The sequence below is a fragment of the Tabrizicola sp. YIM 78059 genome (assembly GCF_004959785.1).
In the GTDB taxonomy this organism is placed as follows: Bacteria; Pseudomonadota; Alphaproteobacteria; order Rhodobacterales; family Rhodobacteraceae; genus Tabrizicola; species Tabrizicola caldifontis.
Genome location: NZ_SJZH01000009.1, coordinates 56,022 through 112,227, shown reverse-complemented (window position 1 = coordinate 112,227; position 56,206 = coordinate 56,022). Strand labels below are relative to the sequence as shown.

Sequence of the window (56,206 nt, the reverse complement as noted above, 5' to 3'; positions counted from 1 at the left end):
CCGCTGCAAGAGTGATGCCGGTCATGGGAACTGTCCCCGAAAAGGTGCGGGTTGCCGCGTCACGGGCAACCCGGTTGCGGGCGGGCAGGGGGTGCATGCCCGTCACATCGGGGAAGCTCAGCCCCAGTTGCGGTCGTGTTCGGCATGGGTGCGCAGATAGCCGCCGGGACCGAAGTGCCGGTCGTAGAAGGCCAGGTCCAGCCGGTGCGCCTGAAGATACATCTTGGCATAGACAGGCGGCACCGTGGCCGGAAAGCGCCCGAAGGTGCCGAGAACATAGTCGGCCATGATCGTGGCGATCTCGATCGCCTCGGCGTCGATCGGGGCGGCGGCCGACCGGACGGAGGCATTGTCCCGATACGGCCCGCCCTGAGCTGGGTCGAACGGCCCGCCCGCGCCGAACTTGCGCCGCACCACCGATTCCACAGCGGCGCGCATGTCGGCATGGTGCGGGGGCACATGCGCCTCGAACACGCCCGGCAGGCCGGTGACATGTGGCAGCGGATTGCCCTCCAGCATCTCGAACCGGAAGCCGAGGCCCGGCACGGCCGGATCTCCGCTCGCCCCCAGCACAGCGAATGGGTTGAGGCCGGAGTACATCCAGCCCCCCAGCCCCAATGCCTGTAGCATCAGCGCTCCGGAGTAGCAGGCCGTCCCCATCTCGACCGAGACATCGGTCATCGCATCCTGCTCGACGAAGGTCATCGGATAAGCCGCCGCGAGGTCGATCCGGTGGGCGAAGCGTTCCAGCCCAGGGATCTGGCGGTCGTTGATATCGTCGTAGATCCCGGTCCCGTTCTGCACGAGGTAGAGCAGCATCAGGATGACATGCTGGGCGAGGTCTGCCACCGGCCAGATCAGGGTCGAGCCGGGAACGTTCGCGCACCACCTGTTGTGCCCCTCCATGTAGGGCATCTCGGCGGGCAGGTTCAGCCGACCGTCAGCAAGCTTTACGATCCGCGCGCGATGGGCCTTGACCCAGGCATGCAGGTCGCGATTTCCGGTTTCGGGCACCGGTGTCATGTCCCGCGTGGGCAGGAAATAGACGCCGGTATCGTCGGTGAAGAAGAACTCCGTCGTGTGAAAGCCGGCCGCCGAAGGGAAACTGCGCCCACCCGCCGCAGTGGTGTAGTTGGGCAGCTGCCCGGCATAGGCCGGGTGATGGGCAAAGAGATTCGCCCAGCCGGTATTGCCCGCGATCGTGGCGATCAGCAGCATTTGTTCAACCGGATCGAGCGGTTGCGGTGGCTCGGCAGAGGCAAAGGCCAGCGGGCCGGTCGGGATTGTCGCGCCCCGGGCAAAGCGGCGCGAGCGGCGGCCTTGGATCGCCTCGATCAGCGGGAAGGTGGCGGCCTGCACGACGCCACGCGGCAGGGGAGAGAAAGAATCGAGCATGAGTCTGCCTTTCGTTGCAATGTCTTCGCCCCGGGCTCTTCCGAGGCCGGCGAGCAGGGTTCCGGCGCCGATCAGTGTCGTGCCCAAAAGCCGTCTGCGGGTGATGTGGGACATGGGAGCCTCCGATGCGGGGCCATCCCGCGCCGGGCAGATGCCACGCGCTGCATCGGCGGCGTGAGGCACAGACTCGACGGAATCGGTCCGAATGTGCCATCATTGACCATGGCTACGCCTTGTTCGCCGCGCCGGATTTCCGTCTGCCTCGTTGCCGTTCCCGAGATCTCCTCGGGCGTGCTGCACGGGTTGCTCGAGGTGTTCAGCTTCGTCGGCAGCGGGTGGGAGGCGCTGACCGGTTGGAGCGCGGGCCCCTGCCGTTTCACCCCGCGAGTCGTCGCGGCAGGCCGCGAGCCGTTCCGCAATTCCATCGGCGTGGCGATCCTGCCCGACCTGTCATTCGCCGAGGCAAAGCGCGCCGATATCGTGATCGTGAGTGATCTGGCCATCGGCTATGACGAAGACCCACGCGGCCGCTGGCCCGAGGCCGTGGCTTGGCTGCGCGAACAGCAGGCGCAGGGCGCGCTGATCTGTTCGGTCTGCACCGGCTCGGTCATGCTGGCCGAGGCGGGTATCCTCGACGGGCAGCAGGCGACTTGCCACTGGGCCGTGGTGGACATGCTGCGCGACCATTACCCCGCAGTGCGGCTGCACCCCGAGCGGGTGCTGGTGCCGACAGGCAACGAACACCGGCTGGTCACGGCGGGGGCCTCAGCCTCTTGGACCGACCTCGCTCTCTATCTCGTGGCGCGTTTCTGCGGCGAGGAGGAGGCGCGACGCACGGCCAAGCTGTTCCTGTTCGGTGACCGAAGCGACGGCCAGTTGCCTTTCGCCGCCCGCGTTCGTCCGCGCCAGCACAATGATGCCGCCATAACCGCCGCGCAGGACTGGATCGCGCTGAATTACGCCGCGCCCAACCCCGTTGCAGGAATGACCGCCGCGTCGGGGCTGACAGATCGGACATTCAAGCGCCGCTTCGAGGCCGCGACCGGCTATGCGCCGCTTGATTACGTGCTGTCCTTGCGCATCGAGGAGGCCAAGCAGATGCTGGAAACTTCCGACGATCCCATCGAAGCCGTTGCAGCCGAGGTGGGCTATGCCGAGCCCGCCGCCTTCCGCCGCGTCTTCAAGCGATCGACGGGCATCGCGCCAGCACAGTACCGGCAGAAGTTCCGCTGGGTGGTCGAGGCCCGACCCCGCGCTGGCTGAACCCGCAGCTCGGCCCCCCCGGCCGCCAACCGGTCGCGTCGGGCCGTGCCTTTCAGGAAAGCCACGATGGCAGGGTTCGGGGGGCCTTTCCACTGACGGCGGCATCGGTGCAGGCGACAAGCCCGCCAAAGCGCACTGCCCGGCCCGAGAGACCGGGGCCATAGTGGGCATACTTGCCGGAATTGGTCATCAGGGCGCGGGTGCCCGGGGGGAAGACCGGCTCGGAGATCGAGCACCAGCACAGGTCTGGCAGCACCTGAACGCCGGCCCGTGCAAGCCGGTCCAGCGTGCCTTCGGCCCGTGCCTGGGCCACCACCGCGCGGCCCGCCGTGACGATGGTCGGCACCGCCACCTTCCGACCCGCAAGTGCATCGGCCAGCGCCCGGCATTCGAGGATCGAGGCATGCGGGCTGCCGATGGCAACCAGTTCCACCATCTCTGGTCCCTCGTTCAGGGTGTTCCATCCTGCCACCATGTCGGCGCGCGTGATCCGGGCGTGATCGGCATCCGGTGCGATGCGGTGGGCTTCGGGTGTAACGCCTTCCACATGCAGCATCGGCGCGGCAGACGTGGTGCCGAAGGCGGCGCACAGGGCCTTGAGGTCTTCCGCTTTGGGCGCTGCCGCCGACAGCCCGCGCAAGAGCGGGATGCGGTCGGGTGCGGCCTTGCCTGCCAGCCAGCCGATCAGCGGCCAGAACGCATCGTCAAAGCCTTCCGGAAGGTCGATGTCGATGATGCGCGTGGCTTGGCGGTTCTCGTCCAGATAGACACCCGACAGAGGTGCCCGGCCGGTCATCGCGGTGCAAAGGTCCAGGAAATCCGGGTGTTTTGCTGTCCGTGCCCCAAGGACGCTGTTGGCATAGATCACCGCGTTTGATTCCGACCAGGCGATGGCCTCGCCTTCAGTGGGCGCCGAATCCAGCAGATAGGGCGAACAGGTGAAGGTCGGCTGGCAACCCATCCGCACATAGGCATCCGCCAGCCTTTGCGCCGGGCCGCCGAAGGTTGGTGGCACGCCCTGTGCGCGCCAGTTCGCGTGATCGACCGAGATTGCGTTCATCGTGGTGGGGATGCGCACCTTCGCCCCCATGTTGGCCATCTTCTCGGCAAATGTCAGGTTGGCGGGGCTGGCGTAGATGCAGCCATCGATGTGGCTCTGAGTCACGTCGATCAGCCGTGTCGCCCCCTGATTGACCGCCATGTGGCAGAGAATGCGCATGGCCTGCGCCGTGGCCTCGCCTTCCTCGCCGGACAGCATCGCCCTGTCGTGGTCGGTCAGTTCAAGCGCGCCGGTCGTGGGTGGGGCGATGGGGATGGACAGGGTGTCCGACACGATCGCAGTGTCGGTGATGCGGGCCGATCCCGCCTGCGCGAGACGGGCGTGTGCCTCTTGTGAAAGGCGCAGGACGGGCAGGGGATGCCCGAACATCTCGGCCGCGATCATCGCGCCAAGGGTCACCACATCCTCCGGCTCGCAAAAGACCAGCGCCGCGGGGGCGTGCCCGTTCAGAGCCATGTCCAGCAGAACACCCGACCCTGTGCAGGATCCGCGCGTGCCGGGCATCACCAGGATGCGGCCCGCCATGTTCTGCCCGGCCAGCGGGTGATGCACGTCGATCACCCGCCCCGTGGCCGGGTCGACCCCGCCCCAGAAGCTGAGCGGTTCGGTGGTTGCAAGGATCCGGCCTTCGGCCTGACCGGAAAGAATGAAGCGCGCGTCCTGAGTCATTTGACGACAAATCCATGGGCAAAGGGGTCGCGGTCGTCGATGAAGATGGTGTTGTAGCCGGTCATCCGCGCCCATCCCGCGACCGAGGGGATGATCGCGTCGCGGCCCGCAACCTGTGTTGCGGCCTCGACCCGGCCCTTGAAGATCGAGCCGATGATGGATTCGTGGTGGAAGTCGTCGCCGACCTTCAGCTTCCCCTTGGCCGCAAGCTGCGCCATGCGGGCCGAGGTGCCGGTGCCGCAGGGGCTGCGGTCGATGGCCTTGTCGCCGTAGAAGACGGCGTTGCGGGCATGGGCGCCCGGCACGGTGGCCTTGCCGGTCCAAAGGATGTGGCTAAGGCCGGTGATCGCCGGATGTTCGGGGTGGGTGAAGTCGTATTTCGCGTTCAGCGCCGCGCGCAGTTTCGGGGACCATCCGATCAGCTCTCCGGCTGTGTGGTCGGCCATGTCGCGGAAGTTCTTCTGCGGCTCTACTATGGCATAGAAGTTGCCGCCATAGGCGACATCCACCACGATCTCGCCCAGGCCATCCACCTCGGCCGTCAAACCCTCGGCATACAGGAAGGCGGGGACGTTGGTCAGCCGCACTTCCTCGACGAAGCGGCCCTCTTGCCGGTATTCGATGTCCACCTTGCCGGCAGGCGCGTCGATCGACAGGCGACCGGGGGTGCGCGGGATGATCAGGCCATTCTCGATCCCCATGGTGATCGTGCCGATGGTACCATGGCCGCACATCGGCAGGCAGCCAGAGGTTTCGATGAACAACACCGCCACGTCGCAGTCGGGCCGGGTGGGCGGGTAAAGGATCGCACCCGACATCATGTCGTGGCCGCGGGGTTCGAACATCAGGCCGGTGCGGATCCAGTCGAACTCGCGCAGGAAATGGGCGCGGCGTTCCAGCATGGTCGCGCCTTCAAGCCGGGGGCCGCCGCCCGACACAAGGCGGACCGGATTGCCGCAGGTGTGTCCGTCGATGCAGGAAAAGGTATGCGTTGCCATGGGGCCTCAGAAGCGTTGTGGCGAGAATGGGGTCAGGTCGATGGGCGGCGTAGCGCCGGTGATCAGATCGGCGACCAGCCGGGCGGTGGCGGCGGATTGGGTCAGGCCGAGATGGCCGTGGCCGAAAGCATAGGTCACGCGCGGCGTCGCGCGGGCCTTGCCTATTGCGGGCAGGGTGTCGGGCAGCGACGGACGGAAGCCCATCCATTGCCGCCCACCCGTGGCCTTCAGCCCCGGCAGGAAGGCCTGCGCCTTCTTCAGCATCGCCTCGGCCCTGCGAAAGTTCGGTGGCAGCTTCAACCCGCCCAGTTCCACCGCCCCGCCGACGCGGATGCCGCTGGTCAGACGGGTGACGACAAAGCCATGACCGCCGAAGGTGACCTGCGTTCGCAGGTCGAAGGCGTCGGCCGGCAGCGTGGTATTGTAACCGCGTTCGGTCTCCAGCGGGATGCGGTCGCCAAGGCCGCGCGCAAGGTAATGCGAACGCGCGCCCGCCGCCAGAACCACCTGCCCGGCAGAAAGACTGTCGCCACCGGCCAGGGCCACGGACACCGCCTCGGCCGAGGGGCGCAGCGCAACAACCTCTCCCTTGGCCAGCGTGCCCCCGATTGACCGGAAGCGCTCGGCCAGAGCCAGAGTAAAGTCCTTCGGATCGGTGACCGATTGCCAGCCCGGCGTGAAGGTGCCGCGCACGAAGCGGGGCGAGAGGCCGGGTTGCAGGGTCTCCATCTCGGCTCGAGCCATGTGGACGACCTCGATCCCGTGTTCTTCGCGCACCTTCCAGCCGGGCAGGGCCGCGCGGAATTCGGCCTCGGATTCGTAGACCTGAAGGTTGCCTTCCTTGCGCAGCATCGGAAGGGTGCCGGTCGCGGTCAGGAAGGGTTCCAGCTCGGCGCGGGCCAGATCCATCAGCGCGGTCTGCGCGACGGTGGACCGCTGCACCTGGGCCGGGGAACAGGCCCGCCAGAAGCGCAGCATCCAGGGCATGATGCGCAGCGCATAGGCGGGCGGAACCGTCAGCGGCCCCAGAGGATCCAACAGCCATTTCGGCGCCTTGCGCAGCAGGCCAGGCGAGGCGAGCGGCAGGATGTCGGAAAAGGCCAGGGCGCCTGCATTGCCGGACGATGCCCCGGCTGCAGGGCCTTCACGATCCACGACCGTCACGGACAGGCCGCGCATCTGCAGCGCAAGCGCCGCAGACAGGCCGACGACGCCGGCGCCGACGACGATCACCTCGGGTTTGGGGGGCATGACGGGCCTAATGCGTGGCGGCGAGGAACTTCTGCAGTTCGGGATCCTTCGGTGCACCGAACAGCTCTTCCGGCGGTGCGATCTCGGCCATCACGCCCTTGTGGAAGAAGGCAACGCGGTCCGACACTTCACGCGCAAACTTCATTTCGTGCGTGACGCAGATCATCGTCATGCCTTCGGATGCCAGCATCCGCAGTGTATCCAGCACCTCGCCCACCAGCTGCGGGTCAAGGGCCGAGGTCACCTCGTCGAACAGCATGTAGTCCGGCGACATCGCCAGCGCGCGGGCGATCGCCATGCGCTGCTGCTGGCCGCCCGACAGTTTCGATGGATAGACCTTAAGCTTGTCGCCAAGGCCGACATGATTCAGCTGGCGGACCGCCTCGGCTTCAGCCTCGGATTTCGAGCGTTTCAGCACCTTGACCTGCGCCAGCATCACGTTTTCCAGCACCGTCAGGTGCGGGAAGGCGTTCCACTGCTGGAAGACGATGCCGATCTTCTGGCGCAGCTTGTTCAGGTCCGTCGTCCTTGCGTGGACCTCGATCCCGTCCACCAGGATGCGGCCGGAATCGATGGGCTCCAGCCCGTTGATGCAGGTCAGAAGCGTCGATTTGCCCGAGCCCGAGCCGCCGATCACCGTCAGCACCTCGCCCTTGGCCACGGTCAGGTTGATGCCTTTCAGAACCTCGAGCGGGCCGAAGGATTTGCGGACATTCTCGATTTCAATCATTGGACCACCGTTTTTCCAGATAGCTGCCGAACCGCGCGATCGGGAAGGAGATGAGGAAGTAGAACAGCCCGCAGATCATCAGCAGGAAAAGGGGTTCCTGCAGGCGGGTGATCAGGATCTGGGTGGATTTCAGCAGTTCCACCACCTGCACGATGTAGACAAGCGCTGAATCCTTCATCACCCCAAGGGCCAGACCGATCCAGGACGGCAGCGCCACGCGGGTGGCCAGCGGCAGGACGATCGAGGTCATGTCCTGGCCCCAGGTCATCCCCAGCGACCGCGCCGCGCGCCGCAGCGTCTGCGGCACCGCCTCGATCCCGCCGCGCACGATTTCCGCGCAATAGGCGGCAGTGTAAAGCGAGAGGACGCCACAGGCCACCGCAAAGCCCGACACGCGGAAGCCAAGCACCGTGGTCACGAACGCATTGGCCAGCACCAGCTGGATGAGCAGCGGGATCGACCGGAAGATGTCGAGCACGAAAGTCAGCGGCGCGGCCCACCAGGGGCCGATCTGGTAGCGGATCACGCCGAAGATGATCCCGAGGATCGTGCCGAAGAAGACCGAGATCGCGGTGACGATCAGTGTCATCCCGGCCCCTCTGGCCAGGAAGATCAGGTCGTTGGTGGTGAGGGCGGTATCGAACATCTGCGCCCCCTCAATACCGGAACAGCCGGGCCGCAAGCAGCCGGGCGGACAGGGTGATCACCTTGGTGATGACGTAGAAGATCACGGCGGCGATGGCGAACAGTTCGAACGTGCGGAAGGTCCGGGCGTTCAGATCGCTGGTCACGCCGTAAAGGTCGGTGTTCATGGCCACGACCGCGCCCAGCGAGGTCATCAGGATGGCCCAGACCATCTGGTTCGTCATCGGCAGGAAAGAGATCCGCAGCATCTGCGGCAGGATCACGCTCTGGAACGCCTGAATCGAGGACATGCCCAGCGACCGCGCGGCGCGGGTCTGCGTATCGGGGATGGCCTTCAGCGCGCCGCGGAAGTTTTCGGTCAGGTAGCCCGCGTTGTTGAAGGCGATCCCGATCAGCAGCGACAGGTAGGGCGACAGATGCACGCCGAAGCCGCCCAGGCCGAAATGCACCATGTAGATCTGGAACAGGGCCGGGGTGTTGCGGGCGATTTCCACCCAGGTCGCGGAAATGGCGGAAAGGATGCGGTTCCCGGACAGACGGAACAGGGTCAGCACGATGGCGACGCTGATGCCGATGACCATCGACAGGATCGCGATCTCCATCGTCACCAGCGCGCCCTGCAGCATGTCGGGCAGCGAGTTCAGCGCCTGGTTCCAGCGAAAGTTGTAGTTGAACATGGCTGCCCCGGAAGGATGCAGGAACGGACGAAGCGGGGGACTGGCCCCCGCGTCGCCTCAGGTCGTTCGGATCAGCGGTAGACGCCTTCCACGATCAGGCTGGCGGGCTCGCCGTCTCCGACCCACTTCTTGTACAGTTCGGCATAGCGGCCGGTGCGGACCTGCTGGTTGATGAACAGGTTCATGTAGTTGATCAGACCGTATTCTTCACGCAGGGTGATCAGGGCGACATAGTCGGGCACCATCGGCGCCTTGTCGACAATCTTGATGCCCGGGAAGTTGCCCGACTTGACGTTGGCTTCCGAAACTTCGACGGTAGCCACGGTGGCATCAAGCTGCCCCTGGCTCAGCGCCAGGAAGACGTCCGCCTGGGTCTGATAGGGCCGGAACTCGCCCACGCCCCATTCCTTGACCTTGCCTTCCAGCCAGATCGCCTCATAGGTGCCGGCGGTGGCGCCCACGACCTTGCCCTTCATGTCCTCCCAGGTCGCCATCTCGACCTTCTCGTTGGCCACGACGGCGTTCTCGAACGAATAGTAGGGAATGGTGAAGCCCACGGTCTTGGCACGCTCCAGCGTGTCCGAGGTCGAGGCGACCGCCACATCCACACGGCCCGACATCAGCGAGGGGATGCGTTCGGGGAAGGTGGTCTCGACGATCTCGGCCTTCACACCCAGCGCCGCAGCCAGGTCGTTGCAGTAATCGACGTCGAATCCGATCGGGTTGTTGTTTTCGTCGCGCGATCCCATCGGCGGGAAGTCCAGAACCACGGCGCAACGCAGCGTGCCCGAGGCGATGATGTCATCCAGCTTGTCGGCCTGGGCCGGCATGGCGACGGCGGAGACAGCCAGAAGGCTGAAGGCAAAAAACGAGGTTTTCACATCTCTCTCCCTGAAGGTTTTGGGGGCACGAGTCACCCGTAGCGGACTATCCCATCAGCAGAGGGACAAAGCAATCGCTAAATACAATCAGTATACAGTTAGTATCCAAGTTTGCCGCCCTTCGCACCGGGCTTCCTGTAATCGGGTTCGCGATTGCTGGTGGAGGGCAGAAACCGGATCTGCTCTGCCTGTCTTTTGCATACTTGTTGTGTGCAGATTAGCTGGATAGGCTGCATCTCGAACCGTCAGGAGACCGCGACCATGCAGCACATCATGTCCATACCGGCGCTTCGAGACAGGATAGATGCGATACTGAGGCGCGCAGGCATGAACGACATCCAGGCCCGGGCGCTGGCCACCGTCATCACGGCAGGAGAGCGGGATGCCTGCAAGTCGCACGGCATCTACCGCATCGAGGGCGTCCTGCGCACCCTGAAAGCTGGCAAAGTGAACGGCAACGCCCATCCGATGCTGCACCCCGGCGAGGGTCCCATAGTCCGGGTCGATGCCTGCGGCGGTTTTTCCAGCCCTGCATTCGAGATGGGGCTGCCGGTCCTGGTCGATCGTGCGCGCCGCCTGGGGCTGGCTGCGATGGTCGTGAACGACTGCACGCATTTCTCGGCCCTCTGGCCCGAGGTCGAAGCGGTGACCGAACACGGCCTTGCGGCGCTGGTCATGTGCCCAAGCTATGCCTCGGTTGCCCCGGCAGGCGGCAACCGTCCGCTTCTGGGCACAAACCCCCTGGCCTTCGGCTGGCCCCGCCCGGATCGCGCCCCCTATGTCTTCGACTTTGCCACTTCGGTTGCAGCCCGCGGCGAAATCGAACTGCATCGCCGGGCGGGCAAACCCTTGCCCGAGGGCTGGGCGGTCGATGCCGAGGGTCGTCCAACAACCGATCCCGGCGCGGCCCTGGCGGGGGCGATGCTGCCCTTCGGCGGTCACAAGGGGTCGGCCATCGGCACGATGATCGAACTTCTGGCGGGCGCGATGATTGGCGACCTGACCAGCCCCGAGGCGCTGGCGCATCTGGGCACCACCACGCTGGCACCGATGCATGGCGAACTGGTGCTGGCATTTTCGCCGGAAGCCTTCGCCGCTGGCCGTCCGGGGAACCCCTTCGCCCGGGCCGAGGCTTTGTTCGATGCGATCACGGGGCAGGGGGCGCGGCTGCCTTCCGAACGCCGCTTCGCAGCGCGCGCGAAGGCCGAGGCCCGGGGGATCGAGCTGACCGAGGCCGAAGCCGCGCAGCTGCAACGGTTTCTCGACCTCGGTCTTGATGCGGTGGGCTGACCGGGATCAGACCTTGCAGCGCTGCACGGCTCCGGGAAGCTTGCTCCACTCGGCGTACCAAGTCTTGAACTGGTTGAACTGCGTCTCGGCCCAGGCGCGCTGACTGGGTGTCAGCTCGTCGGTCGGGTTGAAATGCAGCGTGTATTCCGCGTCACCCTGCAAGACCATCAGGTACTTGTAATAGAGCACCAGGTCATAGCCTTCGTCCCAGGACGACAATACCTCCAGCGCCTCGCCAAGTTCCTGCGCACGCTGGCGGGCGTCCAGGTCACCCTTGGCGGCCGCCTTCGCCAGTTCGACGAAATGCAGGATTTCCTTGGGGATGACGTTGCCGATCCCGGTGATCGTGCCGGTCGCGCCGCATTTGACATAGCCGTGGTAGACCCCGGTATCGACCCCCGCCATCAGGATCACGCTGTCGTCTGCGCTGGTGATGTGTTCCGCGGCGTAGGTCATTGCCTTCGCCCCGCCGAATTCCTTGAAGCCCACCAGGTTCGGATGTTCCGCGCGCAGGGCGAAGAACAGGTCGGCCCTGGTCTCGAACCCGTAGTAGGGGCTGTTGTAGATCACCGCGGGCAGGTCGGGCGCGGCGGAGAGGATGGCCTTGAAATGGTTGCGCTGGGCAATGGGAGAGCCGCCCCGTGACAAGACGCGAGGGATGACCATCAGCCCCGCTGCGCCCACCTTCTGCGCATGCGCCGCATGGGCAACGGCACTGGCCGAATTCACCGCCCCGGTGCCGACGATCACCTTAAGCCCTGCCTTGACCAGCCGTTCCACCCCTTCCATGCGCTCGGCGTCGGTCAGAAGCGGCCAGTCGCCCATCGACCCGCAGTAGACCACCGCCGACATCCCGGCTGCCACCAGCTCCTTCCCCTTGCGGACAAGCGCATCATAGTCGGGTTTGCGGTCGGCGGTGCAGGGCGTCATCAGGGCGGGAATGACGCCAGTGAAAATCGCGGTGTCCATCGGAAACTCCTCATCATCGGGGGTCGACGGGGCCGCGCAGGACAGGCGTTCCGTCGAATCTGCGGACAACATACGCCTTGCATTTTATTTGTCGACAAGAATCGAGGCTGCTAGAGCGGCACGTCCTGACGCATGTCCCGCCCGAAGAACTGGCGGATCTGCCGCACGATCTGGTCGGCGTGCGCGCGCGCGAGGCGGTCGCACAGTTCGATATCCCGCGCAGCAATCGCGGCGATGATCGCGTTGTGTTCGTCGGAATATTCCTGCGGCAGGCGGTCGTTGAACGACTGGTAATAAAGCCGGAGGATGCGGCGGCCTTCGTCCAGAAGCCGCAGTGTCAGCGAGGTGAAATACGGGTTCCGTCCGGCCTCGGCGATGGCGGCGTGGAAGTCGCGGTTCACCGCGATCATGGCCAGCGGATCCTGTGCAGCCACGACCTGCGCATAGCGTTCCTGATGGGCGCGGATCACTTCCAGATCCTCGGGCCGGTGATATTGGGCGGCCAGTCTGGTCGTGACACGATACATCAGGGTGATGGCATCGAAGAAGGTGTGCAGCTTGGAAAAGTCGATGTTGGCCACGATCGCCGAACGGTTCGGCAGCGTCTCGACCAGCCCTTCGCCCGCCAGCCGCACCAGGGCCTCGCGGATCGGCGTGCGCGACATGCCGAAGCGTTCGGCAAGGTTGACCTCGTCGATCGGCCGTCCCGGGGGCAGTGTCAGCGTCAGGATCTCGTCCCGCAGCATTTCGTAGACTAGCTTGACCCCAGAGCCGCGTTTGCGTTCTGCAAGGGTTTCCTCGGATGTCTCGGCCATGTCCTGCCCCTTGGTCAGCACACACTCTGTCGACAATTCACCTACCGCGATGCAGGCCACGGATCAATGACTTCCGCCAAAGGGGCGGACACTGCGGTCCCTGCGGCTGTCGCAGGTGCAGGTTTCCTGCCGCGCGGCCGGCTTGCGGCAAAAAAAAGCGGTAGTCACGCCCCTGTTTTCCTTTTGCCAGGGCCGTGGGCGATCAGACTAATCTGGCCGCATGCCAGCCGCGTGCCACAGGGAGGGATTGATGCCCCGCAAGATTGTGCTTGTCCGCCACGGCGATGATCCGCCGGATGACCGGGTCGTCACCTTCGCCGTGGAAAACGGGTTCGAGCCGGTCTTCTCGCGACCCTTCAAGGGCGACATGCTGGGTCCACCCGGTCCGGATGTGGCAGGGTCGGTCATCTATGGCGGGCCGTTCAACGTGTTCGAGGAAGACAAGCACCCCTTCCTGAACGACGAGGCCGCCTGGATCCGCGCCTGCATGGCGCAGGGCATCCCGCTTCTGGGGATCTGTCAGGGCGCCCAGCAGATCGCCCGTGTCCTTGGGGCCGAGGTCGGCCCCTACGATGATCCGGTGCACGAATTCGGCTACTATCCGATCTCGCCCACGCCCGAGGGCGTCGAGTTCCTTCCCCGAACCCTTTACATGACCCAGGCGCATTTTCACACTTTCGCCATCCCCGAGGGCGCGGTGCGGCTTGCCTCGAGCCCGCTTTATCCCAACCAGGCCTTCCGCTACGGCGACAGAACCTTCGGCGTCCAGTTCCATCCGGAATGCACCATCGAAGGCTTCCGTCGCTGGCAGTCGAATAGCTGGGCGCCCTATGGCCAGCCCGGCGCGCAGGACAAGGCAGAACAGGATGCGCTGATGGCAGCGCATGACGCCGCGCAGGCCGACTGGTTCTACGGCTTCCTGCGAAAGCTGTTCGGCACTGCCCCATGATGGCCCTGCCGCAGCGCAATCCGCAGGCGTTCGGGGTTCTCGTGACACTGGCCGGCGTGATGATCTTCGTCCCCGATGCGCTGCTGATGCGGCTGATCGGCGGCGACATGCTGGCGCTTGCGGTCTGGCGCGGGCTTCTGGCCGGGGGCGTCCTAATTCTGGGCAACCTGCTGCTGGCGCCGGCCACGCTGCCGCAAAGGGGCGAATGGTTCGATCGAAAGGGCCTTCTCATCATCGGGCTGAACGCGGCGGGGGTGCTGTCCTGGTGTTCTGCCATGCAATACACCTCGGCCGCGAATGCGCTGCTGGTGCTGGCGATTGCGCCGTTCCTGGCCGCCCTCCTGTCCTATGTCCTGCTGAAGGAACGGATCGACCGCGCCACGGGCCTGGCCATAGCCCTTGTGTTCGCGGGCGTGCTGATCATTGCATCGGGCAGCCTTGGCCACGGGCGTCTTCTGGGCGATGCCTTCGCGCTTCTGAACGCGTTCACGATCGCCGGCTACTACGTCACGCTTCGCACCACCGGCCGGCGCAACATGCTGCCGCATCTGGCGCTGGGGTCGACCCTGGGTGGGCTGCTTGCGTTGCCTGTCGCCGATTTCGAACCTGTGACCGGCACGCAGGCCCTGCTGATCCTGCTGTCCGGCGCCGTGATCCTGCCTGGGGCCGTCGGGCTTCTGATCCTCGGTCCCCGCTACCTGCCCGCGCCCGAAGTGACGATGATCACCCTGCTCGAGGTGATCCTGGGCCCGCTTCTCGTCTGGGCCGTGATCGGCGAGAACCCGGGCCAGTTGACCCTGATCGGCGGGGCGGTGATCGTGGCAACCGTCGCGCTGCACGCGATGCGCCGATTGAGCCTTGTCGAAAGCCCTGGCTGATGCGCCTTCTCTTTGTTCATGCCCACCCGGTGCCGGAAAGCTTCAACAGCGCGCTGTGCGAGGCGGCGGTCGATACCGCGCTTGCCAGAGGGCACGATGTCCGCCTGATCGACCTGCACGCCGAGGGCTTCGACCCGGTAATGTCCACAAAAGAACGCCGTCTTTACAACGAGGAAGGCCCGCCCCCGCCCGACCTTCGGCCCCATGTCGAGGCCCTGCAATGGGCCGAAGGACTGATCTTCGTCTATCCGACCTGGTGGTATTCGCAGCCTGCCATCCTGAAGGGCTGGATGGACCGGGTCTGGCGGCCCGGCATCACCTTCACTCTGCCCACCCCGACGCAGGCCATGCGGCCCGCGCTGACCAATGTGCGGCTGATTGGCGTGATCACCACCTTCGGTTCGCCCTGGTGGTTCTGGACCTTGCTGATCGGTGCTCCGGGGCGCAAGATCATGCTGCGCGGCCTGCGCTTCTGCACCCATCCGCGGACCAGAACCTTCTGGCTTGGTCTGTACGAGATGGACACCCAGACCGATGCGGCGCGGCGCCGTTATCTTGACCGGGTGCGCGCCCGGATTGCGCGCATACCGGTCTAGGGGGCAGGCATGGGCCACATCGGGCATTGGGCCGAGCTGACCGCCCCCGATTTCGTCGCGCTCGATCTTTCGCATGCGGTGGCGATCCTGCCCATCGGCGCGATCGAACAGCACGGGCCGCACCTGCCCATGTCGGTGGACCGCGATCTGACACTGGCGGTCCTGGCCCGCACCCTGCCGCTGATCCCGTCCGACCTGACGGTGCTGGCCTTGCCGGTGCAGGCCATCGGCAAGAGCACCGAACATCTGGCGTGGCCCGGCACGCTGTCGCTGTCGGCCGACACGCTGGTGCGGGTCATTCACGACATTGCAGCCTCGATCCGCCGGGCGGGCATCCTGCGGGTGATGCTTCTGAACGGTCATGGTGGCAACCGGGCGGTTCTGGAGCTGGCCTGTCGCGACCTGCGCGCCGAGCTGGGCCTTGTCACAGCCCATGTCGCCTGGGATGACCTGGCCGGGGCAGGGGCCATCGCCGGCGAAGACGAGGCGCGCAACGGCCTTCATGCCGGCGATGTCGAGACTTCGGCCATGCTGGCTGTGCATCCTGCGCTGGTCCGCATGGACCGGGCCGAGGATTTCGGCTCGGCCCATCGAAAATGGCAGGCGGCCCACCCGGATCTGGGCCTTGGCATGGCGCCGCTGCGCCCCGGCTGGCTGATGGGCGACCTTAACCCGAAAGGCGCCGTGGGCAACGCCGCCGCCGCCACGGCAGAAAAGGGCCAGAGGCTTCTGGACAATGCAGCCGGGAGCCTGGCCCGCCTGATCGCCGATTTCGCGCGGTTCTGCTAAGCCATGCCGACGCTCCATCGCAACATCGCCGCGCCGCACCGCGCAGCTGGCCGATGCACCCCGAGGGTTTCGGGGGCCGCATCGCCGGTCCGGGCGCGGGTAATCGCAAGGCTATGTGCGGCTGACTGCCGACTGACCTGGCCCGGCAAGCGGGTCATGCGCAGATCTTTCGGCTGATCAAGGCCGCAGCGACCGGCGTCAGGATCTGACTTGCCACTTGCTGTGTGACGGAACCCATCTTTCGGCCCGTCTGGCACGATCGGCTGCCAAGGCCGGCCGTCACCGTCCCTGCGCTGTGTTTCGGCCCCCCTTTGGCCGCAACCTGCCGCAGGTCACCACAGGTGTCGCACTCGGGATGTGGCTGCCTGATGGCGGGATTGCGCGACAGCCCAAAACCTGCCCTTGCCGATCCGAGCTGCACGGCCTTTCTTCCCGGTTCAACGCGCAGAAGGCCGAAGCCTCGCTTGCGCCTTGACTTCCTTCCGCCGGATGACGTGGAATCCATTCGGATCACGCCCCTGTTTTGCTTGCGTGAACGCTGCCACCGCGAGGCTTACGCTTTCGGGAACCGCCACACCCTGGACGTCCCGCATGAGCAGCATCTCCGGCAAGACCACGACCGACTGGGCCGCCTTCGCAGCGGCCCTTGCCCCGGTCGAGGTCATCGACGAGCCGGTTCTGGTCAGAAAGCGCAGCCGTGACTTCTTCTGGTATTCCCCGATCCTGGATCGACGCCTGAAGGCCTGCTTCGGCGATCTTGTCGCCCGGCCGAAATCCCCTGCCGAGATGGCGCGTTGTCTCTCCCTCGCGGCGCGTCACCGCGTCCCCGTGACGCTGCGCGGCGGGGGGACAGGCAACTACGGTCAGTCGGTGCCGATGGAAGGTGGCCTGATCATCGACACCACCGCCATGGGCGAGATCCTGGAAATCGGCCCGGATTTCGTCCGCGTCCAGGCCGGCTGCAACATCGCGAAGCTGAACCAAGCGCTGAAGGAAAAGGGCCGCGAACTGCCGATCTTCCCCTCGACCCAGGACATCGCCACCATCGGCGGCTTCATCTCGGGCGGGTCGGCGGGCATCGGCACCGTGAGCCACGGCATGTTGCGCGACGCCGGCAACATCCTGGAAATCCGTGCGCTTTCGGCCGAGGATCCCCCGCGCGAGGTGGTGTTCTCGGGTGAGGGGATCAACATGATCCACCACGCCTGGGGCATCAACGGCGTGATAACCGAACTGGCCCTGCGGACCGTCCCGACAGAGGACTGGACCGGCTGCATCGTCACCTTCGATGACTACCTCGCTTGCCATGCAGCCGCCATCGACCTGGCCCTGTCGGAAACGATCCGCCGCAAGCTCTGTTCAACGCTGGACGCCCGCATCGGCACCTATTTCGATCGCCTGAAAGGGATCGTCCCCGAGGGTCACGCCATGCTGGTCACCCTGATCCCCCGCGATCAGATGGGTGATTTCCGTGCACTGGTCGCCCGCCACGGGGGGCATGTCGCCCTGGCCATGGACGAGGCCGAGCGGACCGCGCGCAAGCTGCCGCATTTGTTCGAGTTCTCGTATAACCACACCACCCTGCAGGCCCTGAAATCCGATCGCAGCGTGACCTACCTTCAGGTTCTGTTTCCTGCACCGGTGAATGTTGCCAAGGTGGCCGAACTGCGGGCGGTGCTTGGCGATGACGTCTACATGCACCACGAATTTGCCTGCATGGGCGGCGACGTCGTTTCCTTCGACCTGCCTCTGGTGAAATACACCACCGATGAACGGCTGTATCAGATCATGGCCCTCTATCAGGCCCATGGCTGCCCCGTCTCGGACCCCCATTCCTGCATCATCGAGGATGGCGGCATGAAGAAGGCCGATTACCGCCATCTGGCCTGGAAAAAGCGGATGGACCCGCTTGGCCTGCTGAACTCGCCGAAATCCCGCGAATGGGCGCGCGTGCGCGACCTGTCGCCCGAAGCCATCGAAGCCCTGCACCAGACCTGACCCGGACAAGGCGGCGCACCCGCCGGACCCCCAGCAAGGAGAACGCCATGATCTTTTCGAACCGCCGCGGAAGACCCCTTCCCGATCATCTCGTCCGGGCCGCTAGGACTGTCGGCAAGGACGCCATCAGCCGCCGCGAATTCCTGGCTACGGCAAGCGCCTTCGGCGCGACGACCGCCACCGCCTATGCCATGCTTGGACTCGCCAGCCCGGTGCGCGCCGAAGGAACGCCGGTCAAGGGCGGAACCCTGCGTGTCGGCATGCAGGTGATGGATCTGAAGGACCCGCGCATGGCCGACTGGTCGCAGATCGCCAACCTCGAGCGCCAGTTCCTGGAGCCCCTGGTCAAGTACACCTCGGACTTCACCTTCGAGGGCCGCCTTCTGGAAAGCTGGGAGGTGAACGACGATGCCACGCACTATGTCCTGCATGTGCGGCCCGGCGTCACCTGGACGAACGGCGACACGCTTAACGCCGATGACGTGATCTTCAACATTCGCCGCTGGTGCGAGAAATCGGTGCCCGGCAATTCGATGGCTTCGCGCTTCGGGGTCCTGATCGACGACGCGACCGGCCGGGCCCGCGAGGGCGCGATCGTCAAGCTGGACGACATGACGGTCGAACTGAACCTTTCGGCCCCCGACATCACCATCATCCCCAGCATGTCGGACTATCCGGCGCTGATCGTGCATCGCAGCTTCGATGAGACGGGCGCAAATCTTGCGGCCAATCCGATCGGGACCGGGCCCTTCGAACTGGAAAGCCATGCTGTCGCCGGAAAGGCCCGGTTCGTCCGCCGAACCAACGGCGCCTGGTGGGCCGGTGAAGTGCACCTCGACGCGGTCGAGTTCATTGACCTGGGCAACGATCCGGCGGTCGAGGTGAATGCCTGGGGCAGCGATCTGATCGACATGAACCAGCAATCCAGCGAGAATTTCGTCGATCTGCTCGATTCCCTTGGCCTTGTGCGTCACGAGATTGCCACCGCCAATACCGTCGTGGCGCGGATGAACGTCAAGCAGGAGCCCTTCACTGACGTTCGGGTTCGGCAGGCGATCCAGGCGGCTGTCGACAATGCCAAGGTGCTTGAACTGGGCATCTCGGGTCGTGGAACGGTGGCCGAGAACCACCATGTCAGCCCGATCCACCCGGAATATGCCGAACTGCCCAAGCAGGTCCGCGATGCCGCCAAGGCCGTGGCCCTGCTGACCGAGGCCGGCCATATCGACACCGAGTTCGAGCTGATCTCGGTCGATCAGGATTACATGCAGGCATCCTGCGACGCCATTGCCGCGCAGATCAGCGATGCCGGAATCAAGATCAAACGCACGGTGATGCCGGGTGGAACGTTCTGGAACGACTGGACGAAATATCCCTTCTCGATGACCAACTGGAACATGCGGCCCCTTGGGGTGCAGGTTCTGGCCCTGGCCTACCGTTCGGGCGAGCCGTGGAACGAAAGCGCCTATTCGAACCCTGAGTTCGACTCCAGGCTGCAGAAAGCCCTCGCAACCGCGGATGTCGAGGCACGCCGCGCGATCATGGCCGAACTGGAAGCGATCCTGCAAGGTGACGGCGTGATCATTCAGCCCTTCTGGCAGAACACTTATGCCCACACCAGCCCCAGGGTGAAGGGCTACCGCATTCACCAGACCAGCGAGCTGGATCTGGGCGGGATCTGGCTGGAGGGCTGATCATCACACCCGCACCGCAGGGGAGGGGCCGGGAAACCGGCCCCTTTCTGTTTCCGCGCGGGCGCGCCAAGTGAAACTGTGGCATTCCGCCGCCATCGGTCTTTTCCCGAAGGCCCGGCGCTTGCAGCGTACCCCGTCCGGGAATGGTGCCGGCGGGCCTTTGCGATCTTCCGAACCGGGCAGGCGGACGCCACGCGGCAACGGTCGCCCCCGATCTAGGTGCGCCTGATCCACCCGGCAGTCATCAGCCGTGACGAGATGCGCCCCGCCTTCCACGCCCGACGCGAACCACTTTCTTCCCTTTCCGCCATGCGGCGCAACGCCGGGGCACGGATGCCCGGAACTGCCCCGCCTCGTGGCCCCGTCATGGTGCCCGGAGAGATGCCAAGGCGTCATGCCAGGGCGTCGAACCTGCGGAAGTCGGCTATCAGTCCAAGTTTGACATCAGGCACGCAGGCGCTTGCCCTCTGGGTCGAAGGCCGCCCCTGCCAGCACCAGCGCCCGATGCGGCCGGCCCATGATCATGACTTCCAGCTCTGCCCCAGGCGCAATGTCCGTTCGTAGGTAGGCCAAGGCCAGAGACTGCCTGACATGATAGCCATAGGCCCCGGAAGAGACCTTTCCGGCAGGCTTGCCATCCAGATCGAAGATCGGCTCGTTCCCTGTCGCATCCGCGGTCGTCGCCTGGATCACCAGCGTCCTCAGCGTCTCGCGCGGGGGGCGGTCGGCGATGGCCAGCCAGCCGGCCTTGTTGAGGAAGTCCTTGTCGCCCTTGACCAGTCCCAGCAGCCCCGTTTCCTGCGGCCAGTATTCCGGGCTGTAATCCCGCCCCCAGCTGCCATAGCCCTTTTCGATCCGCAGGCTCGTCAGCGCCCGGCTTCCCACCGGCCCCACGCCAAGCGGCTGACCCGCCTCCAGAAGCGCGGCATATAACCGCTTCTGGTCCGCCTCGGAACAGTGCAGCTCCCAGCCGAGGTCGCCGGTGAAGCTGACCCGCAGCGCGATGCAGGGCACGCCCGCCACTTCGATCCTGGCCGAGCGCATGAAGGGGAAGGCATCGTTGGAAAGGTCGGCATCAGTCAGCCGTTGCAGCAGATCCCGCGCCAGAGGCCCGGCAAAGTTGAAGCCGGCCATCGCCTCGGTCGCGCTGGTCCAGCGGGTTCCTTCGGGCAGGGGGACGGCGTCGAAGAACCGTTTGTGATAGCGTTCCGCCATGCCCGAGCCGACCATGAGGTAGTCGCCCGTCTCCAGGCAGGTGACGGTGAAATCCCCGGCAATGCCGCCGCGCCTGCCGATCAGTGGCGCCAGGCAGGACCGGCCCGGCTGCGTCGGAATCCGGTTGGCAAGCAGGGCCTCCAGCCAGTCCCTGGCCCCCGGCCCGCTGACCCGGTAGCGGGCGAAGTTCGAGATGTCGATGATCCCAGCCCGCTCGCGCAGCATCCGTGCCTCTCGCCCGACGGGGCCCCACCAGTTCTGCCGTTCGAAGCCCACGGTCTCTTCGCGCGGCTCGCCTTCGGTGGCGAACCACAGCGGATGTTCCCAGCCGTAGTTCAAGCCGAAGACCGCGCCCATGGCCTTTTGCGTCTGGTAGATCGGGCGTACCCGCACCGGGCGGCCGGCCGCGCGCTCTTCGTTCGGGAAATGGATCTTGAAGCGGTTGGCATATTGGTCCTGCACGCGGGCCTTAGTGAAGTCCTTGCCCGCCCAGGCCCCGAACCGCGCCAGATCCCAGCCGAACATGTCGAGCCTGGGCTCGCCCTCCACGATCCATTCCGCAGACAGCAGCCCCAGCCCGCCCGACTGCGAGAAGCCCGGGATGATGCCATTGCAGCAGAAGTAGTTGCGCAGTTCCGGCACCGGGCCGAAAAGCGCGCTGGAATCGGGTGACCAGATCATCGGGCCATTGATCACCCGCTTGATCCCCGCCGCACCCACTGCCGGCACCCGGTCGATCGCGCGTAGCATGTTGGGTTCGATCCGCTCCAGGTCGTCGGCGAAAAGCTCGTGGCCGAAGCCCTGCGGCGTGCCGTCCTCGGCCCAGAAGCGCATGTCCTTTTCATAGGCGCCGACGAGAAGGCCCTTGCCCTCTTGCCGCAGGTAATACTCGCCGTCCCGGTCCGCGACCGAGGGCAGGCGGCGGTCCAGTGCGGCGATCTCGGGTATCGCTTCGGTGACGAAATACTGATGCTCAGTCGGGACGAGGGGCAGGGCGATCCCCGCCAGCGCCGCCACTTCGCGCGCCCATAGCCCCGCCGCGTTCACCACCCATTGCGTGCGGATCTCGCCCAGCGGTGTCTCCACGATCCAGCTGCCGTCGGGCTGTGCCCGCGTTGCCGTGACCGGGCAGTTGCGGTGGATCTGTGCGCCCCGCGCCCTTGCCCCGGCCGCGTAGGCCATCGTCACCCCCGAAGGATCGACGTTGCCGCCCTGGGGTTCGAACATGATGCAGCGGATGTCGTTGAAATCGACCAGGGGATGCAGCCTTTCGGCTTCGTCGCGGGTCACTTCGTGGAAGGCCATTCCGTAGTAGCGCGCCTTGGCGGCCTGAAGTCGCAACTGGTGTTCGCGCGCCTCGGTCTGGGCCAGATACAGGCTGCCCGGCTGAAAGATGCCGCAGCCTTGGCCGGTCTCGGCCTCCAGCTCCTTGTAAAGCCCCATGGTGTAATGCTGCAGGCGGCTGATGTTGGTGTTGTCGTGCAGCCCGTGGATGTTCGCCGCCGCGTGCCATGTGCTGCCCGAAGTCAGTTCCGACCGTTCCAGCAACACCACTTCGGTCCAGCCCAGTTTCGTCAGGTGATAAAGGATCGAGCAGCCGACCAGCCCGCCCCCGATCACCACAGCCTGTGCATGTGAATTCAGTTTCACATCAGGGCTCGTCATTGCCGATCTCTTCCCGCCGCTTGGCGACATAGGCTTCCAATTCTTCCCGGATCGCCGGGTCCATCGGCGGCTGCTGATATTCGGCCAGGGCCTGCTGCCACAGGTCTGTGGCGCGGTCCCCTGCCTCTTTCGCCCCGGCCAGCAGCCAGTTCTCGTAGCCCCGCCAGTCCGACAGCATGGGCTGGTAGAAGGCCTTCTCGTAGCGCGCCATCGTATGCGCCGCGCCGAAGAAATGGCCGCCCGCCGGGACATCGCGGATGGCGTCGAAGCCCAGCTCCTCAGCGTCCCATTTCAGGGGCCGCAGGAATTCCACCATGTTCTGCAGGATCTCCACGTCGAGGATCAGCTTCTCGTAGCTGGCGGTCAGTCCGCCCTCCAGCCAGCCGGCTGCGTGGTAGATCAGGTTCGCCCCGCCCATCACCGCGCCCCAAGTGGCCATCGCCGTCTCGTAGGCCGCCTGAAGATCAACAGCGTTCGAGGCATTGGCGTTCGAGGTCCGGTAGGGCAGACCATAGCGCCGCGCCAGCTGACCGGCGATGACGTTGGCCTTGGCATTCTCCGGCGTGCCGAAGGCGGGGGCGCCCGATCGCATGTCGACATTCGAGGTGAAGGCCTCGTACATCACCGGCGCGCCGGGCCGGACCAGCTGGGTCAGGACGACACCGAACAGCGCCTCGGCGTTCTGCTGTGCCATGGCTGCGGGTAGGCTGACCGGGGTCATCGCGCCCATCAGGGTGAAGGGGGTGATGGTGATAGGCTGACCGTGTTCGGCCATCGCAATCAGCCCGTCGCCCATCGCATCGTCCAGAAGCCGCGGCGAGTTGACCGAGATAATGGTGATGACGCCAGGGTCGCGGGCGATCTCGCCCAGGCTCATCCCGCGCGAGATGGCCATCATGCGGATGCCGTCCATCGCCCGGCCGCGGCCGATGGCGGTGCAGTGGAAGGTCAGGTCCGACAACGTGAGGTTGGCAAAATAGGTATCCAGGTGGCGATTGTTCGCCGGCAGCTCCTGCGGGGCGGTGACCTGGTTGCCGATCATGTGGATGGCGTTGAAGTGATGCGCGAGGCGGATGAAGTTCTGGTAATCGGCCAGGTTGCCGGGCCGTCGTCCGTTTACCCGGTCGTGCACGTTGGGCGGCCCTGCGACCAGGCCGAACACCAGATGGTCGCCCCCGAGATGAACCTGCTTGTCCCGGTTGCGTGGGGTCAGGGTGAACTGGTGCGGCACGGTGGCCAGGGCGGCATCGACGATGTCTTCGCCGATCCGCACGATGCCCTCCGCGTCAATCCTTGCCCCGGCCCTGGCAAAAAGTGCACGCGCGTTGGCGCCCATTACCTTGATGCCCAGTTCCTTGAGGATGCGGATCGAGGTGTCGTGCAGATCCTGCATCTGGTCTGGCGACAGGAACTCCATCGGCGGATGGGGATTGCGCACCGTCTCCCACGGCAGCTGCGGAATTGTGGTCCCGGCCTTCTCACGCCGCGCTCGTCTTGTTTCCCGCATGCTGCCTCGCCCTGCTTACGCGCCCAGACTAGGGGCAAGTCTCTCGGGGTTCACGAAAGCGAATTGGGGGCCTGACCCCTATTAATTCCGGGGCATGCGGCCCTTGGCCGCCGAGGGGCTGCTGGCTTATGCTGGTTGCAGGAGTGCACGATGAAGAACCTGCCCCCGTTGAACTACATCCGGTCGTTCGAGGCGTCCGCCCGGCACCTGAGCTTCACCAAGGCCGCCGAAGAACTGGGCATGACCCAGGCGGCGGTCTCGGGCCATGTCCGTGCGCTGGAGAACTACATCGGCCGCCCGCTGTTCTTCCGTGCGCCGCGCAGCCTCAGCCTGACGGAAGTCGCCGCCTCATATCTGCCCACGCTCAGGCAGGCGCTGGCCCAGATCGACATCGCCACCGGTCAGATCCTGACCGTGGCGCACCGGCAGGAGGTGATCATCGCCTGTCCGGCAAGTCTTGCGACCAACTGGCTGCCGCCGCGCCTGCGCGCCTTCCGTGAGGCCTCTCCCGAAGTGGATGTGACCGTCCATGCAACGATCTGGTCGGAAACCAGCGACCAGATCGCCGACATCCGGATCACCCCGCGCCATGTCAGCCAGCCGCTGATCGGGCGCAGCCTCGGGGAGGAGGAACTGGTGATGGTCTGCCCGCCGTCCTTTCTTTCGGGCCCCGAGCCGCTGAGCCGACCCGCCGATGTCGCCCGTTGGCCGCTGATTCACGTCCTCGGCCGACAGGAACACTGGGAAGCCTTCGCCCGGCACCACGGGCTGACCGACCTTCCCCTTGCCCGAGGGTTGAAGACCGACAGTTCCAACGTCGCACTCGAGATGGCAAGTGCCGGTCTCGGCTGCGCGATCACCCTGGCGTCTCTGGCCGAGGTCCACCTGCAGCGCGGCCTTCTGGTCGAGCCCTTTCCCGATCGCATGCCCAGCGGCTGGGGCTATGACCTGCATCCCGGCGAACTCAGCCCGACGCGTGCCAGCGAAAGGCTGATGCAGTTCCTGTTGCGCCGGTGATGGCGACCCCTGCGGCAGGCCGGTCTGGCTGACGAAAGACCATGTGACGTGCACGGTCCTTGCGCCGCACGATCCATGCCCTGTATGCGATGGCACCGGCGACCCACAGGTTGAACATGCGGCGCAGGCGCCCCATATGGCCAGCCTTCACCGGTTATGGGTTTCAAGGCCACTTCAGGACGGATGACGCATGACGGCGATCGACCAAAAGGCAGCAGATCCCGGGGGCCGGATGGCAATCTTGGCCTATCGTCTTTCCGTCGCCCCGATGATGGACTGGACCGACCGGCATTGCCGCGTCTTTCATCGCCAAATGACCCGGCGGGCGATGCTTTACACCGAGATGGTGACCGCCCCTGCGATCATCCACGGTCCGAAGGCCCGGCTGCTGGACTTTTCCCCGGTCGAACACCCCGTTGCACTTCAGCTCGGCGGTTCCGACCCGGGGGAGCTTGCGCAGGCCACCCGCATCGCGCGCGACTGGGGCTATGACGAGGTGAACCTGAACTGCGGCTGCCCCTCGGACCGGGTCCAGTCCGGCTGCTTCGGCGCGGTGCTGATGGAGCGCCCCTCCCTCGTGGCCGACTGCCTCTGGGCGATGCAGGGTGAAACCGACGCGCCCGTCACGGTGAAATGCCGCATCGGCGTGGACGAACAGGATCCCGAAACCGTCCTGCCCCACTTCATCGAAACCATCGCCGGGGCAGGGGTGCGCCATGTCATCGTCCATGCCCGCAAGGCCTGGCTGCAGGGCTTGTCGCCGAAGGAAAACCGCGAGATCCCGCCGCTCGACCACGACCTCGTGGTGCGGATGAAGCAGCGCTTCCCCGAGCTGACCATCTGCATCAATGGCGGCATCACCTCGCTGGATCAGGCGCGGGCGCTGTTGGCGCGCGGGCTCGACGGGGTGATGATCGGCCGGGCGGCCTATCACGACCCGGCCTCGGTGCTGATCGGGGCCGATGCCCTTTGGGGCGAAGACTTCGCCCCCGATCCGGTCGCGGTGGTCGAGGGCATGCGGCCCTATATCGCCGACCATCTGGCCGCGGGCGGCCGGCTGCACCAGGTCACCCGGCACATGCTGGGTCTCTTCACCGGCCGGCCCGGCGCGCGGGGTTGGCGGCGCATCCTGTCCGAACGCGCCAGCCGCGACGGGGCGGGGCTCGAGGTGCTGGACGCAGCCCTGGCCGAGGTTCAGGCCAGGGCCGCCTGACGCGGGATCAGCCGCGACAGGACCAGCGCGATCAGCCCGCAGGCTGCGATCGCCGCCAGCATCGGCAGGACGGTGCCGTCAAGGAAGGGCCCTGCCGCCGCGACCAGGACCCCCGCCGCCACCATCTGCATCGTGCCCCCGAGCGACGAGGCGAGCCCCGCGATATCGCCGTGCTCTTCCAGCGCCTGCACCTGCGCGGTGGGCAGGATCACACCAAGGAAGATATTGCCCGCGAACAGCGTGGTCATGGTCACGGGCAGGCTGGCCAGCCCCGCCAGCGCCATACCGAGGCCGACAAAGGTCGCCGCCGCGAAGCCCAGCGTCGCGCCCGAGATCATCCGCAGCGTCCCCAGCCGCTGCGAAAGGGGCGAGGCGAACTGCGAGGCGGCGAAGAAGCCGATCGCATTCACCGCAAAGGCCAGCGAGAACTGGGTCGGCGTCAGGCCGAACTGGTCGCGGTAGACGAAGGCGGCGCTGGCGATGAAGACGAAGAAGCTGGCGAAGGCAAAGCCCGCCAGGAAGGTCATCACCATGAAGCCCCGGTCGGCCAGCAGGATCCGCGTTCCTGACCGGAAGGCTGCAAGGTCGAACTGTTGCCGGTTGGCGTCCGTCAAGGTCTCGGGGACAGCGAAGTGGATCAGGAAAAAGCTCAGACAGGCCGCAGCCAGCAGCGCCCAGAAGATCAGACGCCAGTCTCCCAGGGCCAGCAGTCCCGCCCCGGACAGCGGGGCGAGCAGCGGCGAGACCGCGATCACGATCATGATCGTGGACATCATCCGCGTCGCCTGCGGGCCGGTGGCCAGGTCGCGGATCACCGCGCGCAGCACCACCATGTTCGCAGCCCCACCCAGCCCCTGCACCATCCGCCCCGCGACCAGCCAGCCGATCGAGGGCGCAACCGCGCACATGATCGTGCCCGCGATGAAAAGCGCCAACCCGGCATAAAGCGGCGGCTTGCGCCCGGCCTGATCGGCCCAGGGGCCATAGACCAGCTGCGCCAGCCCGAAGGTGACGAAATAGCCGACGATGGTCCATTGCACCGCCTGGCTGCCCACGCCCAGGTCACGCCCGATCTCGGGCATGGCCGGCAAATACATGTCGATGGCAAAGGGGCCGACGGCGGCCACAAGGCCAAGGATGACGGACATGAAAGTCAATGAAACGGAGCGAGTCATGATGCAGATTCCGGGAAATGCTTGCGACAAGGGCGCGTGACCTACGCCCCTTCGTCGGCAAAGGAAAGCCCCACCCGCGCATTTTCCGCTCTGGCCTGTGCCTGCGGGGGAGGCTAGGGTCGCCCCGCCGCCACCTGACCGAGTGACCCATGCCCGACCTCGCCACCCTTCTGCCCATGCTTGCCGCCTTGGTCGTGATCGGCGCCTTCGCCGGGGTGATCGGCGGGCTTCTCGGCGTCGGCGGCGGGATCGTGCTGGTGCCGGCCTTCTTCTACGCTTTCGGCCATCTCGGCTATGGCGGGGGGCAGCTGATGCAGGTCTGTGTCGCGACCTCGATGGCGACGATCGTCGTCACCTCGCTGCGCTCGGTCTCCTCGCACAACCGCAAGGGCGCGGTGGATTGGCAGGTGCTGAAGACCTGGGGCCCGGCGCTGGTGATCTCGGCCGCCATCGGCACCTATGTCGCGGGCAAGGTCGCCTCGACCACGCTGCAAGCCGTGTTCGGGGCGCTGGCGGGCCTCGCCGGGCTCTGGATGGCCTTCGGGCGCGAGCACTGGCGGCTTGGCGATCACATGCCCGGCGAGCCGGTGCGGAGCACCCTGGCCGGATCGGTCGGCTTCTTCTCGGCAATGATGGGGATCGGCGGCGGCACCTTCGGCGTGCCGCTGATGACGCTTTACGGCATGCCGATTCACCGCGCGGTCGCTACCGCCTCGGGCTTCGGCGTGCTGATCGCCGTGCCCTCGGTTCTGGGCTTCCTGCTGCTGCCCGTGGCCGAGGCGCCGCCCTGGACGGTCGGAGCGGTCAACCTTCCCGCCTTCCTCGTCGTCATCGGCACCACACTGCTGACCACGCCGCTTGGGGTGCGACTCGCCCATGCGATGAACCCCAGACCGCTGAAGCGCGCGTTCGCGGTATTCCTCACGCTCGTCGCGCTGAACATGCTGCGCAAGGTTCTGGGATGGTAGGCGCAACGACAGATCGGGGATGGCTGCGCCTCGGCCCCCACCCGGCCATCGCCGCCTGGGCCGCCGCCGCCCGCACCGCCGCGCTCGACATCCTGGCTGCGACCGCCGAACCCTGGCGCTGCGGCGGCACCTGGTTCGTCGGCGTCGATGCCCTGCCGAACGGCCCCGACGGCGCGATCGGCGGCACGCCCTTCCCTTGGGAGGCCCTGCCGCTTGCCCCCGAACCCCTGCACCGCGGGCAGCTTTCGGTGATCCGGCCCGGCTATCCCCAGCCCTCGGCGGAAGAAGGCCCCGCCGCCTTCGCCTTTCGCCGCGACCGCGACGCCGCACATCTCGACGGCCTTTTGCCCATCGGCCCCGACCGCCGCCGCATGGTGAAGGAGCCCCACGCCTGGATCCTCGGGCTTCCGCTGAACGACACCTCGGCCGCGCCCCTGACCGTCTGGGAAGGCAGCGCCGGGATCCTGCGCGCAGCACTTCTTCAGGCGCTTTCCCCGCACCCGCCCGAGGTCTGGGACCGGATCGACATCACAGGGCCCTACCAGACCGCCCGCCGTCAGATCTTCGCCAGCTGCCGCCGGGTCGAGCTGCCCGCCCGGCCCGGAGAGGCGACCCTCCTGCACCGGTTGACACTGCACGGCGTCGCCCCTTGGCGGCCGGGGGACAGCGCCCCGCCCGAAGGCCGGATGATCGCCTACTTTCGCCCGCAACTCGCCAGCGTCCGCCAGTGGCTGGAAACAGCCTGACCTTGCTCCTTTCCCAAATACTCTGGGGATTTGGGGGTGAAACCCCCATCCAGAGACAAGCGGTCGCAAGACCGCGCAGGCGAGCCTGTGGACTTGCGCCGCCAGGCGCTCCGCCCGGTTACCGCTCCATCCGGGCCATCCGCCCGCCGCGCCGCTTCTGCAACCGGGGCGCCCGGCCCGGCAGTTCGGCCATCACTGCCGCACGGTCCTCGTGCGTCATCCTGGACCACTGGCTGATCTCGTCGATGGTGCGGTAGCAGCCTACGCAGATACGTTCCTCGGGATGCACCACGCAGAGCTTTACGCAAGGGCTGGCGATCTCGTCGCGCTTCCAGACATCGTCCTTCAAGACTGCTCACCCCGTCCCATATGCGCCATGCGGTCCAAAGCGCCTTGCAGGATATAGCCCGCGGCTACTTGGTCGATCACCTCTTTCCGACGCTTTCGCGACGTATCCGCCTCAAGCAGTGCCCTTTCTGCTGCAACCGTGGACAGACGCTCGTCCCAGAAGCAGATCGGCAGGGGCGTCAGCTTCTCCAGATTCCGCGCGAAGGCCTGGGTAGATTGCACCCGCGGCCCCATGCTTCCGTCCATGTTCAGGGGCAGTCCCAGCACGATTCCCACCGCCTCGCGCGCCGCCAGCAGCGCCAGCAGCCGGCTCGCGTCCAGCGTGAACCTCTCGCGCCGGATCACCTCGATCGGCGTCGCAACCTGCCGCCGCAGGTCCGACAGCGCCACGCCGATCGTCCGCTCGCCCAGATCCAGCCCCGCGATCGCGCCGAAGGGGGGCAGGGCGGCGGCAAACTCCTCCACGGTGGCGCAGATCACGGGGTCAACCCGCTTTCCACCGCCGCCTGGCGCAGGAAAGACAGTTCCGCCGGCCTCCCCTCGAACTTCGCCTTGGCCTCGTCGTAGATCGTCTGCGCCTCGTCCAGCCGCTCCAGCACCACAAGCGAACGGATCAGGCGGTTCCATTCCTCGACCGATCCACCCTCGGTCGCCAGCCGGTCGGACAGCTGCGCCACCATGCCTTCGATCATCGCCTGCCGGTCCTCGGGGGCCATCCCGGCCGCAGCCGCCATGTCCCCGGCCGTGGGTCCGCGACCCGCGGGCAGGGAATAGCGGATGCCCGCCAGTTCGGCCACCATGGCGATGCGTTCCCGGATCGAGGCAACCCAAGGCGCATCGGGATTGCCGTCCTCGGCAATCGGGCGCCAGAAGCGGAAGGCCTGATCGAAGCGGCCACCCTGCAGGAACATTTCGCCGACCAGATAGCGTGCAAGTTCGTTCGACATGTCGCGTTTCAGCGTCTCGCGCAGCTGGGCCTCGGCCTCGGGCGAGACATAGCCTTCGGCTTCCAGCGCCAGCGCCAGTGCCATGTCGGCGTGATCCTGCGCACTGGCTGCCGCACCCAGAACCGCAAGCAGCCGTTCCTGTGTTCGCACCGCCGCGCCCGTTTCCTCTGCCAAAAGGTGATCACGGAATTTCGCGCGCAGTTGATCCGGGTCGGAGATCGCTGCCAATTCCTCGCGCAGCTTTGCCTCGGCCGCCGCGTCCATGCGCTTTCCCATCCGCTCCAGCTGTTCTGCCTGGCCGGGACGAGAGGCAATGGCGGCATCCAGATCGGCCAGACGTGCCCGAAGCGGCAGGTCGGGATAGCCCGGCGCGCCCAGCCACCAGTAGGCCGCAAGGCCCCCCGGCAAGACCAGCGCAAGGACCAGGGCCAGTGCAGGCAGCTCCCTGCCCGCAGCGGCCGGGGTGCCACCATTCCGGCGGGTCCGGTCTGCTTCCAGCAGCCGACGGCCGACCTCGGCGCGAAGCCGCCCGGCTTCTTCCGCGCCGATCGTGCCGCGCGCCAGATCGCGGTCGATCTCGGCCAGCTGGTCCTTGTACACGCCCAGATCGGCCTCGGCCGCTTCGGTGACTGGGCCGGGCATCCTGCGCAGGGCCAGGGCCAGAACGCCCGCAACGCCTGACGCAAGCGCCACCGCCATTATCCAGAAGCCCCAGTCCTGCATCGCGCGCCCCGCTTGCCCGTCCGGCGATGGATGTAATGGTTTCCCCCCAGGCTAGAAAGGGGCATTGCGACACACGGTCTGCCGGCGGCCTGCGACGCTTCGCCCGGGGCTGCCGCGCATCATGTCGGAAATTTCCCGATTGTGCCGCTACAGGGTGGGGCTGTATCCCGCAAGCGTTCATATCAGAACCGTGCCGTCGATTGCGGTGCACTCCGTCCGAGATGAGGCCACGATGAAGCGTTATTCGGTCTTTGCCATTGCCCGCGAGGCTGTCCGCTACCACCTGGGTTGGGAGAGAGCCTGGGCCTCGCCAGAGCCGAAGGCTTCCTACGACGCGATCATCGTCGGGGCAGGGGGGCATGGCCTGGCCACCGCCTATTATCTGGGCAAGAATTTCGGCATCACGAATGTCGCGGTGATCGAGAAGGGCTGGCTTGGCGGCGGCAACACCGGGCGCAACACCACGATCATCCGCTCGAACTACCTGCAGGATCCCTCTGCCGCGATCTACGAAAAGGCCCGCGCGCTGTATGAGACCCTCAGCCAGGAGCTGAACTACAACATCATGTTCAGTCCGCGCGGCCTGCTGATGCTTGCCCAGACGCATCACGAAGTGCGGGGATACCTGCGCACCGTGCATGCCAACGCGCTGCAAGGGGTGCAGACCGAATGGATTTCGCCCCAGCGGGTCAAGGAACTGGTGCCGATCATCAACATCGACGGGCCCCGCTATCCGGTGCTTGGTGCGCTCTATCAGGCCCGTGGCGGCACTGCCCGACACGATGCGGTGGCCTGGGGCTATGCGCGGGCCTGTTCGGGGATGGGCATGCACATCATCCAGAACTGCGAGGTGAAGGGCGTGCGGTCCGAGAACGGCCAGGTGACCGGGGTCGAGACCACCAAGGGTTTCATCGGCTGCAAGAAACTTGGGATCGTCGTTGCCGGCCATTCCGGCCAGCTGGCCGAGATGGCGGGCTTCCGCCTGCCGATCGAGGCCGTCGCGCTTCAGGCGCTGGTCTCCGAGCCGATCAAGCCCTGCATGGATGTGGTGGTCATGGCCAACACCGTGCACGGCTACATGTCGCAATCCGACAAGGGCGAGATGGTGATCGGCGGCGGCACCGACGGGTTCAACAACTACACCCAGCGCGGGTCGTTCCACCACATCGAGGAGACGCTGCGCGCCCTGGTGGAAACCTTCCCGATCATCAGCCGGCTCAAGATGCTGCGCCAGTGGGGCGGCATCGTGGACATGACCGGCGACCGCTCGCCCATTATCTCGAAGACTCCGCTTGGCAACTGCTTCATCAACTGCGGCTGGGGTACGGGCGGCTTCAAGGCGATCCCCGGCTCGGGCTGGGCGATGGCGGAACTCATGGCCAAGGGAGAACCGGGGCCACTGGCCGCCGAGTTCAACATGTGGCGCTTCAAGGAAGGCCAGTTCATCGACGAATCCGTCGCGGCAGGGGTGGCGCACTGATGCCCGCCCTGCACCCGACCCCGAAAGCATCCCGCAACGGAGACGCAGCATGCTGATCCTCGAATGTCCCTACTGCGGCGTGAAGGCCGAAGAGACCGAGCTTTCCCCTGGCTACGAGGCGCATCTGAAGCGCTTCGGCCCCGGCTCCACCCCCGAGGAGTTCGAGGCCTACATGTTCGCCCGCAAGAACCCCAAGGGCGTGCATTTCGAACGCTGGCGCCACAGCTACGGCTGCGGCAAGTGGTTCCTGGCCGCGCGCTGCACCGCCACGCTCGAGGTGTTCGGCACCTATCCCGCGCAGGTCTCCGAACCGCCTGCCGACATCATCGCGAAGATCCAGGCCCGTCGGCCTGACTGGAAGGGCTACAAATGAGCACGCGCCTCGCCAGGGGCGGCCGGCTGATCGACCGGACCGCGCCCGTCGAATTCACCTTCAACGGCAAGCGTTTCAGGGGCTTCCGGGGCGACACGCTGGCTGCGGGCCTTCTGGCGAACGACCAGATGCTTGTAGGCCGCAGCTTCAAGTATCACCGCCCCCGCGGCATCGTCGCCTCGGGGCCGGAAGAGCCGAACGCTCTGGTGAACCTCGGCACCGGGGCCCGGCTGGAACCGAACCAGCGCACCACCACGACCGAGCTTTTCGACGGGCTGGAATGCACCTCGCAGAACCACTGGCCCAGCCTGGAATTCGACGTGGGCGTGGTAAACAACTACGCCGCGCGCTTCCTGCCGGCGGGGTTCTACTACAAGACCTTCATCCACCCGCGCCCGTTCTGGAAACACGTCTTCGAGCCGATCATCCGCCGCTCGGCCGGGCTCGGCAAGGCGCCGACGCAACCCGACGCCGACCGCTATGAACAGGCCTATGCCTTCTGCGACGTGCTGGTCGTGGGGGCAGGCGTCGCGGGCATGAAGGTCGCGAAGGCTGCCGCCGACAAGGGCCAGCGCGTGATCCTTCTGGAACAGGCCCCGGTCCTCGGCGGCCGCGCCCCGGTCGATCAGACCGAGGTGGACGGCCAGCCCGTCGAGGCCTGGCTGTCGGCGATGGAGGCCGACCTCCTGGCGCGCGACAACGTGACCCTGCGCACCCGCACCTGCGGCTTCGGGGTCTATGACCACGGCTATGTCCTGGCCGACGAGCGCGTGGCCGACCATACGCCCGGCGACGGGCGGCCGAAGCATCGGCTGTGGCGCATCCGTGCGGGCAAGATCGTAAGCGCCACGGGGGCGATCGAACGACCGCTTTCCTTTGCCGGCAACGACATTCCGGGCGTCATGCTCGCCTCGGCTGTGCGTGACTACGTGGTGAACTACGCGGTGTCTCCGGGCGACCGGACGGTGATCGTCACCAACAACGACAGCGCCTACCAGACCGCGCTGGCGCTGAAGGCCGCGGGGCTGGACGTGCCCGCCATCCTCGATGCACGCGAGGTCGCCGACGGCGCCCTGCCGCAGGCCGCCCGCGCCGCAGGGATCCGCGTGCTGACCGGCAAGGCCATCGCCAAGGTCAAGGGCGGGAAGCGCGTCACCGGCGTCGCCGTCTGCGCCCAGGCGGGCGAGGGCACGGTGCAGGAAGAGATCGCCTGCGAGGCCGTCGCCATGTCGGGCGGCTGGTCGCCCGTGGTGCATCTGTGGAGCCACTGCGGCGGCAAGCTGCTCTGGGACGAGACGATTTCGGCCTTTGTCCCCGACCCGAAGCGTCCGCCTCTGAACCATGACGGTTCCGCGATGGTCGAATGCGTCGGTGCGGCGGCGGGCGATCTCGACCTGTCGGGCAAGCCGGCGGCGATCCCGCCGGTCTGGGTCATGCCGCAGGGTGCGCCGGTCCAGTTGCGCAACAAGATGTGGCTCGACTACCAGAACGACGTGAAGGTTTCGGACGTGCAGCTCGCCAGCCGCGAGGGCTATGTCTCGGTCGAACACACCAAGCGCTATACCACCCTGGGCATGGCAACGGATCAGGGAAAACTCAGCAACATCAACGGACTCGCCGTGCTTGCTGAGTCTCTGGGTGAAGAGATTCCGCAGGTCGGCACCACCACCTTCCGTCCGCCCTACACCCCCGTCACCATCGGCGCGCTGGCCGGCGAGGCGCGGGGCGAGATCTTCCAGCCGCTGCGCCGCACGCCCATGCACGAAGCCCACGAGAAGGCCGGCGCCTATTTCGAGCCCGTCGGCCTCTGGCGCCGCCCCTACTGCTTCCCGCGCGCGGGCGAGACCCATGAACAGGCCGTCCACCGCGAGGTGCTGAACACCCGGCAGAACCTCGGCCTTCTGGACGCCTCGACCCTGGGCAAGATCATCGTCAAGGGCCCGGATGCCGGGAAGTTCCTCGACATGCTCTACACCGGCGTGATGTCCACGCTGCCCGTAGGCAAGTGCCGCTATGGTCTGATGTGCAACGAACAGGGCTTCCTGATCGACGACGGCGTGGTCGCCCGGATCGACGAGGACACCTGGCTGTGCCACACCACTTCCGGCGGGGCCGACCGCATCCACGCCTGGATGGAGGACTGGCTGCAATGCGAATGGTGGGACTGGCAGGTCTATACCGCCAATGTCACCGAGCAATATGCCCAGGTCGCGGTCGTCGGCCCGAACGCGAGGAAACTTCTGCAAGTCCTTGGCGGCATGGATGTATCCAAGGAGGCGCTGCCCTTCATGCACTGGGCGGACGGCTCGCTTGCGGGCTTCCCGGTGCGGGTTTACCGGATCAGCTTCTCGGGCGAGCTTTCCTATGAAATCGCCGTCCCCGCCAGCCACGGCGCGGCCTTCTGGGAGGCCTGCATGGAGGCTGGCAAGGCGCTGGGCGCCATGCCTTACGGCACCGAGGCGCTGCACATCATGCGGGCCGAAAAGGGCTTCATCATGATCGGGGACGAGACCGACGGCACCGTGATCCCGCAGGACCTCGGGCTCGACTGGGCGATCTCGAAGAAGAAGGCCGACTATCTGGGCAAGCGCGGGCAGGAACGGACCTACCTCGCCAGCCCCGACCGCTGGAAGCTCGTCGGCTTCGAGACGCTGGACGGCTCGGTCATCCCGGACGGGGCCTACATCGTCGCGGACGGGGTGAACGCCAACGGCCAGCGCAACACTCAGGGCAGGGTGACTTCCACCTACTATTCGCCGACGCTCAAGCGCGGCATCGCCATGGGCCTGTTGAAGCACGGGCCGCAGCGGATGGGCGAAGTGGTGGAGTTCAACACGGTCGCCGGCGGCACGGTCAAGGCGCGGGTGCGCGACACCGTGTTCTACGACAGGGATGGGGAGAAGCAGAATGTCTGACCCGGTTTCCGCGCTGAACGGCGCCAGCTTCCAAGGCTTTGCCACCATCCGGGAAATCGGCCCGCTGGGTATGATAACCCTGCGCGCAAAGGGGCTGAAATCGCTGGACAAGGCGATCAAGGCAGTGACGGGGACTAGGGTTCCCGCGCCGCGCCGGATCGAGATCAAGGGCGACCATGCCTGCGGCTGGATGAGCCCGGACGAATACCTGCTGATCCTGCCTTACGCCGAGGTCGGCGAGGCGATGGGCAAGCTGGCGAAGGCGCTGGCGGGGGAACATCACCTTGCCGTCGATGTCTCGGACGCCCGCGCGGTCTTCCGCATCGAGGGTGACAAGGCCGATCAGGTCCTGCGCAAGCTGATGCCGGTGGATTTCGACCGGCTGGAGCCGGGCGAATTGCGCCGCAGCCGCGCAGCCCAGGTCGCGGCGGCGATCTGGCAGCAGGATCAGGGCTTTACGCTGGTCTGCTTCCGGTCGGTCGCAAGTTACGTCATGGGCCTTCTGACCCATTCTGCCCAACCGGGCAGCGAGCTGTAGCCGCCCGACATTGCAGAGGTCGGGGCAATCACCCCGACCGTCACCCCGGCGTGGAACCCGGCCCGGCCCGGTCGCGTCGATCCCGGCCGGTTGCCCTTGACCTTCCGGCCGCGAACCCTCTTATTCCTGCCAAGCATCACCCGAACAGGAGCAAGCCGATGGCCTTCACTCTTCCCGATCTTCCTTACGCGCATGACGCTCTGGCCTCCCTTGGCATGTCGAAGGAAACGCTGGAATACCACCACGACCTGCACCACAAGGCCTATGTGGACAACGGCAACAAGCTGATCGCCGGCACCGAGTGGGAGAACAAGTCGCTGGAAGACATCATCCGCGGCACCTACCAGCCGGGCGCCGTGGCGCAGAACGGCATCTTCAACAACGCCTCGCAGCACTGGAACCACAACATGTTCTGGACCTGGATGGCCCCGGGCGAGAACAAGAAGATGCCGGGCGAGCTGGAGAAGGCGCTGACCGAGGCCTTCGGCTCGGTGCAGAAGTTCAAGGAGGATTTCGCCGCCGCCGGGGTGGGCCAGTTCGGCTCGGGCTGGTGCTGGCTGGTCAAGGACAAGGACGGCAGCCTCAAGGTCACCAAGACCGAGAACGGGGTGAACCCGCTCTGCTTCGGGCAGACCGCGCTTCTGGGCTGCGATGTGTGGGAGCATTCCTACTACATCGACTACCGCAACAAGCGCCCGGCCTATCTGACCAACTTCCTGGACAAGCTGGTGAACTGGGAAGCCGTCGCTGCTGGTCTGTAAGCGAGGCTTGTGCAAGGTCTGTGACCGCCGGAGCCTCCCTTCGGCGGTCCTGTTTATTGCGGCGCAGGCGCGACAAGCGGTCCGGGTCGCTGTGCTTCCATTCAGGGTCGTCAGAACGCGTCGAGGAAGCGTTCTGGAATAATGTAGGTTTGCGACGTCACGACCTTTCCGTGACGCCAGAGATCACCTTTCGAATCCTTACGCCACTCGCGCATCATGCGCCTGCGCTGCCAGTCGAACTGGAAGTTCTTCTCCTGCGGCGGCGAAGCTTGCAGCGAGATCAGGAAGCGCTCGATGGCTTCCGTCGATTTGGTCCAGCCGATACCGGCAACTTCCGCTTCATCGGCATCTCTGGCATTCGCGATCGCCAGTCTTGTCTGCTGCCGTGAGAGCAACATGTCGCGGTCCAGATAGCGCAAGTGGAACAGGAACAGGCAATTGTCCAGGTTAAGCTGCGGAAAGTCGGACCTGTGCCCCCCCAAGGACCACTTCAGCCTTGCCGAGGAAATGCAGGGCTTTGCGTACGAAGAATTCACCCGCACATGCGGTCGCTGGCGCAGGATCGGCCGGTCTGGGTCGATCCGGTCGGGGCAGAGGTCGTAACGGTGCACCACCTCGACCGCAAAGGGGCTGATCACCCCCACCTCGCGCGCGCGGGCCACGGCATCCAGAAGCGGGATGCCGCAGGCAGGGTCGGGCACGATGATCTCGTCCACGTCGTTCAGCACGACCACGTCGAACCGCCCCAGCAGCATGGCGTTGACATCCGCAAGCATGGTCCAGCGCTTCATGTCCCAGCCGGGGCCGGGTTCGCTGCGGGGCAGGGTGATGATCTGGCATCCGGCGGCGAAATCGGGCGGGGTCTGATCGAACCCGTCCATCAGGATGAACAGATGATGCCGCGGGACGTGCCGGGCATAGTAGTCCACCCAGATGCGAAGAAAGAAATGGTCGTCACGGACCATTGTGACGAAGGCAATGCGGGCGGGACTGGCGGCCATCGTGCAGCTGCCTTCAGCCTGCATCATGTGCTGGCATGGCTGGGGGGCGCAGGGCAACCAGGGTGGCCTCCAGCGATGGCACATCCGGCACGACCGTGAACAGCCGCTTCAGCGACGGGGCGGCGAAGCCTTCGGCGATGACGTGGTCGATCAGGGCAAGCAGCGGGCGCCAGTAGCCTTCGACATCAAGCAGCAGGATCGGCTTGGCATGCAGCCCGATCTGCGCCCAGGTCAGAACCTCGAAGAACTCGTCCATCGACCCGGCACCCCCAGGCAGCACCACAACGGCATCCGAGTTCATGAACATGACCTTCTTCCGCTCGTGCATGTCTTCGGTAATGACAAGATTCGCGCGGTCCCGTGTTTCGCGTTCTTTCCCAAGAAGATGGGTGGGGATCACCCCCAGCGTCGCCGCCCCGGCGGAGATGGCAGCATGCGCGACTGCCCCCATGATCCCGACATCGCCTGCACCATAGACCAGTCGCCAGCCGTTGCGGGCAAAGACGGCCCCTGTGGCGCGCGCAGCCTCGACATAGGAGGGTCGCGCACCGGGGCGCGAGCCACAGAAGACGCAGATCGAGAGGCTTGACATGCCGGGATCCCGAAAACGGTTGCTTTGTCGTGCGATATAAAGATTCCTGAGTGCAAGAAAAGCGGCGCGGCAGAAACCGTGCGGTCGGGGAGATGGGAATGTCGGCATGGGGTGCCATGGGCCCGGGAACGCGGGCTCTGATCGTTGTGCTTGGCGGTATCGCGGTGGCCGCGGTCGGGTATGTCGGTTGGAGGGCACTGCAGCCGGTCGAGCCCGCTTTGGTGTCTGAACCGGCACCCGAAACCGCACCCGAAGCGGCACCCGAGCCTGCGCCTGCCGCCGAGCCTGCCCCTGAAGCGGCCGCCGAGCCAGAGGCCGCAGCGGAAACGCAAAGCCCGGCCTTGGCTGCCCTGCCCAGGATCGATACCTGGCGCGTGGCACCTGATGGCGACGCGCTGATCGCCGGGCTTGCCGCCCCCGAGGCGGCGATCGAGGTTCTGGTTGACGGGCGGGCGGTTGCGACCGGGCGGGCGCTGGCCTCTGGCCAGTTCGTGGTTCAGTTCACCCTGGCCCCCAACCCCGAGCCCAGCCTGATGTGGCTGACCATGGCCGCGGAAGGTGGTGAAGTGGTGGCGTCGGACCAGATGGTGGCGCTGGGGCCGATCGAAGGGCCGAAGCTGGCCGCTGCCGAACCGGCGGCAGAGGGTGCCGAAGCCGCGCCGGTGGCGGAACCTGCTGCCCCTCAGGCCCTTCTGCTCACCGATGAGGGCGCAGTGGTTTTGCAGGACCAACCCGAAGCCGAACCGCTGCCGCCGGCGCAGGTAATGATCGACACGATCACCTATGCGCCCGATGGCGCGGTCCGGATCGGGGGACGGGGTGCGCCAGGGGCGCCGCTGCGGCTTTACCTGGACAATGCGCCGGTTGCGGAACTGGCCGTTCCGGGCGATGGACGGTGGCTTGTGACGCTGGGCGATACGGCACCGGGGATCTATGTGCTGCGGGTCGATCAACTGGGCCCCGACGGCAAGGTGACCTCGCGCTTCGAAACCCCGTTCAAGCGCGAAACGCTTGAGGCGCTGGCAGCTGCGGCCGGACCTGCGGCAGTGCCGGAAGCCCCGGTGTCCGAACCCGATAGCGCGACCGTGGCAGAGCCCCCGGTGGCTGAGATTCCCGTTGCAGAGGCGCCGGCCGAAGATGCCGTGGCTCCCGAAGCCCCGGTGGCAGAGGTCGCCATGGCTGAACCCGTCGTGCCGGAAACACCCCCTGCCCAGGTGGCCGCGACCGCAGAGCCGGTGACAGAACCGGTGTCCGCTGCGGCCCCCGCGCAGGTCTCCGAACCAGTGCCGCAGCCGGATGTGGCGGCCGAAGAACCCACAGTCGCGTCCGAGCCCGTAGCCGTGGCCGAAGCCCCCGTTGAAGCCATGCCGCAGCCGCAGGCCGAAGTCGTGCCCGGACCTGAAGCGATCGAAGCGGCCCCTGCCGCCGAAGTGGCCGCATCGGTGGTTGCCGAGGCCGCCCCCGAACCGCTGCGCCCCGTGACCGTGACGGTGCAGCCGGGCTATACGCTTTGGGGCATCGCGCAGCAACGCTATGGCGAAGGTATGCTTTACGTCCAGGTGTTCGAGGCGAACCGCGACAAGATCAGGGATCCTGACCTGATCTATCCTGGTCAGGTCTTCACTGTGCCCGAGCTGCCCTGAACGCCGTTCTGCCCATGGCTGCAGGCCGCCCGGACATCGGGATGGTCGCAGCAGCAATCGGCCAGAAGATAGCCGATGGTTCGGCCGATTGCGCCGGTATCGGCCGCATAGATCACGTTCCGCGCCGCCCGACGCGACCGGACGAGGCCGGCCTGCTCCAGCGCGGCCAGATGGAATGAAAGACGCGGCGCAGGCACCGCAAGGGCTTGCGCAATCTGCCCTGCCGCCATACCTGCGGGGCCGCGCCGCACCAGAAGGCGGATCAGGTCAAGCCGCGTCTCGTGCGCCATGGCTGACAGGGCCGCAAGGACCGTGCTGCGATCCACTTTACTTCGCTCCATCGTTCAACTATTCAAGAACGGTTGAAATGACCATAGACTAACCCGCGCCCTCCCGCAATGCCGCAGGGCCGGGGATCACCGGGACAGACCCATGCGCCGACTGACTGCCAATGCCACTTCTGCCGATGCCGCGGGCGCGCCCGCTTCTGGCTGGCAGACCATGCGCCGCGTGGCGCCCTATCTCTGGCCAGCGGGGCAGGGCTGGGTCAAGCGCCGCGTCGTGGCCGCCATGGGTTTTCTGGTGCTGGCGAAGCTGGTTTCGGTGCTGACGCCCTATATCTACAAGCTTGCGGTGGACAGCCTTGCCAGCCAGACGGCAGCGGACCCCGGAATGCTTCTGGGCTTTGGTGCCGTCGGTCTGGTCATTGCCTACGGCATGGCGCGGTTGGGCGCGGTGCTGTTCGGCGAACTCCGCGACGCGGTCTTCGTCCGCGTCGGACAGCGGGCGATCCGCCGGCTGGCGATCGAGACCTTCACCCATATCCACCGCCTTTCGCTGCGCTATCACATCACCCGCAAGACCGGTGGCCTGAGCCGCATCATCGAACGTGGGGTGAAGGGCGTCGATTTCCTTCTGCGCTTCATGCTTCTGTCCATCGGGCCGCTGATCCTGGAACTGACCATGGTCGCGGCGATATTCGCCTGGGTCTTCGGATGGCAGTATGCCGCGGTCGTCGTCGTTACCATCGCACTTTATGTCGCCTTCACCTTCAAGGTCACCGAGTGGCGCGTGAAGCTGCGGCGCGAGATGAACGACCAGGACACCGACGCCAACCAGAAGGCCATCGACAGCCTGCTGAACTTCGAGACGGTGAAGTATTTCAACGCCGAACAACGCGAGGCAGAGCGTTATGACAGTGCGATGCGCCGGTATGAGGCGGCGGCGGTCAAGACCGGGCTGTCGCTATCCTTTCTGAACGTCGGGCAGGCCTTCCTGATCACCTCGGGCCTTGTCATCGTCATGGCGATGAGCGCGCTGGGCGTGCGGGCGGGCACGCTGACCGTGGGCGATTTCGTCATGGTCAACGCCTACATGATCCAGATCACCATGCCGCTGAACTTCCTTGGCACCGTCTACCGCGAGATCCGGCAGGCGCTGGTGGACATGGGCGAGATGTTCGGCCTGCTGGCCCAGCCGGCCGAAGTGACCGATGCGCCCGATGCAAGACCGCTGGAGGTGCGGGGCGGCGAGATCGTCTTCGACAACGTGCATTTCCATTACGAGCCGGAACGCGAGATCCTGAAAGGGATCAGCTTCCGTGTCGCCCCGGGCGAACGGGTGGCCCTGGTCGGTCCTTCGGGTTCGGGCAAGTCCACGATCGGGCGGCTGCTGTTCCGCTTCTACGACATCCAGGACGGTGCGATTCGCATCGACGGGCAGGACATCCGGCAGGTCACGCAGAGTTCGCTGCACCAGGCCATCGGCGTGGTGCCGCAGGATACGGTGCTGTTCAACGACACGATCCTATACAACATCGCCTACGGCCGGGCCGATGCGACCCGTGAAGAGATCGAGGCCGCGGCGAAGGCTGCGAAGATCCACGACTTCATCATGCGCCTGCCGCAGGGCTATGACACGGTGGTTGGCGAACGCGGGCTCAAGCTTTCGGGTGGCGAAAAGCAGCGGGTGGGGATCGCCCGGACGCTGCTGAAGAACCCGCCCATCCTTGTGCTGGACGAGGCGACCTCGGCGTTGGACACGCAGACGGAACGCTCCATCCAGGAAAGCCTGCGCGAAATGGGGCAGGGCCGCAGCGTCATCATGATTGCGCACCGATTGTCGACCATCGCCGATGCCGACCAGATCATCGTGATGGAGGATGGCCGCATCGTCGAACAGGGCCGGCATGAAGAGCTTCTGGCGCGGCGTGGCCGCTATGCCCTGATGTGGGAGCGTCAGTCGGCCGAGGAAGACAAGGCAGCGGCCGAGGCTGCCGAGTGATCGCGGCGGCGTGACTGCCCTTCCCCGGAAGAGCCGGGGAAGGCAGGCATTTTCCTTTGACCATCCGCCAGGGCCCCCGCATTCTGCGGCTATCGCAAACCGGGTGTGCGATGCTGCGACGCGCCGTACCGGGACTGTTGCTCTGGCTTGGGTTGGTGACGGCCGCGCTGGCAGAAAGGTGCGTGGCCCTGATCCAGGCGGTGGATGACTACCAGTCCATCCGGCGGCTGGGCAAGGCGGCCTTCACCATCTCGCTGCAAGTGACGGCAGCACTGGCCGAGGAATTCCCGGAAGACCAGGAAATCCGGCGCGATCTTTCGGTCAGCTTCGAACGCATCGGCGACACTCTTGTTGCCGATGGCGATTATGACGGGGGGCTGGAAAGCTATGGCAAGGCCCTGGAGATCCGCGAGGATCTGGCCGCGATGGATCCGGAAAACAAGCTGCGTCTGCGCGACCTGTCGGTGACTTTCGAACGCATCGGTGACATCAACAAACTGCGCGGCGACGCCGATTCGGCGTTGCTGGCCCATCAGGCAGCCGTCGCCATCCGCGAGAAACTGGCCGCTCTCGACCCCACCAACATGCTTTGGCAGCGCGATCTTTCGGTCAGTCACGAACGTCTGGGGGATGTCTACCTAAGCCAGAACGACCTGGTGGCCGCGCTTGAGGCGCAGGAAAGTTAACGCCGGCTGCGGGAAGGAATCGTGCCACTTGATCCGGGCAATCTGCCGCGCCAGCACGACTTGGGCGTGGCGCTGGAACGGGTCGGTGATGTCAAGCTGGCGATGGGCTACCGCGCCGGGGCCATGTTCCTGCATCAGGAGACGCTGCTGCTGCCGCAGTCGATGGTGGCGGCGGATCCGACGGTGTCGCAATACAGGCGAGATACGGCCTTTTCGCTGATGAAGCTTGCCGTGCTTCATGTCGGCGACGGCAATCCCGGCGCGGCCGAACCATTGCTTGTCGAAGGGCTGCGACTACGAACCGAGCTGGCAGGCGCGCAGCCGAATGACATCGCCTTGCTGCGTGATCTTTCCTACACCGAGAACGAGCTTTCCTCGGTGCTGCTGGAGCTTGGTCGCAATGCCGAGGCGCTTGACCGGACCGCCATCCTTCTGGCCGACCCGACGCCCGAAAACCGCGAGGCTCTGGCCATTCTGGAAGAGATGGAGGCCAACGGAACGCTTCCCGCCGGCTATGAGGAATGGATCGCGGGTTTCCGCCGCAACCTGGGGCTTCCGACAAGATTCTGACCTGAAGGTGCGGCCGGGCAGGGCTTGGCAACGCGCGGGCTTTGCCTGTAAGACGGGGCAAGGCGATGACAGAGGCAAGGCGCGTGAGCAATCCCGACAGTTTCATCGAAGAAGTCACCGAAGAGGTGCGCCGCGACCGGCTGTTCTCGCTGTTTCGCAAATACGGCTGGATCGGCATTCTTCTGGTGGTTGCGCTGGTCGGCGGAACGATCTGGACCGAGTGGACGAAATCAAGGGCGGAGGCGCGGGCGCAGGCCTTCGGCGATGCGCTGATCGACGCGCTGGACCTCGGGGCCCCCGACGAACGCCGTGAGGCGCTGGCCGCGATCCCGACCGATGGGGCGCAGACTGTGCTTCTGCAGCTGGTCATTGCGTCGGACCCTGCCGAGGACCGCACCGCCACACTTGCCGCGCTGGATCGGGTGGCTGCGGATGCAACCCTGGCGCCGACCTATCGCGATCTTGCAGTGTTGCGTCGGGTTCTGGTTGCCGGGGCCGACATGCCGCTGACTGACCGTCGCGCCGCACTGGAAGAGATCGCCCAGCCGGGCCGGCCCTATCGGCCTCTGGCGGCCGAACTTCTGGCCTATCTTCTGATCGAGGAAGGCCGGACGGACGAAGCGGTAACCGCGATGACCACCCTGATGCAGGACCAGGAAGCCTCGGGCGCACTGCGTGCGCGGCTCGGCCAGATGGTCACGGCGCTTGGTGGCACATTGCCCGAAGCATCGGCGGGCTGAGCGATGGGATCTTGTCAGATGGCAGGCATGACGATCAGGCTTATGACAGGTGCGGGGCTGATTGCCCTTCTGGCCGCCTGCGGCCAGAAGGAAGTGATCCTGCAAGGCGAACGCTTTCCGGTGCGCGCCGATCTTGCCGCCAGCGTGCCGGTCGAGGGGCAGCCCGCACCGACAGCCCCGGCCGAACGCGAGAATGCAAGCCAGCCGATCAGCTTGCCGCCGCAGGTCGCCTTGGACGAATGGACGCATCGCGCTGGCAACGCGCGGCACCTGATGCCGCATGCCGCCCTATCCGCCACCCCGCAGCGGGTCTGGACGGCGAATGTAGGGTCAGGTTCGAACCGCAAGCACCGCGTCTCTGCCGCGCCCGTCGTCTCGGGCGGAAGGGTGTTCACCATCGACTCGGGGTCTGCGGTGCAGGCAACCTCGACCGGCGGGGCAGTTCTATGGAGGACGGATGTCTCGGCCGGGTTCGACCGGGGCGGCGGCCTTCCGGGGGGCGGTCTGGCCGTATCGGGCGAACGGTTGTTCGTGACCACGGGCTTCGGCGAGGTCGTGGCGCTGAACGCAGGGACCGGAGAAGTGCTGTGGCGGCAGCGCGTGGATGCGCCGGTGATGGGTGCGCCGGCGACGGATGGTGCGGCTGTCTATGTCAGCGCCCGCGACGGCGGCGCCTGGGCGATGGATGCCGCGGATGGCAAGGTGCTGTGGCAGGTGGTCGGTACGCCGGGCACGGCGGGATATCTGGGCACGGCGGCCCCTACGGTTGGTGACCGGGCGGTGATCTTTCCGACCAACGCCGGCGACCTGATGGCCGTGCTGAAGATTGGTGGCGGCACGAAGATCTGGCAGGTGTCTCTGGCCGGCAAGCGGCTGGGCCGCGCCTATGCCTACAGCGCCGATGTCACCGGCGACGCGGTGATCGACGGCAAGGTGATGTACGCCGGCACGGCCGCTGGACGCACAGTGGCGATCTCGGCCTCTTCGGGCGAGCGGATCTGGTCGGCGGACGAAGGTGCGCTGGGCCCGGTCGCGGTCGGCGGCGGGTCGGTCTTCCTGGTGAATGACGAGGCCGAGCTGGTGCGGCTGGACGCGGCCACGGGCGAGGTGATCTGGGCCGTGCCGATGCCCTATTTCACCAACGACAAGATCAAGCGCCGCAAGGGGATTTACGCGCATTACGGCCCGGTCCTGGCGGGCGGTCGTGTGATGGTCGTGTCGTCCGATGGCCTGTTGCGTGCCTTCAACCCCGAGGATGGCAGCCTGACCTACAGCACCGAAATTCCGGGGGGTGCAGCGGCACAGCCGGCGGTGGCGGGGGGGGTGCTCTACGTTGTCAGCGGCAACGGGCAACTTCACGCTTTCCGTTAGGGGCGAACCCGTGTATCGGGGGCGCTTCGCAGGAAACGGACCTGAGACATGACCTTCACGCTTGCCATCGTGGGCCGGCCCAACGTGGGCAAATCGACGCTGTTCAACCGGCTGGTCGGGCGGAAGCTCGCGCTGGTCGATGATCAGCCGGGCGTGACGCGCGACCTGCGGGAAGGTGACGCAAAGCTCTTTGACCTGCGTTTCACCGTGATCGACACGGCGGGACTGGAGGATGTCACCGACGACAGCCTGCAGGGGCGGATGCGACGCCTGACCGAACGCGCGGTGGACATGGCCGATGTCTGCCTGTTCCTGATCGACGGCCGGGTGGGTGTGACCCCGTCGGATGAGGTTTTCGCCGACATCCTGCGCAAGAAGGCCGCCCGCGTCCTGCTTGGTGTCAACAAGGCCGAAGGAAAGGCGGGGGATGCCGGCGCGCTGGAAGCCTACAGCCTGGGCTTGGGCGAGCCTATCCGTCTGTCTGCCGAACATGGCGAGGGGCTGGATGACCTTTACCGCGCGCTGAAGCCCTTCGAGGCGGAATTCGCCGCCCGCGAGGCCGAAATCCTGCCGGAAACCGATACCGAGATTTCAGAAGAGGAGGCTGCGCTTGAGGCGGACGAGACCGCCCATCGCCCGACCCGGCAGAAGCCGCTCCAGATTGCCGTGATCGGTCGCCCGAATGCAGGAAAATCCACGCTGATCAACAGGATCCTTGGCGAAGACCGGATGTTGACCGGACCCGAGGCCGGCATCACCCGCGACGCGATTTCCGTGCGCACCGAATGGCTGGGCACGCCGGTTCGCATCTGGGATACGGCGGGGATGCGCAAGAAGGCGAAGGTGGTCGAGAAGCTGGAAAAGCTGTCGGTCGCAGATGGCTTGCGTGCGGTGCGCTTTGCCGAGGTGGTGGTGGTTCTGCTCGACGTGGAAATCCCCTTCGAGACCCAGGATCTGCGCATCGCCGATTTCGCCGAGACCGAGGGTCGCGCGGTCGTCGTGGCGGTGAACAAGTGGGATCTGGAAGAAGGCAAGCAGGAAAAGCTGGCCGAACTGAAAGAGATGTTCGATCGCCTCTTGCCCCAGTTGCGTGGCGCGCCGCTGGTGACGGTGTCAGCCAAGACGGGCCGGGGGCTCGACCGGCTGCACGATGCGATCCTGAAGGCGCATGACGTCTGGAACCGTCGCATTCCCACGGCGAAGCTGAACTCATGGCTTGGCGCGATGACCGAGGCGCATCCGCCGCCGGCGCCCGGCGGGCACCGGATCAAGCTGCGTTACATGACCCAGGCCAAGACCAGGCCACCTGGCTTCGTCATCAAGTGTTCGCGCCCCGACGAGCTGCCGGAAAGCTACAAGCGGTATCTGATCAACGGGCTGCGCGACCATTTCGACATGCCGGGAACGCCGATCCGGCTGTTCCTGCGGTCGCAGGGCGACCAGAACCCGTTCAAGGACCGCAAGTTCCATACGCCGTCGCGCCTTCGCAAGCATATCGACAAGAAGCGGGACTGACGGGGGCGGGCAGGGGCCGTGCCGCAGGTTCAGGTGCGGCGCAGATCAAGGGCAAGGCGCACCAGCATGATCAACGCGCCACCTGCGGCGGCCCATGCCACGGCCATCTGCGTGCCCCAGTTCGCTGCAACGACGCCGCCCAGGGCCCAGATCACGGTCAGCCCGTAAATCGGCATCCCGGGCTTGCGGGACTGCACCGCAATGGCCAGCAGCAGCACCAAGGCAAGCATTCCCAGGGCAGACCCGGTATTGGACAGGATGCCGTAGCCGGCAATCAGAACGCCGGTGGACACGGCCGCAGCTGCCGTCAGCCAGCCCGCGAAGATTGCCGTGGGCGCGCTGAGAAGCCAGCGGTCGGGCTCGGTCGGGGAACGGAGAAAGGCAGTCAGCGCGGCGAAGGCCATGATCCAGATCGTCACCGTGCCCCAGGTTGCCGAAGTTCCGGCAATCCACAGCCAGCCAGAGCCAACCAGAACCGCCAGCGTCAGCGGCAGGCGCGTGGGCGCCCATGCAGGGTGGTCGGCACGTTGCAAGAGGCCGAAAACGGCGTGCAGGATCAACCAGGCATAGATCAGCGACCAGATCGCAAAGGCATAACCTGCGGGCTGGATGAAGGGCCGACCGATCTGCACCGGAAACAACGCCGGGTCGTAGCCGGTGAAGGGCGGTGTGACGAATGGCGCCAGCCCGAAGGCCAGTGTCGCGGCAAGCAGGATCAGGGCGGGTGCGCGTGTCATGGTGATATTACGCGCACCGGCTGGTTTCGGATCCGTCAGACCAGCACACCATCGGCCGTGATCCGCGTCTTTCCGCCAAGATAGGGGACAAGGGCCTGCGGAAGCGTGACCGAGCCGTCCGTCTGCTGCCCGTTTTCCAAGACCGCGATCAGGCAACGTCCGACGGCGAGGCCCGAGCCGTTCAGAGTTGCCACGAATTCCGGCTTGCCGCCGCCTGCAGGGCGGTAGCGCGCGTTCATCCGCCGGGCCTGGAACTGCCCGCAGGTCGAGACGCTGGAAATCTCGCGATAGGTGTTCTGGCCGGGCAGCCAGACCTCCAGGTCATGCGTCTTCTGCGCGCCGAAGCCCATGTCGCCAGTGCAAAGCACGATGGTCCGGTAGGGCAGTTCCAGTCGTTCCAGCACAGCCTCGGCACATTTCGTCATGCGTTCGTGTTCGGCAAGGGCGGTTTCCGGCGTGCAGATCGTCACCATCTCGACCTTCTCGAACTGGTGCTGGCGCAGCATGCCGGTGGTGTCCTTGCCCGCGCTGCCCGCCTCGGACCGGAAGCAGCTGGTGTGGGCGGTCAGGCGGATGGGCAGGGCCGCCTCGTCCAGGATCTCGCCCGCGACCGAATTGGTAAGCGTGACCTCCGAGGTCGGGATCAGCCACCAGCCGTTGGTGGTCTGATAGCTGTCCTCGGCGAATTTCGGCAGCTGGTTGGTGCCGAACATGGCCTCTTCCTTGACGAGGACCGGCGTCCAGGTTTCGGCCAGCCCGTGTTCCTGGGTGTGCAGGTCCAACATGAATTGCGCAAGCGCCCGATGGACTCGCGCCACCGCGCCGCGCATCACCACAAAGCGGCTGCCCGAAAGTTTCGCTGCGGTCGGGAAATCCAGGCCGCCCCTGGCTGCCGGAATGTCGAAATGTTCCAGTGGCTTGAAGTCCATCACACGGGGTGTGCCCCAGCGTCTGATCTCGACGTTCGCCGTTTCGTCAGGGCCGTCGGGCACGTCGTCCAGCGGCATGTTGGGGATGCGGGCAAGGGCATCCTTCAGGCGCGCATCCTCGGCATCGGCTTCGGCAGTCAACCGGGCGCCCTCGGCCTTCTTCTCGGCCACCAAGGCACGAAGCCGCTGAAACTCGGCCTCATCCCCGCGCGCCTTTGCGGCGCCCACCTCCTTCGAGGCGGCATTCTGCGCCGCCGCCGCAGTTTCCGCCGCCAGGATCTTCGACCGCCGCGCCTCATCGATCGCCAGAAGCTCGGCCGCCATCGGCGACAGCCCGCGACGGGCAAGCGCCGCGTCGAATGCGGCGGGGTTTTCGCGGATGAAGCGGATGTCGTGCATGGCGTGGCCCCCTTCGGTTCGTCTGACGCTCTATGCCCGATTGCCGGGCAAGGGGGAAGGTGTCGGGTGCAGGGCTTCGGATGGGTGGACTGTGTTTTGGGGCAACATGATGCGGAAGGGAAGCGCGGCGCGATGACGAGGCCGGCGAATGACGCCAAGGTGCCGGAAACGGCGGGGCACCACTGCTTTTGCGCCGCGCTTTCTTGCGTGTTGCTTCCGTCCCCGCCCGCGCCTGGTGCGACAGCGGTCGAGCATGTGGCCCGAATCGCGCGCGCATGCAGGGGCAGTCAGGGGCGGGCAATGGCGCCCGCACCCTCTGGCAAAGCGGCGCGAAAGGGCTTACATGAGCCGACGATTGCCGGGCTGGACCCGGCCGAACACCTTGCCGGGCGTGCCCCGGCCCGCAGGAAAGGATGCCCATGTTCGTCTCTCCCGCCTTCGCCCAGGCCGCCGGAGCTCCCGGAGCCGGGGCCGCCGTCGCGCAGTTCCTGCCGATCATCCTGATCTTCGTGATCTTCTACTTCCTGCTGATCCGGCCGCAGCAGAAGCGGATGAAGGAACACCGTGCCATGGTCGACGGTCTGCGCCGTGGCGACCAGGTGGTGACCGCGGGCGGCATCGTGGGAAAGGTCTCGAAGGTGCAGGAGGACGGCATGATCGAGGTCGAGATTGCCGATGGAATCAAGGTCAAGGTGGTGAAGCACACGATCACCAGCCTGCTGAACAAGACCGAACCTGCGGCAAGCTGAGGCTCTGACCCATGGAACCCATGGCGCTGTGGAAGCGTATCCTGATCCTGCTGGTCTGTGCCTGGGGGATCGTGGGGGCGATCCCGAACCTGTTCTACGCACGGGTGGAGCGCCACAATGACGCGGTTGCCGCGATCGAGGCCGCGGGAGGAACTGCAACGCCAGAACAGTTGGCCGCCCGCGCCGAATGGCCCGATTTCCTGCCCTCGGCGCTGGTGAACCTGGGTCTTGATCTTCGCGGTGGCGCGCATCTTCTGGCCGAAGTCAAGGTCGAGGATGTCTACAAGTCGCGGATGGATGCGATGTGGCCCGATGTGCGCGATGCGCTGCGGCCGCTGCGCGACCAGGTGGGTGCCGTGCGGCGCGCACCTTCGCCCGACGGGATCCTGCGGGTGACGATCGAAAGGCCCGAGGGCATGGCCGCCGCACTGGAGGCGGTGCGCGGCCTTGGCACCGGCGTGATGAGTCTGACCGGTGTCGGGCAAAGCACGATCGACGTGACCGCCGAGGGCAACGACATCGTGATCCAGCTCTCCGAGGCGGAAAAGCAGGCCACGGACAACCGCACCCTGCAACAGTCGCTGGAAATCATCCGCCGCCGGGTTGACCAGGCCGGCACCCGCGAACCGACGATCATGCGCCAGGGCGAGGACCGGGTGCTGATCCAGGTGCCGGGCATCGGCTCGGCGGCAGAGCTGAAGGCACTGATCGGCACCACGGCAAAGCTGACCTTCAACGCGGTGGTCAGTCGCACGACCGATGCCGGCGCGAACCCCGGGCCGCGCAACCTTCTCTTGCCGTCGATGGACGAACCGGGGGTCTATTACATTGTCGAGGAAACACCGGTTGTGTCGGGCGAGCAGCTGGTTGATGCCCAGCCCTCGTTCGACCAGAACAACCGGCCGGCGGTAAGCTTCCGTTTCGACAGTTCGGGCGCGCGCAAGTTCGGCGACTATACGGCCGCAAATATCGGTGCGCCCTTCGCCATCGTGCTGGACAACGAGGTGATCTCGGCCCCGGTGATCCAGAGCCACATTCCGGGTGGCTCTGGCATCATCACCGGGAACTTCACGGTCGAGGAATCGACCCGGCTTGCCGTGTTACTGCGCGCGGGCGCCCTGCCGGCCGAAATGAACTTCCTTGAGGAACGCACCATCGGCCCCGAACTGGGCCAGGATTCGATCGATGCCGGCAAGGTTGCCGCCCTGGTCGCGGGTGCTGCGGTCGTGCTTTACATGCTGGCGAGCTACGGCCTGTTCGGGCTGTTCGCCAACGTCGCGCTGGTGATCAACATGGCGCTGATCTTTGCCGCATTGTCGGCTGTCGGCGGCACGCTGACCCTGCCGGGGATCGCCGGGATCGTGCTGACGATCGGCATGGCGGTTGATGCCAACGTGCTGGTCTTCGAGCGCATCCGCGAGGAATTGCGGCAGAACAGGAACGCCGGTCGCGCGATCGAACTGGGCTACGAACGCGCGAAAAGCGCGATTGTTGACGCCAACATCACGACCTTCATCACGGCTGTCGTGCTGTTTGCGGTTGGCGCCGGCCCGGTGCGCGGCTTTGCCGTAACGCTGGGCATCGGGATCATCACCTCGGTCTTCACGGCCCTGTTCGTGACCCGGCTGTTCGTTGAATTCTGGTATCGCGCGCGCCGGCCCGCGACTGTCGTCGTGTAAGGGATCAGAACCATGGCCTTCCGTCTTCGTGTCGTCCCCGAAAAGACCAACATCGACTTCTTCCGTGCGCAGTGGCTGACCTTCGGCGGGTCGATGTTGCTGACCGTTGTCGCCATCATCGCCTGGGCGGTGATGGGGCTGAACTTCGGCATCGACTTCCGCGGCGGCACCACGATCCGCACCGAGGCGACGCAGCCGATCGATGTGGCGGCCTATCGTCAGGCGCTGGCGGGGCTTGACCTTGGCGATGTGGCGATCACCCAGGTCTTCGACCCCACCTTTGCCGAAAACCAGCATGTGGCACAGGTGCGTATTTCGCCACTGGAGGGGCAGGAGGCGGTGACACCCGAAACCATTGCCCAGGTCGAGGCGGCCTTGCAGCGGGTGGACCCGACGATCACCTTTCCTTCGGTGGAATCGGTCGGGCCCAAGGTTTCCGGAGAGCTGATCTGGAAGGCGATCACCGCGATGGTCGCGGCCTCGGCCTGCATCATGGTCTATATCTGGCTGCGCTTCGAATGGCAGTTCGCCGTGGGCAGCGTGGTGGCGCTGTTGCATGACATCTTCATCGTCATCGGCATCTTCGCGGTCTTCCAGATCAAGTTCGACCTGACAATCATTGCCGCCCTGCTGACGATTCTGGGCTATTCGATCAACGACACGGTGGTCGTCTTCGACCGGTTGCGGGAAAACCTGTTGAAATACAAGACTATGCCACTGAAGGACGTGATGAACCTGTCGGTGAACGAAACCCTTAGCCGCACGATCATGACCTCGGGCACGACGCTGATGGCGCTGGGCGCGATGCTGATCTTTGGCGGCGACGTGATCCGCGGCTTTACCTTGGCAATATTCATCGGCGTGGTGCTTGGTACCTATTCCTCGGTCTTCGTGGCCAAGAACCTGGTGCTGTTCATCGGGCTTGACCGCGGCGACAAGCCAAAGAAACCGAAGGCCGGCAACGAATTCGCCGAAGTCGAAGCCTGATGCGCCTGACCGAGGTCACCTACGGTTCGGCCCGGGCAGTCGAGGGCTATGGCCCGGGCTTTTTCCGCGTTGCGGGCCATGTGCTGCGCGGGGCCTGTCTGATCACGCCGTGGGATGCCGGACCCTGGGGCGGCTATGATGACATCGCTGCGCCGCTGTCGCTGGAAGGCAGGATCGACGTCCTGTTCGTCGGTACCGGCGCAACGATCCAGCATGTGCCCCAGGCCTTCCGCGAGGCGCTGGAAGGGCAGGGGATCGGGGTCGAGATAATGGCCTCGCCCGCTGCCGCCCGCACCTATAACGTGCTTCTGGGCGAGGGACGGCGGGTCGCCGTGGCCTTGCTGCCGGTGTAAGGGCTGCAAGAGTATTCAAGAACCCTTGCAGCTTGACCTGATGGAACTCTGCCCCGGTCACCACAGGTGTGCGACATGGGGGGCGATAAGGCGGGTGTAGATCTCGCGGGCCTTCTCCATCACCGCCGGCGACAGGGGAGGCATCGCAGCCGCCGCGGCATTGGCCCGGGCCTGTGCCGGCGACTTCGCGCCGGGAATGACCACCGTCACCGCATCCTCCATCAGGATCCAGCGCAAGGCGAAGGCCGCCATCGTGGCACCTGCCGGCACCAGCGGGCGCAGTTCTTCCACTGCCTCGAGTGCCACCTCGAAGGGAACGCCAGAGAAGGTTTCGCCCTTGTCGAACGCCTCGCCGTTGCGGTTGAAACTGCGGTGGTCGTCAGGGGCAAACTGGCTGTCCTTCGTCATCTTCCCGGTCAGAAGGCCCGAAGCCAGCGGAACCCGGGCGATGATTGCCACGTTCTTTGCCTTGGCTTCCGGGAAGAAAAGCTCGGCAGGCTTCATGCGGAACAGGTTGTAGATGATCTGCACCGACACCACGCCGGGCTGGCGGATCGCTGTGCGGGCTTCCTCGACCGTCTCGACCGATACGCCGTAGTCGGCGATCTTGCCCTTGGCCTTGATCGCGTCAAGGGCGGCAAAGACCTCTGTGTCGGAATAGACCGGGGTCGGCGGGCAGTGCAGTTGCACAAGGTCAAGCCGCTCTACCCCCAGGTTCAGCAGCGATCGATCGATGAAGGATTCTAGGTTGGCGGCGGTGTAGCCTTCGGCGACATGCGGCGAAAGCCGGCGCCCGGCCTTGGTGGCGACGAAGGGCCGCTCGCCCGGCCGTTCGGCCAGAACCTCGCGGATGATGCGTTCCGACCGCCCGTCACCATAGACATCGGCGGTGTCGATGAAGGTCATGCCTTCGTCGAGCGCGGCGTGCAGCGTGGCCTTCGCGTCCTCGACACTGACCTCGCCCCAGGTGCCGCCAATGGCCCACGCGCCGAAGCCGATCCGGGTGGTCATGCGGCCTGTACGGCCGAAGGGAATGCTCTGCATCGTTGTCTCCTTGCTTGCGCGCAAGACATAGGGTCGCGCGCGGCGGATGACCATGCCCCTTTTCGGCGGGGCCGCCTTGGGTTAGGCCTGCGTTCCATGGTGATCGGGGTGCGCAATCTGGCGGTGGCACGGGGTGGGGTGACTGTCCTGCAGGGGCTGGGCTTTGCCGTGGCACCGGGCGAGGCGCTGATCCTGCGCGGGCCGAACGGGTCGGGCAAGACCACGCTCTTGCGCACGCTGGCCGGTTTGCAGCCGCCAACTGCGGGCGAGATCGACCTTGCGCCCGAGACCATCGCCTATGCCGCCCATGCCGACGGATTGAAATCGACACTGACCGTGGCAGAGAACCTTGCGTTCTGGGCTGCGATCTACGGCGGGCCGGACATCGGCCCTGCGGTTCAGGCGATGGACCTTGCCGCCCTGGTCCGCCGCCGGGCAGGAGAGTTGTCGGCCGGGCAGAAGCGGCGGCTGGGCCTGGCGCGCTTGTTGGTCACCGGGCGCCCCCTTTGGCTTCTGGACGAGCCGACCGTCAGCCTGGACGTCGCCTCGGTTGCACTGTTCGCAGGCGCGGTGCGCGGGCATCTGGCCGGGGGTGGGGCGGCAATCATCGCGACGCATGTCGATCTGGGGTTGCCCGAGGCGCGGGTGCTGGACCTCGACCCGCACCGGGTGCGCATCATGGTCCGTGACGGGTTCGACGAGGCTTTCGCATGAGGGCGCTTCTGCTGCGTGATGTGCGGCTGGCGATGCGGACCGGGGGCGGCTTCGGCCTGGGGCTGGCCTTTTTCCTGATCCTCGCGGTGCTTGTTCCGCTGGGCGTCGGCGCCGAGGGCGGCACGCTGGGCCGGATCGCGCCCGGGATCCTGTGGGTGGGGGCGCTTCTGGCTTGCCTTCTGTCGCTGGACCGGATCTTCGCGTTGGATCACGAGGACGGTTCGCTGGATCTGCTGGCGACCTCGCCAATCCCGCTTGAGGCGGTGGTCGCGGTCAAGGCCACGGCGCACTGGCTGGTGACGGGGCTGCCGCTGACCCTGATGGCGCCGGGGCTGGGGGTCCTTTTGAACCTGGCGCCGGCGGCCTACGGCTGGCTGGTGCTGAGCCTTCTGCTGGGCACGCCGACCCTGTCGATCGTCGGCGCCTTTGGCGCGGCCCTTACCGTCGGGCTGAAGCGCGGCGGCCTTTTGCTTAGCCTGCTGGTCCTGCCGCTGTATGTCCCGACCTTGATTTTCGGGGCCGAGGTGGTGCGGCGCGGGGCCGAGGGCATGGCCCTGGGCACCCCACTGGCGCTGCTGGCGGCGATCAGTCTGGGGGGGCTGGCCTTGTTGCCATTCGCGGCAGCGGCGGCGCTCCGCGTCAATTTGCGCTAACGTTTCGCGCGAAGGTGAGTTGAGCAGGGCAGGCGAAGGGGATAGGCGAGGGGCCATGTCGATCTGGGAATATGCCAATCCGAAGAAGTTCATGCAGACCTCGGCCTGGGTTCTGCCCTGGGCGGTCGGGCTGACCGTGGCCTGTCTGGTCGTGGGGCTGGTCTGGGGCTTCTTCTTCACGCCGGACGATTACAAGCAGGGGTCCACCGTCAAGATCATCTACCTGCATGTTCCGTCGGCGATGATGGCGATCAATGCCTGGGTCATGATGCTGGTGGCCTCGCTCATCTGGATCGTGCGGCGGCACCATGTCAGTGCGCTGGCAGCCAAGGCCGCAGCGCCCATCGGGTTGACCTTCACCCTTGTCGCGCTGGTCACCGGCGCACTCTGGGGTCAGCCGATGTGGGGCACCTGGTGGGCCTG

Annotated in this window: 53 protein-coding genes (1 of these 53 running past the window's edge); 31 read left to right on the top strand and 22 right to left on the bottom strand. The window is 65.9% G+C overall.

Annotation, left to right across the window (positions count from 1 at the left end):
• Positions 1–117 precede the first annotated feature (117 nt).
• A complete protein-coding gene (locus tag EZM81_RS12770) occupies positions 118–1,395 on the bottom strand; it encodes a hypothetical protein (RefSeq protein ID WP_135450389.1) in 1,278 nt (425 codons plus the stop codon).
• 222 nt (positions 1,396–1,617) lie between these two features.
• Between EZM81_RS12770 and EZM81_RS12765 the strand changes: the two genes are divergently transcribed.
• The gene (locus EZM81_RS12765; protein WP_135450390.1) at positions 1,618–2,658 is read left to right on the top strand and encodes a GlxA family transcriptional regulator; all 1,041 of its coding nucleotides are present in this window, start codon (positions 1,618–1,620) and stop codon (positions 2,656–2,658) included.
• Positions 2,659–2,710: 52 nt separating this feature from the next.
• Here EZM81_RS12765 and EZM81_RS12760 read toward each other — a convergent pair whose 3' ends face one another.
• From EZM81_RS12760 to EZM81_RS12730, 7 genes are all read right to left on the bottom strand, one after another.
• Positions 2,711–4,387 (bottom strand): aconitase X, encoded by a 1,677-nt coding sequence (locus tag EZM81_RS12760; protein WP_136645976.1) that lies wholly within the window; start codon positions 4,385–4,387, stop codon positions 2,711–2,713.
• Complete coding sequence (locus tag EZM81_RS12755) at positions 4,384–5,385, bottom strand: 4-hydroxyproline epimerase (protein ID WP_136645975.1); 1,002 nt, start codon at positions 5,383–5,385, stop codon at positions 4,384–4,386. Before EZM81_RS12755 ends, EZM81_RS12760 begins: the two co-directional genes overlap by 4 nt.
• A gap of 6 nt (positions 5,386–5,391) precedes the next feature.
• Positions 5,392–6,636 carry an FAD-binding oxidoreductase gene (locus EZM81_RS12750; protein WP_136645974.1) on the bottom strand — a complete coding sequence of 415 codons (1,245 nt, stop codon included), beginning with the start codon at positions 6,634–6,636 and terminating at the stop codon, positions 5,392–5,394.
• Positions 6,637–6,643: 7 nt separating this feature from the next.
• Complete coding sequence (locus tag EZM81_RS12745; protein WP_136645973.1) at positions 6,644–7,366, bottom strand: amino acid ABC transporter ATP-binding protein; 723 nt, start codon at positions 7,364–7,366, stop codon at positions 6,644–6,646.
• A complete protein-coding gene (locus EZM81_RS12740; protein ID WP_136645972.1) occupies positions 7,359–8,012 on the bottom strand; it encodes an amino acid ABC transporter permease in 654 nt (217 codons plus the stop codon). Before EZM81_RS12740 ends, EZM81_RS12745 begins: the two co-directional genes overlap by 8 nt.
• A gap of 10 nt (positions 8,013–8,022) precedes the next feature.
• On the bottom strand, positions 8,023–8,688 hold the full coding sequence (locus EZM81_RS12735; protein ID WP_135450396.1) for an amino acid ABC transporter permease: 666 nt from the start codon (positions 8,686–8,688) through the stop codon (positions 8,023–8,025).
• A gap of 71 nt (positions 8,689–8,759) precedes the next feature.
• Positions 8,760–9,569 carry a transporter substrate-binding domain-containing protein gene (locus EZM81_RS12730; protein ID WP_135450397.1) on the bottom strand — a complete coding sequence of 270 codons (810 nt, stop codon included), beginning with the start codon at positions 9,567–9,569 and terminating at the stop codon, positions 8,760–8,762.
• A gap of 261 nt (positions 9,570–9,830) precedes the next feature.
• On the opposite strand from EZM81_RS12730, the gene EZM81_RS12725 reads away from it, so the two are divergent.
• Positions 9,831–10,859, top strand: coding sequence for an Ldh family oxidoreductase (locus EZM81_RS12725; RefSeq protein WP_136645971.1), 1,029 nt, complete (start codon positions 9,831–9,833; stop codon positions 10,857–10,859).
• Positions 10,860–10,865: 6 nt separating this feature from the next.
• On the opposite strand, the gene EZM81_RS12720 is transcribed toward EZM81_RS12725, so the two are convergent.
• Positions 10,866–11,828, bottom strand: a complete 963-nt coding sequence (locus EZM81_RS12720) for a dihydrodipicolinate synthase family protein (RefSeq protein WP_135450399.1) — start codon at positions 11,826–11,828, stop codon at positions 10,866–10,868.
• Between the two features lie 110 nt (positions 11,829–11,938).
• Complete coding sequence (locus EZM81_RS12715; RefSeq protein ID WP_135450400.1) at positions 11,939–12,643, bottom strand: GntR family transcriptional regulator; 705 nt, start codon at positions 12,641–12,643, stop codon at positions 11,939–11,941.
• 250 nt (positions 12,644–12,893) lie between these two features.
• On the opposite strand from EZM81_RS12715, the gene EZM81_RS12710 reads away from it, so the two are divergent.
• From EZM81_RS12710 to EZM81_RS12685, 6 genes are all read left to right on the top strand, one after another.
• On the top strand, positions 12,894–13,592 hold the full coding sequence (locus EZM81_RS12710; protein ID WP_136645970.1) for a glutamine amidotransferase: 699 nt from the start codon (positions 12,894–12,896) through the stop codon (positions 13,590–13,592).
• Positions 13,589–14,470, top strand: coding sequence for a DMT family transporter (locus tag EZM81_RS12705; RefSeq protein WP_136645969.1), 882 nt, complete (start codon positions 13,589–13,591; stop codon positions 14,468–14,470). The genes EZM81_RS12710 and EZM81_RS12705 overlap by 4 nt, the downstream gene beginning before the upstream one ends.
• Positions 14,470–15,066, top strand: a complete 597-nt coding sequence (locus EZM81_RS12700; protein ID WP_136645968.1) for an NAD(P)H-dependent oxidoreductase — start codon at positions 14,470–14,472, stop codon at positions 15,064–15,066. The genes EZM81_RS12705 and EZM81_RS12700 overlap by 1 nt, the downstream gene beginning before the upstream one ends.
• Positions 15,067–15,075: 9 nt before the next feature.
• Positions 15,076–15,855, top strand: a complete 780-nt coding sequence (locus EZM81_RS12695) for a creatininase family protein (protein WP_136645967.1) — start codon at positions 15,076–15,078, stop codon at positions 15,853–15,855.
• A 591-nt stretch (positions 15,856–16,446) separates the two neighbouring features.
• Entirely contained in the window at positions 16,447–17,853 is a 1,407-nt protein-coding gene (locus EZM81_RS12690; protein ID WP_136645966.1) for an FAD-binding oxidoreductase, read from the top strand.
• A gap of 47 nt (positions 17,854–17,900) precedes the next feature.
• Positions 17,901–19,547, top strand: a complete 1,647-nt coding sequence (locus EZM81_RS12685) for an ABC transporter substrate-binding protein (RefSeq protein WP_136645965.1) — start codon at positions 17,901–17,903, stop codon at positions 19,545–19,547.
• A gap of 444 nt (positions 19,548–19,991) precedes the next feature.
• On the opposite strand, the gene EZM81_RS12680 is transcribed toward EZM81_RS12685, so the two are convergent.
• Complete coding sequence (locus tag EZM81_RS12680; RefSeq protein WP_136646009.1) at positions 19,992–22,406, bottom strand: FAD-dependent oxidoreductase; 2,415 nt, start codon at positions 22,404–22,406, stop codon at positions 19,992–19,994.
• A gap of 7 nt (positions 22,407–22,413) precedes the next feature.
• On the bottom strand, positions 22,414–23,934 hold the full coding sequence (locus tag EZM81_RS12675; protein WP_136645964.1) for a trimethylamine methyltransferase family protein: 1,521 nt from the start codon (positions 23,932–23,934) through the stop codon (positions 22,414–22,416).
• A 150-nt stretch (positions 23,935–24,084) separates the two neighbouring features.
• Here EZM81_RS12675 and EZM81_RS12670 point away from each other — a divergent pair, with 150 nt between their 5' ends.
• Together EZM81_RS12670 and dusA are read left to right on the top strand one after the other, a co-directional pair.
• Positions 24,085–24,951, top strand: coding sequence for a LysR substrate-binding domain-containing protein (locus EZM81_RS12670; protein WP_135450408.1), 867 nt, complete (start codon positions 24,085–24,087; stop codon positions 24,949–24,951).
• 232 nt (positions 24,952–25,183) lie between these two features.
• The gene (gene dusA / locus EZM81_RS12665) at positions 25,184–26,164 is read left to right on the top strand and encodes a tRNA dihydrouridine(20/20a) synthase DusA (RefSeq protein WP_136646008.1); all 981 of its coding nucleotides are present in this window, start codon (positions 25,184–25,186) and stop codon (positions 26,162–26,164) included.
• Here dusA and EZM81_RS12660 read toward each other — a convergent pair.
• The gene (locus EZM81_RS12660; protein ID WP_136645963.1) at positions 26,146–27,339 is read right to left on the bottom strand and encodes a multidrug effflux MFS transporter; all 1,194 of its coding nucleotides are present in this window, start codon (positions 27,337–27,339) and stop codon (positions 26,146–26,148) included. The genes dusA and EZM81_RS12660 overlap by 19 nt on opposite strands.
• A gap of 149 nt (positions 27,340–27,488) precedes the next feature.
• On the opposite strand from EZM81_RS12660, the gene EZM81_RS12655 reads away from it, so the two are divergent.
• Positions 27,489–28,307, top strand: coding sequence for a sulfite exporter TauE/SafE family protein (locus EZM81_RS12655; RefSeq protein ID WP_136645962.1), 819 nt, complete (start codon positions 27,489–27,491; stop codon positions 28,305–28,307).
• Positions 28,301–29,053: a hypothetical protein gene (locus EZM81_RS12650; protein ID WP_136645961.1), complete on the top strand. Its 753-nt coding sequence runs from the start codon at positions 28,301–28,303 to the stop codon at positions 29,051–29,053. The genes EZM81_RS12655 and EZM81_RS12650 overlap by 7 nt, the downstream gene beginning before the upstream one ends.
• A gap of 118 nt (positions 29,054–29,171) precedes the next feature.
• On the opposite strand, the gene EZM81_RS12645 is transcribed toward EZM81_RS12650, so the two are convergent.
• From EZM81_RS12645 to ccmI, 3 genes are read right to left on the bottom strand one after another with little or no spacing between them, the layout of a single operon-like run.
• Positions 29,172–29,402, bottom strand: a complete 231-nt coding sequence (locus EZM81_RS12645; RefSeq protein WP_135450412.1) for a DUF1289 domain-containing protein — start codon at positions 29,400–29,402, stop codon at positions 29,172–29,174.
• Positions 29,399–29,881 carry a Holliday junction resolvase RuvX gene (ruvX, locus tag EZM81_RS12640; RefSeq protein ID WP_136645960.1) on the bottom strand — a complete coding sequence of 161 codons (483 nt, stop codon included), beginning with the start codon at positions 29,879–29,881 and terminating at the stop codon, positions 29,399–29,401. The genes EZM81_RS12645 and ruvX overlap by 4 nt, the downstream gene beginning before the upstream one ends.
• A complete protein-coding gene (gene ccmI, locus EZM81_RS18725; RefSeq protein ID WP_135450414.1) occupies positions 29,878–31,071 on the bottom strand; it encodes a c-type cytochrome biogenesis protein CcmI in 1,194 nt (397 codons plus the stop codon). Before ccmI ends, ruvX begins: the two co-directional genes overlap by 4 nt.
• Before the next feature lie 232 nt (positions 31,072–31,303).
• Here ccmI and EZM81_RS12630 point away from each other — a divergent pair, with 232 nt between their 5' ends.
• The 5 genes from EZM81_RS12630 (at position 31,304) to EZM81_RS12610 (ending at position 37,138) form a co-directional block, all read left to right on the top strand.
• Positions 31,304–32,551 carry a sarcosine oxidase subunit beta family protein gene (locus tag EZM81_RS12630; protein WP_136645959.1) on the top strand — a complete coding sequence of 416 codons (1,248 nt, stop codon included), beginning with the start codon at positions 31,304–31,306 and terminating at the stop codon, positions 32,549–32,551.
• 49 nt (positions 32,552–32,600) lie between these two features.
• Positions 32,601–32,924 carry a sarcosine oxidase subunit delta gene (locus EZM81_RS12625; protein ID WP_136645958.1) on the top strand — a complete coding sequence of 108 codons (324 nt, stop codon included), beginning with the start codon at positions 32,601–32,603 and terminating at the stop codon, positions 32,922–32,924.
• Positions 32,921–35,839, top strand: a complete 2,919-nt coding sequence (locus EZM81_RS12620; RefSeq protein WP_136645957.1) for a sarcosine oxidase subunit alpha family protein — start codon at positions 32,921–32,923, stop codon at positions 35,837–35,839. The genes EZM81_RS12625 and EZM81_RS12620 overlap by 4 nt, the downstream gene beginning before the upstream one ends.
• On the top strand, positions 35,832–36,377 hold the full coding sequence (locus EZM81_RS12615; RefSeq protein WP_135450418.1) for a sarcosine oxidase subunit gamma: 546 nt from the start codon (positions 35,832–35,834) through the stop codon (positions 36,375–36,377). The genes EZM81_RS12620 and EZM81_RS12615 overlap by 8 nt, the downstream gene beginning before the upstream one ends.
• 158 nt (positions 36,378–36,535) lie before the next feature.
• Positions 36,536–37,138 carry a superoxide dismutase gene (locus EZM81_RS12610; protein ID WP_135450419.1) on the top strand — a complete coding sequence of 201 codons (603 nt, stop codon included), beginning with the start codon at positions 36,536–36,538 and terminating at the stop codon, positions 37,136–37,138.
• A gap of 110 nt (positions 37,139–37,248) precedes the next feature.
• Here the strand turns inward: EZM81_RS12610 and EZM81_RS12605 are convergent, their stop codons facing one another.
• Both EZM81_RS12605 and EZM81_RS12600 read right to left on the bottom strand, forming a co-directional pair.
• A complete protein-coding gene (locus EZM81_RS12605) occupies positions 37,249–38,139 on the bottom strand; it encodes a hypothetical protein (protein WP_136645956.1) in 891 nt (296 codons plus the stop codon).
• 13 nt (positions 38,140–38,152) lie between these two features.
• Positions 38,153–38,731, bottom strand: a complete 579-nt coding sequence (locus EZM81_RS12600) for a TIGR00730 family Rossman fold protein (RefSeq protein ID WP_135450421.1) — start codon at positions 38,729–38,731, stop codon at positions 38,153–38,155.
• A gap of 98 nt (positions 38,732–38,829) precedes the next feature.
• On the opposite strand from EZM81_RS12600, the gene EZM81_RS18440 reads away from it, so the two are divergent.
• The gene (locus tag EZM81_RS18440) at positions 38,830–40,374 is read left to right on the top strand and encodes a LysM peptidoglycan-binding domain-containing protein (RefSeq protein ID WP_248298222.1); all 1,545 of its coding nucleotides are present in this window, start codon (positions 38,830–38,832) and stop codon (positions 40,372–40,374) included.
• On the opposite strand, the gene EZM81_RS12590 is transcribed toward EZM81_RS18440, so the two are convergent.
• The gene (locus EZM81_RS12590; protein ID WP_135450422.1) at positions 40,344–40,700 is read right to left on the bottom strand and encodes a helix-turn-helix transcriptional regulator; all 357 of its coding nucleotides are present in this window, start codon (positions 40,698–40,700) and stop codon (positions 40,344–40,346) included. The two genes, EZM81_RS18440 and EZM81_RS12590, sit on opposite strands and share 31 nt — an antisense overlap.
• A 106-nt stretch (positions 40,701–40,806) precedes the next feature.
• Here EZM81_RS12590 and EZM81_RS12585 point away from each other — a divergent pair, with 106 nt between their 5' ends.
• The 6 genes from EZM81_RS12585 (at position 40,807) to der (ending at position 47,539) form a co-directional block, all read left to right on the top strand.
• On the top strand, positions 40,807–42,657 hold the full coding sequence (locus tag EZM81_RS12585) for an ABC transporter ATP-binding protein/permease (protein WP_136645955.1): 1,851 nt from the start codon (positions 40,807–40,809) through the stop codon (positions 42,655–42,657).
• 110 nt (positions 42,658–42,767) lie between these two features.
• Positions 42,768–43,343 (top strand): hypothetical protein, encoded by a 576-nt coding sequence (locus EZM81_RS12580; protein WP_136645954.1) that lies wholly within the window; start codon positions 42,768–42,770, stop codon positions 43,341–43,343.
• Positions 43,344–43,364: 21 nt separating this feature from the next.
• Positions 43,365–43,913 carry a hypothetical protein gene (locus EZM81_RS12575; RefSeq protein WP_136645953.1) on the top strand — a complete coding sequence of 183 codons (549 nt, stop codon included), beginning with the start codon at positions 43,365–43,367 and terminating at the stop codon, positions 43,911–43,913.
• Positions 43,914–43,978: 65 nt separating this feature from the next.
• Positions 43,979–44,653, top strand: coding sequence for a tetratricopeptide repeat protein (locus EZM81_RS12570; protein ID WP_248298221.1), 675 nt, complete (start codon positions 43,979–43,981; stop codon positions 44,651–44,653).
• A gap of 27 nt (positions 44,654–44,680) precedes the next feature.
• Complete coding sequence (locus tag EZM81_RS12565; RefSeq protein ID WP_248298220.1) at positions 44,681–46,024, top strand: PQQ-binding-like beta-propeller repeat protein; 1,344 nt, start codon at positions 44,681–44,683, stop codon at positions 46,022–46,024.
• 48 nt (positions 46,025–46,072) lie between these two features.
• Entirely contained in the window at positions 46,073–47,539 is a 1,467-nt protein-coding gene (der, locus tag EZM81_RS12560) for a ribosome biogenesis GTPase Der (RefSeq protein ID WP_135450426.1), read from the top strand.
• Between the two features lie 29 nt (positions 47,540–47,568).
• Here the strand turns inward: der and EZM81_RS12555 are convergent, their stop codons facing one another.
• Together EZM81_RS12555 and serS are read right to left on the bottom strand one after the other, a co-directional pair.
• Positions 47,569–48,276 (bottom strand): hypothetical protein, encoded by a 708-nt coding sequence (locus EZM81_RS12555; protein ID WP_136645952.1) that lies wholly within the window; start codon positions 48,274–48,276, stop codon positions 47,569–47,571.
• Between the two features lie 35 nt (positions 48,277–48,311).
• On the bottom strand, positions 48,312–49,604 hold the full coding sequence (gene serS / locus EZM81_RS12550) for a serine--tRNA ligase (RefSeq protein ID WP_136645951.1): 1,293 nt from the start codon (positions 49,602–49,604) through the stop codon (positions 48,312–48,314).
• A 419-nt stretch (positions 49,605–50,023) separates the two neighbouring features.
• Here serS and yajC point away from each other — a divergent pair, with 419 nt between their 5' ends.
• From yajC to EZM81_RS12530, 4 genes are read left to right on the top strand one after another with little or no spacing between them, the layout of a single operon-like run.
• Complete coding sequence (yajC, locus tag EZM81_RS12545; RefSeq protein ID WP_135450429.1) at positions 50,024–50,353, top strand: preprotein translocase subunit YajC; 330 nt, start codon at positions 50,024–50,026, stop codon at positions 50,351–50,353.
• Positions 50,354–50,364: 11 nt separating this feature from the next.
• The gene (secD, locus tag EZM81_RS12540; RefSeq protein ID WP_135450430.1) at positions 50,365–52,032 is read left to right on the top strand and encodes a protein translocase subunit SecD; all 1,668 of its coding nucleotides are present in this window, start codon (positions 50,365–50,367) and stop codon (positions 52,030–52,032) included.
• Positions 52,033–52,044: 12 nt separating this feature from the next.
• Positions 52,045–53,019, top strand: coding sequence for a protein translocase subunit SecF (gene secF, locus EZM81_RS12535; RefSeq protein ID WP_135450431.1), 975 nt, complete (start codon positions 52,045–52,047; stop codon positions 53,017–53,019).
• Positions 53,019–53,372, top strand: a complete 354-nt coding sequence (locus tag EZM81_RS12530; RefSeq protein WP_136645950.1) for an Mth938-like domain-containing protein — start codon at positions 53,019–53,021, stop codon at positions 53,370–53,372. Before secF ends, EZM81_RS12530 begins: the two co-directional genes overlap by 1 nt.
• 57 nt (positions 53,373–53,429) lie before the next feature.
• Here the strand turns inward: EZM81_RS12530 and EZM81_RS12525 are convergent, their stop codons facing one another.
• Complete coding sequence (locus tag EZM81_RS12525; protein WP_136645949.1) at positions 53,430–54,416, bottom strand: aldo/keto reductase; 987 nt, start codon at positions 54,414–54,416, stop codon at positions 53,430–53,432.
• Positions 54,417–54,512: 96 nt separating this feature from the next.
• Between EZM81_RS12525 and ccmA the strand changes: the two genes are divergently transcribed.
• The 3 genes in view from ccmA to EZM81_RS12510 are tightly spaced (at most 55 nt apart) and all read left to right on the top strand, a layout consistent with a single transcriptional unit that may run on beyond the window.
• The gene (gene ccmA / locus EZM81_RS12520; protein ID WP_136645948.1) at positions 54,513–55,130 is read left to right on the top strand and encodes a heme ABC exporter ATP-binding protein CcmA; all 618 of its coding nucleotides are present in this window, start codon (positions 54,513–54,515) and stop codon (positions 55,128–55,130) included.
• Complete coding sequence (gene ccmB, locus EZM81_RS12515; RefSeq protein WP_136645947.1) at positions 55,127–55,783, top strand: heme exporter protein CcmB; 657 nt, start codon at positions 55,127–55,129, stop codon at positions 55,781–55,783. The genes ccmA and ccmB overlap by 4 nt, the downstream gene beginning before the upstream one ends.
• Positions 55,784–55,838: 55 nt before the next feature.
• A protein-coding gene (locus EZM81_RS12510) for a heme ABC transporter permease (RefSeq protein ID WP_136645946.1) crosses the window boundary here: on the top strand, positions 55,839–56,206 show its 5' portion. It continues 361 nt past the right edge of the window; 368 of the gene's 729 nt are visible here — the first part of the coding sequence; it begins with the start codon at positions 55,839–55,841; its stop codon lies beyond the right edge, outside the window.

Coding starts and splice junctions, on each gene's coding strand:
- EZM81_RS12770 (WP_135450389.1), bottom strand. CDS start 1,395: ATGCTCGATTCTTTCTCTCCCCTGCCGCGTGGCGTCGTGCAGGCCGCC.
- EZM81_RS12765 (WP_135450390.1), top strand. CDS start 1,618: ATGGCTACGCCTTGTTCGCCGCGCCGGATTTCCGTCTGCCTCGTTGCC.
- EZM81_RS12760 (WP_136645976.1), bottom strand. CDS start 4,387: ATGACTCAGGACGCGCGCTTCATTCTTTCCGGTCAGGCCGAAGGCCGG.
- EZM81_RS12755 (WP_136645975.1), bottom strand. CDS start 5,385: ATGGCAACGCATACCTTTTCCTGCATCGACGGACACACCTGCGGCAAT.
- EZM81_RS12750 (WP_136645974.1), bottom strand. CDS start 6,636: ATGCCCCCCAAACCCGAGGTGATCGTCGTCGGCGCCGGCGTCGTCGGC.
- EZM81_RS12745 (WP_136645973.1), bottom strand. CDS start 7,366: ATGATTGAAATCGAGAATGTCCGCAAATCCTTCGGCCCGCTCGAGGTT.
- EZM81_RS12740 (WP_136645972.1), bottom strand. CDS start 8,012: ATGTTCGATACCGCCCTCACCACCAACGACCTGATCTTCCTGGCCAGA.
- EZM81_RS12735 (WP_135450396.1), bottom strand. CDS start 8,688: ATGTTCAACTACAACTTTCGCTGGAACCAGGCGCTGAACTCGCTGCCC.
- EZM81_RS12725 (WP_136645971.1), top strand. CDS start 9,831: ATGCAGCACATCATGTCCATACCGGCGCTTCGAGACAGGATAGATGCG.
- EZM81_RS12720 (WP_135450399.1), bottom strand. CDS start 11,828: ATGGACACCGCGATTTTCACTGGCGTCATTCCCGCCCTGATGACGCCC.
- EZM81_RS12715 (WP_135450400.1), bottom strand. CDS start 12,643: ATGGCCGAGACATCCGAGGAAACCCTTGCAGAACGCAAACGCGGCTCT.
- EZM81_RS12710 (WP_136645970.1), top strand. CDS start 12,894: ATGCCCCGCAAGATTGTGCTTGTCCGCCACGGCGATGATCCGCCGGAT.
- EZM81_RS12705 (WP_136645969.1), top strand. CDS start 13,589: ATGATGGCCCTGCCGCAGCGCAATCCGCAGGCGTTCGGGGTTCTCGTG.
- EZM81_RS12700 (WP_136645968.1), top strand. CDS start 14,470: ATGCGCCTTCTCTTTGTTCATGCCCACCCGGTGCCGGAAAGCTTCAAC.
- EZM81_RS12695 (WP_136645967.1), top strand. CDS start 15,076: ATGGGCCACATCGGGCATTGGGCCGAGCTGACCGCCCCCGATTTCGTC.
- EZM81_RS12690 (WP_136645966.1), top strand. CDS start 16,447: ATGAGCAGCATCTCCGGCAAGACCACGACCGACTGGGCCGCCTTCGCA.
- EZM81_RS12685 (WP_136645965.1), top strand. CDS start 17,901: ATGATCTTTTCGAACCGCCGCGGAAGACCCCTTCCCGATCATCTCGTC.
- EZM81_RS12675 (WP_136645964.1), bottom strand. CDS start 23,934: ATGCGGGAAACAAGACGAGCGCGGCGTGAGAAGGCCGGGACCACAATT.
- EZM81_RS12670 (WP_135450408.1), top strand. CDS start 24,085: ATGAAGAACCTGCCCCCGTTGAACTACATCCGGTCGTTCGAGGCGTCC.
- dusA (WP_136646008.1), top strand. CDS start 25,184: ATGGCAATCTTGGCCTATCGTCTTTCCGTCGCCCCGATGATGGACTGG.
- EZM81_RS12660 (WP_136645963.1), bottom strand. CDS start 27,339: ATGACTCGCTCCGTTTCATTGACTTTCATGTCCGTCATCCTTGGCCTT.
- EZM81_RS12655 (WP_136645962.1), top strand. CDS start 27,489: ATGCCCGACCTCGCCACCCTTCTGCCCATGCTTGCCGCCTTGGTCGTG.
- EZM81_RS12650 (WP_136645961.1), top strand. CDS start 28,301: ATGGTAGGCGCAACGACAGATCGGGGATGGCTGCGCCTCGGCCCCCAC.
- ccmI (WP_135450414.1), bottom strand. CDS start 31,071: ATGCAGGACTGGGGCTTCTGGATAATGGCGGTGGCGCTTGCGTCAGGC.
- EZM81_RS12630 (WP_136645959.1), top strand. CDS start 31,304: ATGAAGCGTTATTCGGTCTTTGCCATTGCCCGCGAGGCTGTCCGCTAC.
- EZM81_RS12625 (WP_136645958.1), top strand. CDS start 32,601: ATGCTGATCCTCGAATGTCCCTACTGCGGCGTGAAGGCCGAAGAGACC.
- EZM81_RS12620 (WP_136645957.1), top strand. CDS start 32,921: ATGAGCACGCGCCTCGCCAGGGGCGGCCGGCTGATCGACCGGACCGCG.
- EZM81_RS12615 (WP_135450418.1), top strand. CDS start 35,832: ATGTCTGACCCGGTTTCCGCGCTGAACGGCGCCAGCTTCCAAGGCTTT.
- EZM81_RS12610 (WP_135450419.1), top strand. CDS start 36,536: ATGGCCTTCACTCTTCCCGATCTTCCTTACGCGCATGACGCTCTGGCC.
- EZM81_RS12605 (WP_136645956.1), bottom strand. CDS start 38,139: ATGGCCGCCAGTCCCGCCCGCATTGCCTTCGTCACAATGGTCCGTGAC.
- EZM81_RS12600 (WP_135450421.1), bottom strand. CDS start 38,731: ATGTCAAGCCTCTCGATCTGCGTCTTCTGTGGCTCGCGCCCCGGTGCG.
- EZM81_RS18440 (WP_248298222.1), top strand. CDS start 38,830: ATGTCGGCATGGGGTGCCATGGGCCCGGGAACGCGGGCTCTGATCGTT.
- EZM81_RS12585 (WP_136645955.1), top strand. CDS start 40,807: ATGCGCCGACTGACTGCCAATGCCACTTCTGCCGATGCCGCGGGCGCG.
- EZM81_RS12580 (WP_136645954.1), top strand. CDS start 42,768: ATGCTGCGACGCGCCGTACCGGGACTGTTGCTCTGGCTTGGGTTGGTG.
- EZM81_RS12570 (WP_248298221.1), top strand. CDS start 43,979: ATGACAGAGGCAAGGCGCGTGAGCAATCCCGACAGTTTCATCGAAGAA.
- EZM81_RS12565 (WP_248298220.1), top strand. CDS start 44,681: ATGACGATCAGGCTTATGACAGGTGCGGGGCTGATTGCCCTTCTGGCC.
- der (WP_135450426.1), top strand. CDS start 46,073: ATGACCTTCACGCTTGCCATCGTGGGCCGGCCCAACGTGGGCAAATCG.
- EZM81_RS12555 (WP_136645952.1), bottom strand. CDS start 48,276: ATGACACGCGCACCCGCCCTGATCCTGCTTGCCGCGACACTGGCCTTC.
- serS (WP_136645951.1), bottom strand. CDS start 49,604: ATGCACGACATCCGCTTCATCCGCGAAAACCCCGCCGCATTCGACGCG.
- yajC (WP_135450429.1), top strand. CDS start 50,024: ATGTTCGTCTCTCCCGCCTTCGCCCAGGCCGCCGGAGCTCCCGGAGCC.
- secD (WP_135450430.1), top strand. CDS start 50,365: ATGGAACCCATGGCGCTGTGGAAGCGTATCCTGATCCTGCTGGTCTGT.
- secF (WP_135450431.1), top strand. CDS start 52,045: ATGGCCTTCCGTCTTCGTGTCGTCCCCGAAAAGACCAACATCGACTTC.
- EZM81_RS12530 (WP_136645950.1), top strand. CDS start 53,019: ATGCGCCTGACCGAGGTCACCTACGGTTCGGCCCGGGCAGTCGAGGGC.
- EZM81_RS12525 (WP_136645949.1), bottom strand. CDS start 54,416: ATGCAGAGCATTCCCTTCGGCCGTACAGGCCGCATGACCACCCGGATC.
- ccmA (WP_136645948.1), top strand. CDS start 54,513: ATGGTGATCGGGGTGCGCAATCTGGCGGTGGCACGGGGTGGGGTGACT.
- ccmB (WP_136645947.1), top strand. CDS start 55,127: ATGAGGGCGCTTCTGCTGCGTGATGTGCGGCTGGCGATGCGGACCGGG.